The organism is Cupriavidus sp. F041 (genome assembly GCF_057814235.1).
In genome coordinates, this window is the sequence record NZ_JBVASY010000001.1 from 1588325 (window position 1) to 1645995 (window position 57671).

Here is a 57671-nt window from a genome sequence, read left to right on the forward strand (position 1 = left end):
TACTGGAATTTGATGTTGCCCGTGAGCAGGAGCAGCGCACCCAGTACGCCAGCAACGATCAGCTCGGACATGCCCACCTTACTCAGGCTTGCAAACGCCTTAGCCCCCATTAACACCGGAACGCCGGCCTGCGTTGACACGATGATCGCAAAATATAGCGCGCATAACGATGCCGTGGCATTCGAGATCACAAACTCGGACGACGTCCAGAACGTAATGACATAACCACCGAGAACCGCTGCCCCGGCAATCACCAGGACGCCGTAGGCGGTATAGAGCAGGCTCAGCTTCTTATAGAGCGCAAGGAGCCACTGTGTATTCCCGTCCAGAAGATGGCGATGGGCAATCGGCCAGAGCGGCTGGTTGATCATCCATACCGCGCTGCTCAGCAGCATGTTGGCCCTGAACATCAATGCAAGCAGGGCCGCATCCTGCGCGCGTCCGGACTCATAGCACAGAAGCACCGCGCCCTGCTGCAAGCAGGCGCCAGAGAGTTGCGCCAGCAGGAAGGCCCTGGAATTCACAATCAGTTCCCTGGCCAGACCCGGCGCACGAACGCCATGCGGCAAGCCAACCCGTTTCAGCACACTGGCGAAGCAGCCGAATTTTGCCAGGATGAAACCCAGTTGGCTGGCGACGAACAGGGACACCACGTCCGCCGTGGCGTCCGACTGGGACGCCACGTAGATAAAGAGCACATTCAGGATGTTGGACGCGGCACCAATGAGGTTGTTGACATGCTGACGGCTTTGTCCCTGGTTGACCGACTCTCCGAGCGAGAATACGAAGATCAGCGCATTGCAACACAATGCGGCAATCAGCAGATTGAAATACTCCGCCGAGAACAGCTTGGCGCCGCTGCCCTCCAGCACCGGCCGGAACGCCAGCGCCAGCACGATGACCGCACCAAGCAGTGCGCTGAGCCATAGTGCAGACTCAAGCACCACGGCCGGCAGCGTGCCTTGTTTGCGTTTATCCGCGGCATGCGCCGACACCGTCGGCCATACTCCGATCGCCACCAGCGTCAGCCAGGTCGTGATGCCGTAGTAGACCATGATCGCGCTGAAATCCTCAGGATTGAGCACTCTCGCAAAAAGCGGGATGCTGATCACCTGATAGGCAACGCTGGACCCCTTCGAGACAAAGGAGCTCATCACGGCGAGCCGGATCGACCTCAGATCCTGTTTCTCTTCCGCATTCGCCATGCCATCGCCGAACTCAACGGCCGTAGCGGATTGGGCGTCCGTGGCTCCCTTCCGTTGCATCGTTCATTTCCTCGTGGTCGGCTCGCCTGCCGCGCATCACTGTCGCTGATTCCGCCATCGTGCCGGATGCCGTTGAAACTAAAAATATGCGCCAGCAAACAATGCGCCCGGTAGGGCCCATGGCGCAGTGGCGTGCCACACGAGCCGTGTCGGCATGGCGATCAATTCGGGCGCGGGCGATGTCCTATAAGTCTCCATAGCGCCGCAGCGCGATGCCGGCGCTCTCGAGCCTCGCAGCCAGTTCGGCGGGCTGGAGCAACGGCGCGGACTCGTCCCGCCGCCAGGGTTCGGCGAAGCCGGGATGAACCGACATCTCTGTCACGCCATCACGCAGGATTGCCGGCAACCGCAATGCCCAGCCAGGCTCGCGCGGGTCCGCCGCGATGTAGTAATCGGTATGCCGAAGGCCGTAAAAGTGATGCAGCAACCATACATTCAGGGCGCCGCGTATTGCATTCTCCTGGAAATAGCAGTTCTGGGGCCGGCGGGCCCATTTGATACCAGCCTGCAACATCTCCTGTTTGATCGCGCGGATGACCGCGGGGTACTTGTGCAGATGCCCATGCCCGTCGACATGCGTGACCTGCACGCCGTGATCACGCAATTCGGTGAGCTGCTGGCGAAACGCCTCTCTTATGTCCTTCTCCGCAAGCAGGCCTGCCATGGCGCGTACCCGCTGTGCCTTGCACGGCCGAAGCATGCCGTCGCTGCCGCAAAGGGACGACTTCCCAGCCTGTGTTGCAAGCCGCCCTTCGACGATATTGAAATGCAGGCCGAATGACAGCTGCTTGCGATGCTGCCTGGCGTAGTCATAGGCCAGCCTGGACGCGGGACACCCGGCCAGGATGGTCGCGCTGGTGAGAAGACCGCCTTCGAAGCAGGAAATGGTCGCCTTGACGGTGTCTTCGTCATACCCGAAATCGTCGGCGTTGATGATCAAGCTTCGCATCGTCTTCTCCAGCGCTAGCCGGGTTGCAGGAAGGGAGAAGGCGCGGCCCGAGGGCAACCCCGGGCCATGACACGCCCCTGCACGCAGGCTACCCAACGCAACTGCCTCAATCCGTGCGGCCGCCCACACACCATCCCGATTCCGGCCGCGCGGCGCAACCCGCAACCAGTGTGCGACAGCGCACCGAATCGGGACGAGCGGCTTTCTAAGATGCGATCATCCGTGGACATGGCATGCCTTGCGATGTCCGTTTGGAACAAGGATGGAGAATACCGTGAACGCATGCAATGATGAGCCAGAATTCCGCACCGGCGCTTCGCTTCGCAATACGTTTCTCTCGCGCCTGACCTTGCTCGGCGCCTCCGCTTTGCTGGCAGCCTGCGTCGCCGCCTCGCCCGGTATGACGATGAGTTCCCGGGCCACTACCACCGCGATGGGGTCGGACGCCGTTGTCGACGTGACACCGATCACCCTGGACCTGGTTCGTGAACTGAAGGGCAAGAGCAGGCCAACCAATCAAGGTGTGGAAGAACTGTACGCGACACCGCAGCCTTACCGGATCGGTCCCGGAGACATCATCTCCGTGGTGGTCTGGGATCACCCTGAACTGGTGTTCCCGACGCAGACGTACAGCATCGGCGCCGCGTTCGAGATTCCGACCTCCAGCGGCGGCTCCAATGTGCCCGGCTATGTGGTCAGCGCCCAGGGCGATATCCAGTTCCCGTATGCGGGCGTGTTGAAGGTGGCCGGGAAAACGGCCAACGATGTGCGCGACCAGATGGCGCGCATCCTGTCGCGGGTGGTGAAGGATCCCCAGATGACGGTTCGCGTGCTGGGCTTCCGCAGCCAGCGCATCTATGTCGACGGCGAGGTGAAGACGCCGGGCATGCAAGCCATCGACGACGCGCCGATGACCCTGGTGGAAGCACTCAACCGCGCCGGCGGCGTACTGAACCTGACCGGCGACAACAGCCGCGTGCGCGTCACCCGCGGGGAGCAGAGCTGGTACGTCAATATCCCTGCCCTGCTCGCCAAGGGAGTGGATCCCGCGCGCATCATGCTGCGCTCCGGCGACATCGTGCGCGTCGAGCAACGCGAGGACAGCAAGGTCTTCGTCACCGGTGAAGTGGTGCGGCCGGTTTCGCTGCTGATGCGCAACGGGCGCATGTCGCTTAACGAGGCGCTGGGAGACGCGGGCGGCGTCAACCCCGGATCCGCCAACGCCGAGCAGATCTTCGTGATTCGCAAGACGGCCACCGATGAACCGAAGGTGTTCCACCTGGACGGGACTTCGCCGATTGCGCTGGCCATTGCCGAGGGCTTCGAGCTCGAACCCAAGGACGTGGTCTATGTCGACGCAAAAGCTGTGGTGCGCTGGAGCCGGGTCATGAGCCTGCTGATCCAGCCGGTGGTGGGCACGGCAAGCATCGCTCGTCCGTAGTGGAGACAGCGATGATCCGTTCGATCCTGGTCGTTTGCCTGGGAAACCGGTGCCGCAGCCCGATGGCGGAGAGCCTGCTGCGGCGCGCCTTGCCCAACTGCCGCGTGCGCTCGGCCGGACTCGACCCGCCAGTGGGTGCCACCGCCGATCCGCGCGCCACCTGCCTGCTGGCGATGGAGGGCTGCACCCTGGAGTCCCATCGCGCCGTTACCGTCGACGAATCACTGATCGCCGCCTCCGACCTGGTGCTGGTAATGGACAACGAGCAACGCGACGAGCTGGAACGGCTCTACCCGCAGGCACGCGGAAAGACATACAGGCTGTGCGAGTTCTCACATGTCGATGTACCAGACCCCTACGGTGGCTCACAAGGCATGTTCGTGCTCGTGTTGGGGTTGATCAAGCAAGGGGTTGAATCGTGGTCGGCTCACATACAAGCGATCACGCCAGCAAACAGCTACGGGGAAGCGTCATGAATATAGTGAATTCGCGGAATCAGGCTCCGGAGACGTGGGACGATGGCGGCAAGCCGATCGACTTTACGTCCTATGTCGATGTGCTGGTCCGCTATCGCCGGACATTCCTCGTCGTCGCCGGGGGGGTGATCTGCGCCGGGCTGGTCTATGCGATGCTGGCCAAGCCGGTCTATCGCGCGGACATCGTCGTGCAGGTCGAGGACAGCAATGCCAGCACGGGCGCTTCCGGCAAGCAGACGGCAAACGTCACGCCCGTGTTTGACGTCAAGCCGGCTGCCTCCGCGGAGATCGAGTTGCTGCGCTCACGCATGGTGGTGGGCAAGGCGATCGACAGTTTGCATCTCGACATCAAGGCCTCGCCCCGTTACTTCCCCATCGTTGGGCGAGCCATCGCCAGTTTCAACAAGGAGTTGTCGACGCCCGGGCTGTTCGGCTGGGGCGGCTTTGCCTGGGGCCCGGAAAGCATCAGCGTGGAGAGCCTCGAAGTCCCGCCCAAGCTGGTAGACAGGACGATCCAGCTGACCGCGCTGGGCGGCAAGCAGTACCGCGTGAGCTTCTCCAGCAACGATGTCAAGTGGACCGGCACCGTGGGAGAGCCGCAAACCATCGACACACCGCAAGGCAAGGTCAGCATGTTGGTCAGCGAGCTTGACGGCCGACCTGGCAGCGTCTTTTACGTGCGGCAAGTGCCCCGCGCCGCGGCCATCGAGGAGTTGCAGGAAAGCCTCATGATCCTGGAGCGCGGCAAGCAGAGCGGCGTGATCGGCATGACGCTCGAAGGCAACTCCGCCGAGAAGACGGCCGCCGTCCTGAATGAAATCGGCGCGGAGTACGTCGAGCAGAATGTGCGCCGCAAGGCTGCGGAAGCCGAAAAATCCCTGGCTTTCCTCGATCGTCAGCTGCCCCAGCTGAAGCAACAGGTGGAAACCGCGGAGTCGCGCTACAACGCGATGCGCAATCAGCGCGGCACCATCGATCTGAGCGAAGAGTCGAAGCTCATCCTTGGCCAATCCGTGCAAATCCAGACGCGCCTGCAGGAACTCAGGCAAAAGCGCCAGGAGCTGATTGCGCGTTTCACGAGCAATCACCCGACCATCGAGATCATGGACTCCCAGATCGCCAGCCTGAATGCACAACTGAATGGCGTGACCGGGAAAATCCAGAAGCTGCCGGATGTCGAGCAGAACGTGTTGCGCCTCATGCGTGACGTCAAGGTCAGTACCGAGCTCTACCAGTCGCTGCTGAACGACACCCAGCAACTCAGGCTGGTGAAGGCAAGCAAGGTCGGCACGGCACGCCTGGTGGATCCTGCCGAGGTACCGCTCAAGCCCGTGCGGCCCAACCGGAGCATGATTGCCGGCGTGGCGTTGGTGCTGGGCCTGCTGCTGGGCCTGCTGGCGGTTGTCGTGCGGCGCATGCTCGACGGTGGCGTCAGCGATGCCGACGAGGTGGAAAAGTCGACAGGACTGACGGTGTACTCCACCATCCCCCTCAGTGCGCAACAAGCGCGCCCGGAAGGCACCAGGAAGGCGAAAGGCAAGGACAGCGGGCGCTGCGATGTGCTGGCTCACCTGGAACCCGCCGACCCGGCCATCGAGAGCTTGCGGAGCCTGCGCACCGCCCTGCAGTTCGCCCTGGCCGGCAGCCGCTCGCGCATCGTGGTGGTCACCGGTCCGGCGCCGGGCGTCGGCAAATCGTTCGTCTGCGCGAACTTCGCGGCGGTGCTGGCTTCCGGCGGCAAGCGCGTCGTGCTGGTCGACGCCGACCTGCGTCGGGGCAGTCTCAATCATCGCTTCGGCGTGGCGCGTAGCCCGGGCCTGTCAGAGGTGTTGACCGGCATGCCGCTGGACAAGGCGATGCGCCGTCAGGTCCTGCCTGGCCTGGACGTCATCCCGACCGGCACCGAGCCGCCGCACCCGGCGGATCTGCTGCTCAGCGAGCAGCTGGATACCCTGCTCGATACCTTGAAGGCACAGTACGACGTTGTGCTGATCGACACGCCCCCGGTGCTTGCCGCTTCCGACGCGGGCATCCTGGCAGCCAGGGCGGGCGCGGTCTTCTTGGTTGCCCGCGCCGACCAGACCACTGTCGGCGAGATCACGGCGGCGGACAGGGCCATCCAGCAAGCCGGCGGTGAGATCAAGGGGGTACTGTTCAACGGCCTGCGTATCGATGGCCGCTGGTACCGGGCGCATTACCACTTCGGCAAGTATCGCTATCTCAACCAGTACGGCACCTCACGCATCAAGCGCGCCTGAGCCGCCACTTCGCGCAAAGGGCCGATACCGCGAGGGGATCGGCCCTTTTCCTTTGGTGGCCGCCCGCAAGACAAGCCTCGCAATGGTAGTCGAAAACAATGACAGGGCGACAGGGCTTACGGCGCTCCCCGCTGGACGAAAGCCAGCCCTCACGGCTGCGCCAGGCAGCCTGCCGCGGCGGCCCTATGGATTCGCGGAGTTGAAAAGTCCCGTGGTGCGGTAGGCGGGCTCGGACGCGAGGGGCTGCGCTTGTGGCGATACATCCGTGGCCGCGGTGTCGGCCGCCAGTTCGGCTTCGTGCCGCATGACATGCCGGACCAGGAACTCTGCGAATGCCTGGCGGCTCTCGGGCAGGAACAGCGAATGGTCCAGGCACGGCAGCGTGTGCAGCTTCACCCGCTCCAGCTCGCTGATGGCCTTCATGTCGCCCCCGAAGCAAAACGCTGCTTCCTCCAGGCCGACATCGCCCGTGCCATAGAGAAAATCGGTATGCACGCCACGCCGGTTCAGCTCGCCCATGGCATGGCAGGCGAAGCCGCTGACCGTGGCGGTGTCGGCCGCGCCGCGCAGCCGCGCCATCAACCTGGCGTGGCGCTCGGCGGCACGGCGCGCGACCCGGCCAGCCAGGCTCGACACAATCGGCCATGCGCGAATCTCGCCGCTCAACAGGCGCTGCCAGTTTTCCGGCTTTCGCGCCGCCACGAGATAGCCTCGTATCGATTGCAGCTTGCTTCCGGCCGAGGCGTCGTCTGCAAGATCCCAGCGGAACTTGACAAGATTCGCCATGACCAGCCCATTGACGCCCGCGTTGGCAAGCGCCGCGTGCAAGCCGAGATAGGCGCCCGAGCAGACGCCCGCAAGCACGATGCGCCTGAAGCCCCTGGCTCGCATCCACTCGACCGCCGCGCATACGTCCGCGCACGGCGGCGGCGAATAGATGGAGGGAATGCTCATCTGCCTTGCCGCTGCCGGGCTGTCGCCGAGCGCGGACACGTCGAGCCGCAAGGCAACCACGCCCAGGCGGGCGAGCCGGCGCGACAGCGTGACGAAGATCCTGCCATCGCCCACATGATGGTTGCCGCCGGTATTCGGGAAAATCACCGCGGTGCCGGCCGGCAGGCGCTCGCGTGGCGCGCAAAGGATGCCGAACAGGCGTCCGCCGCCCAGCCAGACCGGGTGTTCGAAGCCGCCCTCCACCTGCAAATCCTGTGTCTGCCTGACGCGCGGTTCGCCGCGGTGCGGCTGCGGCCGCGCGGGCGCGGCGCCCGGCCGCAGCCAGTCGAGCAGTCTCCGCCAGGCCCGCTCCGGCACCGTGGCATACTCGGCCGACTGCATCATGGCGGGGTACTCGTCAAACCCGCCAAGTTCGACTTGCACCCCCGCCGCTTCGTAGCGTGCCGCCAGCGACGCCACCGCCGAGGCCGAGCCAGGCCAGGCATCCAGCAGCAACACGCGCGGCGCCGGGCAAGCCTGCCGGTGCGCCAGATTCAGCGCGCCGATCCGGGCCACGGTTTCCGGTGCAAGGCGGAATGCCAGGACTTGCTGGGCGCCGTCCTGCTCAGGCGCCACGGCAAGATCGGGAATCGCCCTGCTCAGCCAGTTGCCGTGGAGTGCCCGCAACTCGCGCAGGTAGGTACGGCCATTGGTCGCGGGTGCCAGCAGGATCAGGCCAGCGGCGGCCGTGCTGCGATGGGTAGCCATGGCTTCAGCGGCAAGCACCGCAAGGGTTGCCCCGAGGCGCAGGCCACAAAGCACAACCCGTTCGACACCGGCCAGTTCGCGCAGCCGTGCCGCAGCCGCGATAATGCTCGCCACGGCCTGCTCGACGAACCTGGGGTCATCGTCGCCGCCGTCCGAGTCGCCGCTGCCCGGATAGTCAAAGCGCAACGCGGGCAGGCCCGCGGCGGCAATATCATCAGCCAGGTGGCGCCAGGCACGATGCGACCACATGGCTTCGTGCCCGCCCGGCGCGCAGAGGACCACGCCGGTTCTCCCGGTCTCGCCGTGAAGCCAGCCGGCACAGCCATGCAATATGACGCGCTTCATGCCGACTCTCCGCTCGCGCCCGCTCGGGCGCTGTTCGTTCGCCTCCGATTGCGGTGCTGGCAAACTCCACGCAGAAACGGGTACGCTCGCCAGCGCCAGGCACTATGCCATCCGCTCCACGCCGGCTGCGCGCTCCAGCTTTGGCACGCTGGGCGCGGGCTCGGGCATGCCCAGATAGGGATTGACGCTGTTGAACTCGGCACGGTTGCTGCGGCGCGCCGTCACGCCGTTCAGAATGCCGCCCAGAAGCCGCGCATGCGAACGGGCCAGGCGTTTGAGCGTCTCCTCGACCTGATCCGGCGGTGTCTGGTCCGCGCGCACCACAACCAGTGTCGAACCGGCAATATTCGTCACCAGCGTGGCGTCAGCCACGGCCATCACCGGCGGCGTATCGACGATCACAAGGTCAAAGCGGCTAGCGCACAGGCGCAGGCATTCCGCCAGGGCGGGACGCATCAGCAGTTCGGAGGGATTGTGAGGCGTCGCCCCCGTAGTCAGGATCGACAAGCCGCTGACGACGGTGGGACGCACGGCGGCAGCCAGCGTGAGCTGGCCCGCCAGTATCTCCGCCAGACCGCCATCAGCCCCCTGGTCGAACCAGCTCGCCACCTTGCCCCGGCGCATGTCGGCGTCGATCAGCAGCACACGCTGGCCGGCTTCGGCAAACAGCACCGCCAGGTTGATGGCGGCGAAGGTCTTGCCCGCGCCCGGTGCGGGGCTGGTGACGGCCACCACGCAATCGGCCGCGCTTCGCAAGCCGAAATGCAGCGCGGCGCGCACGCTGCGCAGGCCCTCCACGGCCAGGGAATGCGGGGCGCTTCGCGCCAGCAGGTAGTGGTCGTGCAGACCCTGGCGCAGCAGATGCTTGATGAAATCGGGATAGGATTCATCGAGCGCCTCCAGTGCGTGCCCCGGCTCGGGCCCCTCCAGCCGCGCCGCGCCCGGCGCCGCGAAACCAGCGGCAATACCCAGGCGGACCTTGGCCTCGATGAGACGCTCCAGCTCTTGCTGCTCGCGGCTGTACGCAATGTCCCCGAGCATGGGCATGCCGAGCAGGGCTTCCGCTTCGTTGGCGCTGGCGACGGTCTGCTTCGTGCGCTGGCGCACGCTCACGCAGGCAATGCCAAGGCACAGGCCAAGCAGGCCACCGCCGGCGGTCATCGGCCAGGGCCCGGGCCCCACCGGCGACATCGGCACCACCGCATTGTCGACGACGCGGACCTGACTACTGTGGTCCGAGACAATCAGCGACAGTTCCTGGACCTTGTTGCGCAAGGTCATGTACATGTCCTCCGCCACTTTGACGTCGCGCGTGAGCGAAACCGACTCACGCTCCGACATCGAAAGAGTCTGCATGCGCGCATCCAGATCTTTGCGCTCACGCATCATCTGCGCAATCTTGTTGTCGACGGTGCGTACCTCGTTGGCTTCCGTGGTGAAGCGCTGCAGCAGTCCGGTACGCTCCATCTTCAGCGCGGCGATCTGCTTCTGGTAGTCGATGCTGCCATTGAGGTAGGACTGCGCGTCCTGCGAGGGCTGCATCGACCCGGAGCGCGAACGGTAACGCGTCAGCGCGGCTTCGGCGCGCTCAAGTTCGCCCTGCACGCGCGGCAGCTGGCTGGAGAGGAATGCCAGCGTGCTGGCCGCATCGTCGCTGCGCTGCGCGGTCTGCCCCGAGATATAGGAATTCGCAACACCATTGACCAGCGCCGCGGCCAGTTTCGGGTCCGGATTCTGCCAGGTGATCCGCGCCGTACCGGCTTCGCCCTCCTCGCTGCTGACCTTGAGCTCCCCGGCGATCGTGCTGACCGTGGCCGCCAGGTCGTGGCGCGTAATGGTGAAGCGTGTGCCGGGCAGCGCATCGACGCGCGTCACCAGCAATTCCACGCCGTTGCCGGTGGCGAGCTCACCGACCTTGCCCTCAAGCAGAGCGGCATCCGCCGAGCGCAGCACGAAGCGTTCCTCCTGCAAGACCTCGAACATCAGCGGCACGTTGAACAGGCGCTCCGGCACGGTCATCTTGCGCACCACGAGCCGCTGCGCGCCCCACGCATAGCCAAGGTTCGCCGGCCAGGGCGCACCAAACCTGCCCGGTGTCGCAAAGCGGGCCGCCAGGCTGCCCAGCAGCGGCGCCCGTATCGGCTCGGCGGAGATATCGAGATGCAGGTTTTCCACCACCGGGCCGACCATCGCCCGACTCTTCAGCAAGCCGATATCGAAGGGGGCGGGCTTCGCGCCGCGCGCAACCCCCTGTGTGGCGGCATCCCTGGCGCCAATCTGTACCAGCGCCTCGGCGCGGAACTGCTGCGGTGTCGACAGCGCCAGCAGCGCCGCAACCGCGGCACCCGTCAGGCCAGCGGCAAGGATCCAGCCGATATGGTCGAGCATCGCGCCCGCAGGCACGATGCGATCCGGCGCGATGCCGGCAAATGACATTTTGCTCACAGCAAATTCCCCCGCTAGGTTCGTCCCCGCCTTGCCCGCGCAGCGGGCAAGCGAGGCCTGCTCCCGTACCGCAGTGCTAACCGCGCCCGTAGTTATCTTCGAACCGGACGATGTCATCCTCGCCCAGATAGGCACCGGACTGGACCTCGATGATTTCCAGCGGTGTCTTGCCCGGGTTCTCCAGCCTGTGCAGCGTGCCGATCGGGATATAGGTGGACTGGTTTTCGGACAGGATGCTGACCGTGTCGCCGCAAGTCACGCGTGCGGTACCGCGTACCACCACCCAGTGCTCGGCACGGTGGTAATGCATCTGCAATGAGAGGCTGGCTCCCGGATCCACGACGATGCGCTTGACCTGGAAACGCTCGCCGTGATCGATGGAGTCGTAGCAGCCCCAGGGGCGCTGGACCTTGCGATGATTCACCACCTCGCATCCGTGATCGGAGCGAATGCGCTGGACCACGTTCTTGACGTCCTGCACATGCGCCTTGTCCACGACCAGCACGGCATCCGCCGTCTCCACCACCACCACGCCCTGTACCCCGACGCACGCGATCAGGCGTCCCTCGGAATGCGCCAGGCAAGATGAAGCGCCATCGAACAGCACGCGTCCCCGCCCCACATTTCCCGCTGCGTCCTTGGAGGCGATATCCCAGATCGCGGCCCACGAGCCAACGTCGGACCAGCCAGCGTCCAGCGGCACCAGCATGCCGCTCACGCCGGGCAAGGCCTCCAGCTTCTCCATCACCGCGTAGTCGATGGAGTCCGACACACAGTCGCCAAAGGCTTCCTTGCCGATGCGGAACGTGTCGCCGCTGCGTTCGCCGGTCTCATATGCAGCACGGCACTGCTGGTACATTTCCGGCTGCAGCTGGCTGAGCGCCTTGAGCCAGACCGACGCCCGCACGACAAAAATGCCGGCGTTCCACCAGTAGTCGCCCGACGCCACATAGTGCTCGGCCAGTTCCAGATGGGGCTTCTCCACGAAGCGCTCGAGCGCGAAGGCCCCGCAATGCTCGTTCACGCCGGCGCGGATGTACCCGTAGCCGGTTTCCGGTGCAAGCGGGCGCACGCCCAGCGTCACGATGGCGCCCCAGTCGGCATGCTGTATCGCCGTCGCCAGTGCCTGGCGAAATGCTTCCGGATCCGCCACGCTGTGGTCTGCCGGGGTCACTACCAGGACGGCATCGGCGGTCTCGCCCAGGCCGCCGGCCGCGTGCAGCGCGGCCATCGTCAGCGCGGGCGCTGTATTGCGGCCGCAAGGTTCGGAGAGGATCCGCGCGGGCTTGCCGGCTCGCTTCATCATCTCCGCGATCATGAAACGGTGGTCCTCGCCGCAGACCACCATCGGCGCCACTTCCTTGCCCGCCGCACGGCCGGCCAGTTCCGCCAGGCCGTCGAAGCGGCGCGCGGTGGCTTCCAGCAGCGTGTCATCGGCAACCAGGTTCAGCAACTGCTTGGGATGCTGCTCGCGCGACAGCGGCCACAGCCGGGTGCCGGCGCCGCCGGCCAGGATGACTGGCTGGATCGCGGTCATCGGCATGGACTGCACGCCTGCATCGGCGGACACTGCTATCGCCGCGCCGTCCGGCTGGTGCGCGTCCCGAGTCGTTGCGTTCATCTTGCCTCCTTGCCCGCCGCGGCCCGGAAAGGCCGCGGATACTCGCCACGTGCGCGGAACACGGACTGTGCCTTCTTCATCCGGGGGATCACCGGCGCGCATGCACTCGCGCCGCGCAGCGCTGGGGGTAACGCTTCCGGACGTGAGGCCCGCCTGGGCCGGACAGTCCGGCGCATGCTGACAGCCAGTGTAGGAAGCGGGAGCGGGGGTATCTGTTCGCTGCCGCACACGCCAGCCGCCCGGCTGTCCCCGCGCAAATGCCTTTGCCATTGTCGTGCCCTCTGTTGGGCAACGAACGGATGGAAAGCGCCAATACGGCTGCAATGGCAGCAAAGGCGTCTACCGGTTTTCGACGGACCGGGCGGCGCGGCAACAGACGCAGGAGGCGGAAGATGAAACGGGACGCTGCACTCATAAGCGGCGGCGGCGCGGGCAATATGGCGCGGGCAAGGCCGCGTGCCACCCGCCCGGCGGAGCTTTCGACCAGTACAGCCGCTACCGTAAGCCATCCGCACGCGCTGCATGGCGCGGACGCGATCTGGCAGGAAACCAACTGCTATATGGACCTGTGGATCGAGCTGTTGCATGGCCGGGGACTCGATCCCCGTGCCGCGCTGCCATTCACGGTGACGCAGGATTTCGAAGGGGACCATTTCACATTCTTCAAGTATCCGCAGATGGATCTGGAGTTGCTGTACGGCACGGTGGTGCAGGAAATGCCGGTCTATGACACGCTCGAGGCCCACGTCGTCGCACAGGTCGGCCGCGGCCATACCGTGCTGGTGGAATTCGACAGCTACTACCTGCCGGACGCACGCGCGACCGCCTATCGGCGCGAGCACGTCAAGACCACGGTGGCAATCGACCGCATCACGCCAGCGGCGCAGGAGCTTGGCTACTACCACGGCCTTGGCTATCACACGCTGGCCGGAGAGGACTACCGCGGCGCCATGCGGCTTACGCCCGAACTGAGCGGCAACGGCAACATACTGTTTCCCTACGCCGAGTTTGCCCGGCAGGCGAGAGCGCCGCTGCGCGCCCGTGCGCTGGTCAATGCTTCGGTGTCGCTGATGCGCCACCACCTGACCCGCCGCCCCGAAGCCAATCCGGTCAGCCAGTGGCGCAAGGTTTTCGGTGGGCAGATGGAAGTCCTGCTGGCGCGTGGCGAAGCCTACTTCCACCAATACAGTTTCAACCTGCCGCGGCAGCTCGGTGCCGGTTTCGAGTTGCTTCATCATTATCTTGGCTGGTTGGCCGAGCATGATTACAGAATCCCGGCAGCGGCGGCACTTGCGGCCCGCGCCGTTGCCACCGAATGCAAAGTGTTGCAATTCCGCCTGGCGCGGGCCGTGGCGCGCCGGCGGCATGACGACTGCGCGGACTGCCTGGAAACGCTCGAGGCGTCCTATGATCGCGCCATGGCCGCGCTGGTCTCGGCGTTCGGCTGTGCAACTCGCCTTCACGCCTGAGGCCAGCGCCAGCATGCCAGCCCCGGTGCGCCGGGGTCCGCTCTGTTCAGGCGTGCGCCAGGGCAGGCAGCAACCGGTCGTACTCGCGTTTGACGAGCTTGTAGCATTCGCAGGATTGCTTCTCGAGCCCGCAACGGTCCAGCACGGTGATATGCCCGCGGCTGTGGTGGATGAGTCCGAGGTCCTCCAGCTTTCCGGCTGCCTCTGTCACGCCTTCGCGCCGGACACCGAGCATGTTCGCAATCACCTGCTGCGTGATCACAAGCTCGTTGGAACTCATCCGGTCGCTCGCCAGCAGGAGCCAGCGGCACAATTGCTTGTTGAGGGAGTGATGACGGTTGCAGGCCGCGGTCTGGGCGATCTGCGTCAGTACCGCCTGCACGTAGAGCAGCGTCACGCGCTGCAGCACCGGTGTGCGCATCAGCTCATTGCGCAGATCGCGGGCTGCGATGCGATAGGCGAAGCCCGGGCTGCGCACTTCCACACGGCTGGGCATGGTATCGCCGCCGGTGACGACCGGGATGCCGACCAGGCCCTCGTTGCCGATGGCCGCGAACTCGACCGTGGCACCATCCTCGAGCAGCGAGAGCATGGAGACCACCGCCGTGGTGGGAAAGTAGACATGGACGATGCGCTGTCCCGAATCCGTCAGCAACTCCCCCGCGCGAAGCCTGACCAGTTCGAAGTGCCGGCACAACGCCTCCCACTCGTGGCGCGGCAACGCGCTGAGCAAATGATTGACATGCAGATCTGACCGATGCGTGATCATTTTCGGACCTCCCTTGGACCCTAGGATCACGGCTGGTGCCAGCAGGACATCCTGAAGTCCTCACCTTATGACTGGGCACCACTGACAATGCCGTTCCACCCGTTGCAATCTACCGCTGACTTCCTGCCAGCTGGTGTATCTGTATTAAGCGCCACGCAACTCCGTTGTGACACCGGACAGACGGCTAGTACTAGATCATCCCTTGGTTGGTTGGAGATGGCACGGGCGGACACCGGCGGTCGTGCCCGCTTGGGCGCACATGCGAGGCCCGGCGGCTGCGCAGGCCATGCCAGGAGCGGGAATCAGCGGAGCGTCCTATGCGTTGTAGCTGACCGGCCGGTCCGCGTTGATGGCGTGAATCTCACCCGAAGGGATGAGCGCACCCGGGGCGGGGGAGCCGCCTTCATGCATAAGGCGGATACGCCGGCTCTCGCCGGGAGCAAGATGAAACCAGTCTTGTGCGGGTTGAAAGACATGATCTTCGATATGCACCCAGCGCGCGAAGCGCTGCGTGCTGATTGTGAGCCACCATTCACCCGCCACGCGTTCGACTACAACTTTCAGGCCAGGTGGCTTCAGCGCGCTCGCCCTGCGATCCGGCAGGTAAGCCACCTGGCTCAGCAGTGCGCCATCGGCCGCTTCAAGCGAGGCTACGACGACGTCGTGCGCCGGCGGACCAAACCGATAGGCGTAGGTGAAATCGAAGAACACATCCATCAGCGACGCGGCCTCGATGCGGTGCGCTTCGCGCGGGGCAAGCACGAGGTCCTGCGTGGCTTCGGCCACCACCGTCTCGCCGTCTCGGTAGCAGCGCAGCGACAAGCGCACCTGGTGCGGCTCCGGCGATTCGTTGAGCAGATGCAGGTGCAAGCCGTTGAGCCCCTCGTCCGTGAACAGCAACTGCAGCGGCTGCCAGACCTGCCGCAAGGCATGCCAGGCCGATTTGGGACGCGCGCATGCGTCGACGATGCCCCAGCCCGGCCCCGGCAGGAGATCCTGCAGCTGCCAGACCAGCCCGCCCGCGCAGTTGGAGCCCACACGCCGCCATTCGCTGAAGACATCGGTCATGATCTCGGCCACCACCGCGCGTGACAGCGCCAGATAGCGCGCCGGCCGTTCGTAGCGCAGGTGGGGTGGATCGACGTCATACAGCGTACGCAGATAGAAGTCGCGCACGTCCTCGAAATCCCACGGCGCGCCGGCATCGCGCGGCACACGTGCCTTCCAGCGCGGATCGTGCAAGGGCTGGCCAAGGTCGTGCTCGGCCAGGGTGCGCTGGCAAGGTACGTTGGCAAACGCCAGGCATTCCGTGGCGAAACGCACATTGGCGAGACGCGCGTCCGTCAGGGGGCGCTGGTAGGCGCCCACGCCGTAATAGTGGCTGACGCCGGTATCGGGCTGGAAGGGCCATGCGCCTTCGCAAGGAGAGTTGCGCACGTAGACGACATCCGGCCTGTGCGCGGCCACCAGGCCGGGGATCAGCGCTTCGAACAGCGGCTGGCGCCAGGCCGTGCGCGCCGCCCCCATCATGGCAGCTTGCTGCTCGGCCTCGCTGCCGCCGCACAACACCGCGACGCTCGGATGCGCGCGCGTGGAAACCAGCCACTCCGTCACCTCGCACGCGGCGTCGTCCATCAGCGCGGATCCCGCCATGCCGTCGCTGCTGCCATAGTCGAAATTGGCGAACATGAAGTCCTGCCACACCAGCAGGCCGAGTTCGTCGCAGATCCGATAAAAGTTCTCGCCCGGATAGCAGGTGACGCCGCTCACACGCACCATATTCATGCTGGCCCTGCGAGCCAGCGCCAGCCAACGTCCGACCGTCTCCTGCGCATCCGACAGGCCGTACAGGTCGTGGCTCGACACGCACGCGCCACGGCAGAAGAGCCGCTCGCCGTTGATGCGCAAGGCAAAGGCGCCTGGCACGGCGCCGCGGTCGGCCTCGATGGTGCGAAAGCCGATGCGGCCGCATGCCAGCGTGCCGCCCTGCAGCGTGGCATCTATGCGGTAGAGATAGGGCTCGCCGTGCGTGTGCGGCCACCACAGCCTGGCATGGGCAATGCGCAGTGTGCCAGCCAGCGTGTGGGCATCCACGCGCCGCAACTGGCCCGCGCAAAGCGGCTCACCGTCACCATCGACGGCACTGAAACTGCCATGCTCGGGCGCTTCTCCCGGAAAAAGCAGCCGCAGGGACACCACGCCCTCATGCCCCTCGATCCGGCTGGAGAGATCGGCGCGCATGCCTTGCGACGCATCGTCGCTGGCCGGGTCAAGCAGTTCGACCGGGCGCCACGGCCCCACGGCATGCACCGGGGGGCACCAGCCGGCCATATGGCCGAGCAAGGTGGTGCGCACCGCGCGCAAGGTCGCTGGCGCGATCATCCGTGGCTTCCAGCGGACCGCGCCGCGCTGTGCGCGCAGCCACGGATACATCGCGCGAAAGCACAGGTGCAGTGTATTCTCGCCCGCCAGCTCGACTTCGATCTGATGGCTCACGAACATATGGCGCGTGGTAAGCACCAGCGCGCCGTTCATCCACACCTCGGCCAGCGTGGCCAGGCCGCTGAACCGCAGCACGCGGCGGCCGCTGCCCGTGAAGTGCACGCGGTACCAATGATCGCGCTGGTGCAGCGGTGGTGGCGCGGCATCGTCCCATCGGCCGGCGGCACGCAAGGCGCCCGCCACGGTACCGGGCACGGGGGCAGCCAGCCAGCCGGCGCCCTCCGGCAAGGCGGCCGGGCTCCCGGCGGCGCCGGCGGAGGTTTCGAGCCAGGCCCACTGCCCGGACAACGGCACGCCTTTCACCGCGACGCCGGGCATTGCCGGCAAGCCGCGCTGCTCGGGTGCGAAGTCGCGCACACTCACCCGCCAACCTCCCCGAAGTAGGCCGCCAACGCCGGCACCGTCGCCTTGTAGGACATCTCGAGCTGATCGAAGCAATCCTGGCAGGGATCGGGCTTGCGGCTGATGACGGCACGCATCAGCCGGAACTGCATCACCATGGCCTCGGAGGCAATGGTGTAGCAAGCCTCGGCGATGGTGTCCGGCAGCGGCTGGCCATGCATCACCAGCCAGCGCAGGTAGCAACCCAACAGCTCGAAATTGGCGCCCAGCTGGCGCAACACGCTCGACGCATAGGCCTGGAAGCCCGGCTCCCCACGCCCCATCATCTGGTCCAGGTGCGCGGGGAAAACCGTGCGAAAGGCACTGATGGGATTGACCCGCGGCCGCCGTGCCAGGTGACGGCGCAGCATGTCAAGCGAGATCCGCACCAATGCGGCATCGGTCTGGGGAGCAAAGCGGCGCCGTACCACTCTCGCTTGCGGATATGGCGCGATATTCTTGTCCTTCAGTTCCGCCGGTAGCCGGAAGATGGCCTGGTACTCCTCGCCGCTGACAGTGTGGTAGCCGTCGCCGTGGTAGTAACCGGCGGTCGAGGCCTCCGGCACCAGCAGGTCCACACCGATGCAGGAACGCGCATGCTGGCGCCGGTAGCCAACGGCGGCGGCATACGGCAGGTTGAAACTGTCGACATCAAGCAATACCACGTTGCCGCGGCATGTCTGCGCGGCAATGTGCCCCTCCAGGTTGTCGTACACGGACAAGTCGTGCACGGTGACACCATAGAGCCGCTCGAGATCGCCAAACGGGAAACTGAATAGCGTGAACTGATCGCCCTCGAAATCCTGGCTCACGGTAAATGCCAGTGCGGCGATGGACTCGAGTTCCCAGCCATGCAAAAGCTCTATCCACAGATCGACATTGCAATTTGCGTGCGACCACACCGGGTTCCCGCCGCGCAGACCGAGACCGCCGCGGCCGCCCAACTTGGGGGTTCCATGCATTACGCGCTCCAGAGCCGCTCGCGCACGCCTCGCGGCCAGCGCGCCGGATCGAGTCCATGGTGACGCAGCAGGGCAAGCCCGAGCCGCTCGACGCCAAAGCCCACGCAACCGGTATGGGCAATGCCACCGTCGTCTGTCCGGATGCCCCACAAAACGCCGAAATGGTCCATATGGTAGTTGAAGCTCATACAGGCGGTAGGCGGCGCCCCGTCATTGACGGGAATCAGCAACTCGAACTTGAGCCTGAGCTCGCGCTGGCTGTCGGCCACGATCTTGCCCCCGCGCCCGAAGAACGGATCATTGGCCACGTCGACTTCCACCGGGAGCTGGAGCGCCTTGCCCAGTTGCAGCCCGCGCTCCATCCATAGCAGGCGGAATGCCACGATGCGCTCGGCCGGCCCCAGGCACACGTATTCCCTCTGCCGGAACAACTGCATCCGCGTCGGCTCCAGCGAGGGCTCGTGCCGATAGCAATAGGAGAGCACATCGACCACCTTGCCCTGCCACGGCAGCGGTCCGCGGCGCGCCATCACCGGGTAGACCGGATAGCAGGCTGCCGGAGTCAACACCACGCCAGAGAATGCCTGCTGGTCGGTCCACGCATCGCCATCCTCCAGCCGTGCAAGCAGGCGGCGGTGGCCACGCTCGTCGCCGCAGAAGCTGTGGACGGTGCCCGCCAGCTGGGGAAAGCTCTTCATGTATTCACTGGTCTCGAAGTCAGCCTGTCCGATGGCGGGCGGAAATCGCAGGATCTCAGCGTGCTGGTCGCTGCCGAGCGCGGTGATCGCCGCGTTCAGGCCGTCGGCAATGGCTTCGAAGGTCTCGCTGCGACCGTACAAGCCCTGCACGCCGGTCGGGATCAGGAGGCCTGCATCGAGCAGCGCCGCAAGAAACGTCGCCTGTCCGGTACGGGGCGCCGGTGGCTCGTCGGCGCCGCTCTTGGCCAGGGTGTCGCTGATAAGGGCAATGGAATCCATCTTGTTTCTTTCAGGAACGATCTGCCAGCAGCAGGTTGGCGGTGTTGGCCAGGATACGGTCGTTATTGATCATCAGGGGCGCGGACCACAGATCACGCAGATGACGGCCGAGACTATAGGGCGTGCCATGTTTGTAGCCGGCCATGCCGCAAACCAGCATGGCCTGGTGCACCACCTGCAGCGCCATCTCCGAGACCGAAGTCTTCAAGCCGTTCATCTCAGCCGCGAGCGAGAACGAAGCCGATACCGATGCAGCAACGTGACGCTGGCGCTGACGCGCAAGGGCTAGCCCGAGCCGCCCTTCGATCATCTGCAACTGGCTCACCGCTTCCGCGACATGGGATGCCGAGGGCGGCAGCGAACCCGGTCGCGCCCGCGCCTGCCCACGGAAGAGATTTTTTGCGCGCTGGACCGCGTCGCCTGCGATGCCAAGCCAAAGTGCGCTCCAGAGGATATGCGAGACCGGCGTCATGGTGACGTCGGCGATCTCGCCGAACGCAACGGGCAATACCTGGGCAACCTGCCCGGCCGCTTCAAGCCGGAAGCCGTTGCTGCAGGTGCCGCGCATACCCAGCGTATCCCAGGTATTGAGGCACTGAAGCGTGTAGTCGCCGTGCATCACGCACACCAGTACCTGGTCCGACGGCGAAGCATCGGCGTGCCGCCGCGCAGTCACGAGGATGCCATCCGCGTACGCACCGTATGAGATGGTGGGCGCGATCTTCAACAGGTGGAAATGCTCGCCGTCGGCGTCGACCGCGCAGCCGCTATTTCGCAATGCGCCCCCGATGGCTTCCTCCGATGTGGCGGAGGCCAGCAGGAGCTGCTCGGCCGCGACGCGGGCAAGCAGGCTTTCATGCCACGGACTGCCCACGCCATGCCCGGCCACGCATGCCACCTGGATCTGGTGCATGGCGTAGATCATGCCGGTGGACGAGCAGGCGGCGCCGAGGATCTGGCAGATGGCCGCAATGGTATCGAGCGATGCTCCCGCACCGTCGTATGCGGTCGGCACCATGGCGCCAAGCAGTCGCTGATCACGCAGGGCGGCAAGGGCCTCTTGGGGAAACCTTGCCTCGCGATCTACCTGGTCCCCGTGCTCCGCCGCCACCTCGGCCACGACATGAGCGGCAGCAATCAGCGCCTCGCTGGAGGCCGGATCCACGCCAGGATGCGCCAGCTCCACCCTGGCCAGCGGCGCGCTCACGCTGCCTCCTGCTGCTTGATCTGCCGCACCGCAGTGGCTAGCGAATCAATGCTACGGAACAACTGCCGCGTCAGCATCTGGTCCGGAATCTCGATATCGAAGGCGTTCTCGATGGCAAGCATCACATGCACGGTCGCCAGGGACGACAGGCCTACCTCATAGAGATCTGTGCCATCGTCCAGCTGGTCTGCCGGAACCGTGAGTCTTGCCACGTCGCCAAGGATGTGACGGATCGTTGCTTTCATGCTGATCTCCAGCGATTGATACGGGAGCCATTGAACACGGAATCGCCTTGGCGGGGCGTGCGTTCCCCCACCCATGGCGCGGCAATCGGGGGGGTCGCACGAACTCAGAACGCGCTCTTGCCGGTCCATCCGTGCACTGCCGTTCGCAGGATGATGGAGATGTCCAGCTGGAATGACCAGTTGCGGATGTAGTAGATGTCGAACTCGACGCGCTTGCGCATCTTCTCGACGGTGTCGGTCTGGCCGCGCAGGCCATTGATCTGCGCCCAGCCGGTGATGCCTGGCTTGACGCGGTGCCGGAGCATGTAGCGGTCGATCAGCTCCTTGTAGAACTCATTGTGTTCCATCGCATGGGGACGTGGACCGACCACCGACATCTCGCCCCGCAGCACGTTGAGGAATTGCGGCAACTCGTCCAGGCTTGTGCGGCGCATGAAGGCGCCGATGCGAGTCACGCGCACGTCATCGCGCGTGGCCTGTGTCACACCGGCCTCCTGGTGCACCACCATGGTACGGAATTTGTAGACATTGAACGGAGAGCCGTCCATACCGAGCCTTCTCTGGCGGAACAGCACAGGGCCCGGCGAAGACAACTTGACCAGGAGTGCGATGGTCAGCAGCATCGGCGACAGGCCAAGCAGCACGCACAGCGCGAAGACCCGGTCGAAGCTCGCCTTCAACAGCCCTGTGATACCGGATACGGGCGGACTGTTCAGGTCGATCACCGGCATGCCGAGGAAATCGCTGAATCGGTGGCCGAGCAGTTCCACCGACATGATATCGGGCACCCAGCGCACGTCGACCATGTCATTGCGGAACTGGAACACCACGTCATAGAGGTCGCGGCATGCCGCCATCGGCAGCGTCAGCCAGATTTCGCGCACGCCATTGCTGCGCACAAAGGCACAGACATGCTCCAGCGACTCGAGCCGCGCTACGCCCACTGGGATCGGCTTCTCGCGCTCGTCGTAGATGCCGACCACATCGTAGCCCGCGCCACGGATGCGCTGCACGCGCTGGTACAACTCATTCCCGAGCGTCCCATAGCCGAGGATGACCACGCGCTTGGCGTTGAGGCCTTGTTCACGCACGCTGCCAAGCATGCTGTACAGCACCAGGCGCGACGCCACCAGCGCGGCGGCGACGCTGAGCAGCCAGGTCATGGACCACAGCCGGGAGAGCGCGGCAACCTGGTGCATCAGGAAGACTGTGACCAGGCCCAGGAGACAGACCGCACACCATGCTGCCACCGTGCGCAGCGCCAACGCAGCCAGGCTGCGGCCGCGCCAGGAACTGTAAAGGCCGCAGGCGGGAAACACCAGCAATGCACCCACCGCGCACAGGGCGATGAGGAAACCGTGCACCGGTGAGGCACCGCGGATGCCCTGGGGGAAGAGCAGGGCACCGACCGCCACGCCGCAGGCCGCGATGATGACCGCATCGGCGATGCGGTACATGATTTGCAGGGCGGCTTGCCGCTCGGCTACAAAGGCTCGGACTGTCGACATGATTGGCCTCCACCTGGCAAACCCAAGCAGTGATGAAGACCATGATTGCGCCGCAAGGGCGCCACGTCTGTTTGCTTACGCACACAGAGGCCGGCCCCGGCCCCGGCCAGCGTCAGCGCATCAGCGGCACCGGTGCGAGGTGCGTCAACACCTGCTCGTGCCCGCTTTGCAATGCCCAGGAGCTCCATTGTCCGCGCTGGAAGGGCTTGTCGCGCCCGGCCAGCCGGGTCGCGAGCACCTCCAGCCAGTGATGCGTAGGCGCGGCGACGCCCGTGACGGGTACTGCCAGCAGCAGCACAAGCACCAGGCTTGCTGCCACGACCGGGGCCGAGCGTACCGGCCGTGCCGAGCTCAGGATAAAGGGCAGGCTCACGCCAAAGCCAAGGATGAGTCCGCTCAGGACTTCCGAGCTGGAGTGCGCGTCCAGTTCCAGTCGCGAAAAGCCGACCAGCAACGCGAGCAGCATGCCCATGCAGCCGGCGCCAATCGCAAGGCGTTGCCACGCGTTCGGGACCAGCAGATAGAGCAGTACCGGCAGTACCGATGCGGCCATCATGCTATGCCCTGAGAAACCAGTGAAATCGAGCGCGGCGCTGCCGATGCCCCAGCCCATGAACGCCAGCTTGGAGACCAGCACCATCGCGGCCGCCACGCCGAAGCTCAGGAACCACCGCCACGCGCTGGCGATAGCGTGGGTGTGGAAGAGCCAGGCGGCGATCAGCATCGCCCCCGGCAGCAGCAGGGAGGTCTCGCCGAAGCGGGTGATGATTTGCCAGTTAAGCATGATTGCGTCGAGGATCGAGTACGCGAGAAAAGTAACACAGTTGAGCCATTTTCCAGTCCCCGCCACCGGCCGGCGGCAACATCTCCACCCAGCCAAAAGCATGACAAGTCGCAGATGTGCCGGACACGTTAAGCGGTTGGTCCGTTGCGCCCATTGGGTTGGCGGACATCGCAGGCGCTGTGGCCGACACGCGGTGCGCTGCGTGGCGGATGCGGCTTCTGGTCGATAGGCGTGCCGCAGCAGTTTGACTATCGTCTGAAGAGTGGCCCGCCGAGCGGAATCGTGCCGGCCACTTTAGAGCCCGCATGGTCCCCCGGTCGGCGGGCTCTTTTTTTTACTCGCAGTTCCACGGCAAGCGTGCCGATACCGATCGATGCCAATGGCGGGCGGGCCGCCAGTCCCGTGCCGGAACAAAACAAATAGGCCACGGTCCGCCACTTGTGCTACGCGGCTGTTACCGTGGCCATCAAGATCCGGCGCAGCTCGCGCTGCAACCGAAATGCGCGTGTGCGCATCCGGATTGGCATACGCACCGGATCGCTCCGGTCCCCCGAACACGCGCTTTTCGCCTCCCCCTTTGTCTTGCCGCCGCCTTGCCGCGTCGCGATGCTCTCCGATCGTATCGCCTTGCCTGGCTCGTTAGCGCCGCCGCTAGCCTGTGGCCACGTCATTGCGGCCATCGCGTGCCTGCTCGCTCGCTACCACCACGCAATACTCATGGCGGGCAATCAGTTCAGCCCTGACGGTTGCCACCTGCCGGCGCGCTTCCTGCTCGCCGGCGAAGGTCGCCGCGGCAATGGCTGCCTCCTCGCAGCTATAGCGCCGGCCATGCAGTTCGCCGCGATAGAGCAGCGGCCCATCGCGTCCGGTCGTCAATCTGATTTCGTAGCAGCATGCCCACTTGCCCCGGCCTTCGGGCACGGCGAAGCCGCGCACAACCAGGATGTCCACTCCCGCGTCCATATGACCCCCTCTGCAACGCGCGGCGGCCGTATTGAATTTGATATTCCCGACTTCGTTACCCGCGCGCCTTCAGCATAGTTGCCAGCGCGGCCGCCCGCCCTCATCCCCTTGCCGTAGACCCACCTGAACCAATGGGGGAAGGAGCCGGCGCGGGCGTCATGGAGAAGGCTCTGCGGGGGAAGCACTGGCCGCCGGCGCGGACCAGCGCCACCGCCGCTTGCGCCTGCTCGGGCGTGGCCGGCACTGTCAGGCACCCGCTCGCGCCAAGGCGGGCGGCATAGCTTGCCACCCCGGCGCCGGGCGCCTCGCACAGGATCAACCAGCGCCTTGGCGCCAGGCGCGCGCAGAGGGCATCGACAAGGACCTGCGGATCGGCGTCCGTGCCGCTGCAATCCAGCAGCGCGAAATCCACTGGCGCCGGAGGCATTTCCGCCGCTGGCGCATCCAGTAGCCATTCGGGAGTCTGTGTCAATACCGGCGTGAGTGATGAGAGTTCGCGAAGGTGGCGCAGCAGTCCGCGGCGCAGCATCATATTGTGGGCAAGCAGGAGCGTTGTCATCGACTCGGGTGGACGCGGGTGGACATCCGGCCGGCAAGCACAGGGATCGCCTATCGCATGCGGCACTTGTCAAAAGCGTAGCAACTACAACAAAGCGCCGCCTCGTGCGTTTGGATGAGGCGACTCATGCCAACGATTGAAGCGCTTGCGGGTTTCCGTGCCCCCGCGGGCCAGGCGGGGGGCAGGCACCGCGTTGCTCAGGCAGCCGCCTGGCAAACAGCGGCGAAATCAACCAGTTGGGCGGCGCCGCGAATCGGCGCGGCGGCAGCCGGGCCTGGCCAGCTCAGTTTCGCGCCGCGCTGCAACGCCACGTAGACCGCCTCGCCCTTGTTGCGTACGTGCAGGCGTTGGTACAAGGTGCACGCATGGGTCTTGGCCGTGGCCACGGAAATGTTCAGCAAGCGGCTGACTGTCTTGATCGGATAGCCGCGTGCCAGCAGGGCCAGCACCTCGTACTGGCGTTCGGTGATGTTAAGCAGATGCGAGCCCACTGATGGCGTTTCTGGCTCCGGCGCCACATCGGATGCGCGGCGCGACGGATGTTGAGCTGCGCCTGCGACCTCGCTATCCGCCTGGCCGGGCCCGGCCCGCACTTGCAGCGCCGTTGCGGCGGGGCGTGCATTGTCGGTCGGCCACGGCGAGACGCCATCGGTGCCGTGCGCCGCCTGGGCGCACGCGGGAAAACACTCGCCATCGGCCAGAACAAGGCGGATCGCCGCGTCGAGCATCTCGGCGCTGCAACCCTTGGACAACACGCCTCGCACATTGTCTGGCATCCGAGCGCCGATCGACTGGGATGGGATCTGGTCCGACAACACCAGAATCCGCCTGGGCATCAAGGTCTGGCAGATGTCTCCCAGAGACTGCCAGCCTGCATCCTGGTCCGGCGGCAAACCATAGACCAACAAATCGGCATGGCAAAGCCATTCGGCAGGATGGGGCAGGGAAGTCGGATCGATGTCGACCAGATCGCCGTGAAGCCCAGATTGAGTTAACAGATGGCGCAGACCCAGGCGCAGCAGAGGATGTGGCTCGATCAAGAGGATTGTGGCCATGACCGCTCTCTTTTTTTGTTTCGGCATGGCGAGCCCCGCGACAACCCGCGCATGCTAACGGAACTGACCGCTATGCTGCGGTTGCAGCCCCATACGATCCGTCTCGTCTCCAGGTCATGGCAGCACACCCGTCCAGGTCTCGCTGCCCGACTGACCATCCCGTGGAGTCGTTTCGAATCGCCCCGTTTGCGTTTTTTACGCTTTAGATGTTTCTTAATTCAGAGTTAAAGAACTCTAACTCTGGGTATCAGGATATGCACAGGTGAGGGTGAATGCAAGGGAGGGTTACACGCTTCAAAGTGTGTCGCGCGATGCCAACTGCGCCATGTACGCTACCGAACCGCGCGGGGTCGAAACCTGTGACATGCGCGATCTGGGGATAGCCGCATGGATTCGGCGTTATAATTATCGGCATTGGACTTCACTATGCATTTCTACCCGGATGCATTTAGCGATTGCTTAAGTGCCTTATGAATCAATATCTTAGCTGCCCGTTTGGGCGTTGTCATGCAGCCCGGTAAGGCCCCCAATCTGAGCCTCACCCGCAGCGAATTTGCGGCCGTCCGCGCCTACGTGCAGGGTATGCCGGCCGCGATGGTTGCCGGGCGCTACCTGTCCGACGACGGCGATGACGACGCCGGTGGCGAGTCCGCACTGCGCTTGCTGCTCGGCCTGCGTGACCGCATGGTACAGCTGGCGCACCTTCATAACCGGCAGGATCTGGCCGAGTTGCTCGAGCTCGGCCCCGGCCGCTCCAACCGGGGCATGGACCGGCGCGTGGAAGCCCTGGCCGAACTGGAGCGGCTCGGCACCGCCCGGCCGCGTGCGGATCATGGCATCGAGCTATGGTTTTCTCCCGCCCTGGCGCGGCGTTTGCGCGCCCAAAAGATATCCAATCTGCATATTCTTGTTGAACTTGCCAATCGCCACGGAAGTGCGTGGTGGCGCTCGGTTCCGCGTATCGGGGCGCTCGCCGGGACGGTCATCAACCGCTGGCTGGCCGATCATCGCGATGTCGTCAGGGACGAGCGGGGTGAGCCGCTGCTGCGCGAGCATTTTGGCGCCCAGGGCCGCTTGACGGAGGCCGCCCTGGGGCCCCGCCTGCGCCAGCTTGTGCCGTTTGAACTCATGCGCGAGGAAGGATCCGCGACGACGCAGGCAGCCCAATATAATAGTGCCTCAATAGGCTCTTTTGGTAGCGATCTTGCGGCCGTCCGCGGGTGGCTTGCAGCCAATCGTGCGCAACGAAGTACGTGGTTGGCCTATCGCAAGGAAGCCGAGAGGCTGTTGCTCTGGTCGGCAATGGACCGGCGTAAGCCGTTGGCCGCGTTGGACCGCCAGGACCGTCTGGAATACTTCGGGTTCCTGCGAAATCCCGGCCCCGTCCGGCTATGGGTCGGACCGCGCGCTCCCAGGGACTCGGCAGCGTGGCGTCCGTTCACCGGTCCGCTGTCGGAAAGCAGCGTGCTCCACGCGTCGCGGATCCTTGGAGCGCTATTTGAGTGGCTGCAGATTCAGGGGTATCTCGCGGACCATGTCTGGCAGCCCGAGACACGGGTCAACGTGCAACGTGCCGCGGTGCCGGCCGGCGTGGGCAGCCCGCTCTCGCTCGATTCCCTTTCCCGGTTTCTGGAGTGGCTGGCTGCTCGGGGGCGGGACGCCGAGGGGCTCCGGTACCGTGCTGCCGAGGCCGCGGTTCGCTTGCTGCAGGAACAACATATTGGTTTTGCCGACCTGACGACGTTCACGCGCGAAAAGATCGGCATGGCCGGCGATCACGGCTGCGGAGCGGAGGCCCTCAGCGCTCCGACACGCACCGCGCTGGAGCGTCACTGGCAGGACCGCGGACTGGACTGGCACAGTCAGGCTGGCCAACCGATCGTGCTGGTGGGACCTCCCCGGCTGCCACCCACCGGGCGCGCCAGGCGCAAGGCGGACATGTCACCGGGTGCCGGTTACTCGGTGCGGGGCCTGCACGCGCTGTTGAGCCAGGCGATCGAACGCTATCGGGAAGAGGAAGATGAAGGATTCGCGGCGCGCTCTCCGCGTGATCTTGCTGGGCGGCGAACCCGCATGACGCGCGCCGGCGCGCGCGGGCAGGATGCAGCGATATCCGCAGGGTCCGCGGCCGGCATCGTCGAGTCTGGGACACCGGCCATCGGATGACCCTTCGTGGACGAACGTGCCGCGGCGACCGTCCCCTGTGTTGCTACCCTGCCGTCAGCCGGCAGGCTTGTCCAGGTCGAAGCGTGCCTTGAGTGCCTCAACCAGGGCTTCGCGGGCGCCGCGATCGCCCACCTGCACGTCCAGCATCACGCGGCCGGAATCCCACTCCTTGATCGTCCCCAGCAAAAGGCCACCATCGCTTCGGATCTTATATTGGCGACTGATTTCCTTGATCTTGCGCGCCTTTCCTTCCTGTGCATGCTTGCGAATGGCCTCGACCTCGCGGCTGGACAAGCCTTCCGCCATGATCCGGGCAGCGAGGTCGCGGGTACGGTCCTCGCCCACGATCTTGCAATAAAGAGTCAGCTCATAGCCGGTCGCAATGCCGATTGCACTGGGCCGCTCGCGCATGACACCCAACACAGAATCCGGGAGCCTTAACAACGCCAGGGTCTTGTTGACGGTCCCGGCGGACATGCCGGTCAGCTCGCAGATATCTTCCTCCTTCTGAACCTTGCCCTCGTCGAGGAGTTGCCGCCACGCGATCGCATTGTCCAGCGCCGACTGGTCGGAACGCTGTTCATTGAGCAGGAAGGACAAGCGGTAGAAATCGAGATCGCTCAGGTTGCTCTCGATGAAACATTCCATCTCGAGCTTTCCCGCCGATGCCAGCGCGCGCTTGCGGTAATGGCCGTCGATCAGGATGTAGTGCCCTGGACGCGCCGGGTCCGGCGTAGCCAGGCCCGGGGTCTTCTGGCCATGCGTGGCTATGGATGCGGCTCGCTCCTGGACTACGACCGGATCATAGATACGGCGCGCATTGAACGGGTTGTCGTGCAGTTGCGCCAGCGGAACCTTCATCAGGATCCGCCCGTCCCCCTCGTCCTCCGTCTCACTTTCAGCGCTGAAAATGGGAGTCGGCTCGCGGCTGCGCGCTTGCAAAAGACCATTGGGATGCTGCGAAATTGCCGCTTCGGCACGGGCAAAGCGGTCGAGCGCGTCGCCCCGCGTCTTTTCGGCCGCCATTCCAGCCAGCATGCCTGCCTTGAGGCTTTTCAATTTTGTTGCCATACCTATTGCTCAATCAAAGACAAGACTTCGTCGACCATCATGTCGACTTCCTGCACGGACTCGCGCGCGCCCGCCACACCATGCACCGTGCACCCGATCGCCTGGCATTCGCGGAAAGCCGAACGCGAGCCGATCATGGAATGCATCAGGGGCACCTCCGAATCGTCGCCCAATATTTCAATCGCCTGGCGCGCGATGGAAACGCGCCGCTGGACCATGTTTGCCATCACGCGGATGCGGAGCGTCTCGTTCTGGACCTGCGCATGCTGGGCCAGCGTCTTGGCCGCCACGGCAGCCCAGAGATCGGGAGGAGACGGAACAACGGGAATGATCGCCAGATCGGAGATCAACAAGGCGCTTGAGGGCGCCGCCGAATGCACGGCTGGCGGGCAGTCGACCACGATGTAATCGTAGTCCTGCACAAACTTCCTGACCTCGCGATGCATGGCGCCCCCGGATGGGGCCAGGCCGATCACCGACGCAGGAAAGGGTCGCTCGTCGCTCGCCTGCGCGGCCCACCGCGTGGCGGTGCCCTGCTCGTCCATGTCTACCAGCATCGAGCGTGCGCCGCGCAAACCGAGCGTGCCTGCGAGATGCATGCTGACCGTGGTCTTTCCGCACCCGCCTTTCTGGTTAAAGACCGTGATGATTTTTGCTGGCACTAAGACCTCTCTTTCAGCGCTGAAAGCGCGATTAACTCTAGCCGCAACTTTAGTCAAAGTGACGTGCTGGCTCAACTGTTTTTTGAATATATATTTAAAATATAAAATTAGTGGAAACATTTCGCGTTATGGAAATGAAAGATTTCCACTTGAAATGCGGCATGGAATACGCCTAAAGTAGCGATAGTGCGTCTTTCGACGCACATGACACAACTAGACAAACTGGTTATGATGCCCGCTACAGTCGAGTCAAGTCGTGTCACCTCGTCGGCGTCCGTTCGGTAACTACGAGAACTTAGCGTGCTTGAACGGTTGTTAGCGTTGTTAGCGTTGTGTACAAGAACTTGCTTCGAAAGGAAATTCACATGGCAACCGGTACGGTCAAATGGTTCAATGAGACCAAGGGCTTTGGCTTCATTACCCCGGATGACGGCGGTGCGGATCTGTTCGCGCACTTCTCCGAAATCCAGGGTTCGGGCTTCAAGACGCTCAAGGATGGTCAGCGCGTCACGTTTGAAGTAAAGCAGGGCCCGAAGGGCTTGCAGGCATCCGCCATCAAGCCGGCCTGATCTCACGAATCACGCCGAAATCGCCGATCACGCGAGGCTCCCGGGCCATGCGTGGTCAGCAAAGCAAAAGGCAAGCGTTTTCGCTTGCCTTTTGTGTTTACACTGCCAAAAGGCCGCGCCTCCCCTACCGCTTGTTCTTGAGCACAGTTTCCGCGACGGTCCCCCATCGGAAGTGCCCGCCAGGCAAGACCCGCGGACAGCCACGACGCTTCCCTTTCTCCGCAAGCACTGATGCCCTCCAGAAACGAAAAACCCGCGCGCTGGAGCAGCCCGCGGGTTCCGCACCACATGTGGCAAGGGTCAGGCCAGCTTGCGAACGCTGGTCCTGGAGGGCTGCAGGATCAGCGCCTTGGAGGAATCGGCGTCCACCTTGGCGCCTGGATAGACAACCAGCACATCCTTAAGCGCCTTGCGGAACAGCGCTCGGAATTTACGCTCGCTCTCAGTTTCCGTGCCGAATTGCATCTGCAAGGCTTCCCAGGGGATTTCCGTGCGGCGCTGGATCGTGAAAAAGCGATAGGTTAGCCAGGAGTAAACATCGAGCGCGAACGGGGATTGCTTGAGTGCTTTCAACGCACGCATATCAACCGGAACCGGCCGGTTAACCAGTTCATTGAAAAACGGCTCGGACAAGACCACGAAACTCTCAAACATGGACCCCTGGCCAGGCTGCATGGGATCCCACCACGTCGACAGCTGGTCTGCCAGCAGGTAGCCAACACGGTCAATTGAAAGAGGCTCGTGGCTCTGGTTTTGGTTCTGGCTGGGCGTTGACTTGTTCTGGACGATCGCAATAGTGGCGGAGAACAGACGGATCATCTGTTGCCGCACCAGGGTCATGGTGCCGCGTTTACCTCCTGTGGCCATCGGGATGCCCAGGTTGTACATGAACTCGGACAAGGAGTTGCCAAGCGAGATGCGACGGTCCTCTACGGTCCCCGTAAACTCGCCCCGCTTCTTCTTGGCCATGATTTCCTTGCCGATCCAGGCAAGCATGAGGCGCGGATAGGAGCCGTAGGGATACCCGAGCGACACCGTCTCGGATACCAGCTTCTGGCGACCATTGCTCGCTTTTTCTGAACGCTGCTGGGTGAAATAGCCAGGCTGGATCATCAGCGAAATATTCCCGCTGGTCCGCGTCCACACTGGGGGAGCGCCCTTTGGCGCTCGGTAAGGCAGGGTGACTTGCACGCTGGCCCGGCTCAGAAAGCCGACTTCTCCGCTTTGCCAGGCGTCTTCACGCTCCATGGCCTGGGCTTCATCAAAGAGCCGCTGGAATTTCTCGGACGGAACCAGACTGTTCTCGTCACCGGGAACGATGATGCGGGAGGGCTCACTGTCCACATCGGCGGGACCGCGGGACCCAAGGATGGTCTGGTTGCGTTTGATCGGCATATTGGCGTGCTTCGGAATACCCGACTTTTTACGCGAAGCCAACAACCTTGTCACGCAGAAACGGGTTCAGTAGACGAATTTCCTGCAATGCCGCGTGTTTTGGGGTGAGGGGTCTCCAGACTGGTCGCATGGTTGCCGGCGGTGGGCAACCCCGCAGGGTTGTCCACGGACGGCAATCCATCAGCTACCGGTAAACGATAAGAGTATGGGTTAACTACTTGTAAACCGTATACGGAGCCCCCAAGGCTCTGATTCTTAAGCGGAAATATGACCTCGCCGAACCCGATTCTGCGTGAAACCGTACTCGATTCTGCGAAGTGCTGTACCTGATTCTGCGGTATACCGAACCCGTTTCAGCGCAAAGCCCGAACCGGTTTCTGCGGGGATAAGTCCCTGTTCCCACAGGCTTTTCCACAGCCCCCCGGGGCAAAAGCGTACCTGTTTCTGCGTGCCAAGGGCGTTTTTCGCCACGTATACCGTTGGGATCTTGTTTGCGGACTAGTTATCCCCGCAGAAACGGGTACGCCGGCCATCCCGCCAAAGCCCTCTTCCACCTCGCCCGTACCCGATTCTGCGTAACAACGGTGCTCGCCGTTTCATTTCCGTACCCAATTCTGCGTGGGTCTATTTGAAATCCGGGCTCCGGCCCTTGGTACACGCAAAGCGTACTCATTTCTGCGGCGTACCCGATTCTGCGAATCGTGGATCTCGTTGCTTCATCGCGCTTAGCGTACCCGTTTCTGCGCGCCAAACAAGCCAGCCTTTCGCTCGCCGCGTACCCGTTTCTGCGCATATCCGGCACTGCTATTTTCCGCAAACTGGTTCTCTTTTCTATTATACACAAGCTCATTATCGAAAGCGAGCGCTTGCACTCAGAGATAGCAAATAAATTAAAGGCTTCCCGGTGGCGTACCCGTTTCTGCGTGCTGTTGGCGGTGAGGGGATGGTGGCGTGCCCCGGCGGTGCGCGATGACTAGACGGGGGCGTACCCATTTCTGCGATGGAAGGAACGCTGTCGTTGCGTCCGGGGTGTACCCATTTCTGCGGGAGAGCACGTTTTTCCTTGCCGCGGCAAGGAATTAGCGTGGCGCCGGGTGGCGCGGGGGCACTGCGAGAGGGAGCCAACCGCGTCAGGGTGCCCAAAAACCGCGCACTCCGTACCCGTTTCTGCGCGACCGGGGGGCTTGGGCTAGGGATGGGGCCTGGCCGAAAAATGAAGGGGCGTACCCGTTTCTGCGTTGCGGCGTTGCATCACCGCGCTGCTTGCGCAGAGGTATTCACCCAGCCTTGGGGGCAGGGCGTACCCGTTTCTGCGTGATGACTTGCTGCGCCACAGCCGGCAAACGCCGTTCAGTTGCCGAAGCGAAGCGCCTGAATGATGAGGCGTACCCATTTCTGCGTGGTTTTGGCCATCGGGAGTGGCCGTGGGTGCTCAATGCACCTTGGGCGTACCCATTTCTGCGGGTTGATTGGGGATCTTCAGGAGTTCTCTTCAGCCCCGCCGCAGGCGAGCGTACCCATTTCTGCGTGCGTTGCCGGGAGCGCTTTGGCTAATGGGCTGATTTGGGCCTGCAGGTGGCGGAATGGCGCTGTTTGGGGGCGCCAGTGCGCCGCGCTGCCAGTTGCATACCCGGCAGGACTGCTGCACGGTTGGCGGTCCGCCGTGGCGCGCCGAGTGGGTGGAGGGCCATGCCTGACCGATCCGATCCGCCGCGCCCGCAGTACGCGCGGGCGAAAAAAAACCCCGCCTCGAGAGGCGGGGTTTTCCTGACTGGGCGCACCCCAGGGCGGGGTGCCAGTCTATTGCTTACAGCGGCGTGATGTTCGCGGCTTGCAGGCCCTTCGGGCCGTTCTTGACTTCGAACGACACGCGTTGGTTTTCCTGCAGCGACTTGAAACCTTCCGAGCGGATTTCAGAGAAGTGCGCGAAGAGATCGTCACCGCCAGCGTCCGGCTTGATGAAACCGAAGCCCTTGGCGTCGTTGAACCATTTAACGATACCGGTTTGCATGGTATTGCTTTTCCTGGGAAAAATTAAAAAGAAACGGATAGCTCACGCGTATCCGAGCAAAGCAACTCAAGGAAAGGACACCATGGACAACGGAAGTACCATGACGGTGGCTAACGAATGTGCTGTTGCCTCGTCGCTTGAATCTAGCGGGGTTTATACGGCGGATTAGCGTCAGCGTCAAGGTAGGGTGATTCTGGATGTCTGCCCGGATCCACTGCCGATCATCGTGGGATCATCACATTTTCCAGATGATGCCTATTGGCCGGCAGCGGTGCGGGGGGGAAGAAATTGCTAGACAGTATGCTTGGCCGCACATGCGCAGCGTCAGTAGCCCGGCCAGGAACCCGGGCCTACGCCTCGATGTGACCATAGCAAAAGGAGAAACCATGCCAGCGCGGGAACCCGCCAGCAAACCCAGTCCACCCGCCGGTGCCGCCGGAGTCTCGCTGGCGGAGCGCTTGTTCAAGTTGAGCGAGCACCAGACCGACGTGCGCACCGAGTTGCTGGCCGGGCTGACCACGTTCCTGACCATGGCCTACATCATCTTCGTCAATCCTAGCATCCTGGGCGACGCCGGCATGCCGAAGGACGCCGTATTCGTAGCCACCTGCGTGGCGGCTGCGACCGGCACGCTGATCATGGGCCTGTATGCCAACTACCCGATCGCGATGGCACCGGGAATGGGGCTGAATGCCTACTTTGCCTACACCGTCGTCAAGGGCATGGGCTCTCCCTGGGAAGCTGCGTTGGGGGCGGTTTTCATCTCCGGCTGCCTGTTCCTGCTGGTGACCTTGTTCCGCGTGCGAGAGATGATCGTCAATGGCATCCCGCACTCGATCCGGCTGGCGATTACAGCTGGCATCGGCCTATTCCTGGCCATTGTCGCGTTAAAGAACGCCGGCATAGTCGCCGCCAGCCCGGCCACCCTGCTTACCCTTGGCGACCTGCACCGGATTCCCGCCATCCTTGCCATCGCCGGCTTTTTCGTGATCGTGGCACTCGATCACCTTAAGGTCAAAGGCGCGATCCTGATCGGCATCCTGCTGACCACCGACCTTAGCTTCGTGGTCGGCGACAACACGTTCCACGGTGTGTTTTCCGCGCCGCCCTCCATTGCGCCGACCCTGCTCAGGCTCGATATCTCCGCCGCCCTGTCGATCGGCATCATCAATGTGGTACTGGTGTTCTTCCTGGTGGAGCTGTTCGACGCCACCGGCACCCTGATGGGCGTGGCCAATCGCGCCGGCTTGCTAAAGGCGGGCAAGATGGACCGGCTTAACAAGGCACTGATGGCCGATAGCTCGGCGATCATGGCGGGATCTTTTCTCGGCACCTCGTCCACCACCGCCTATATCGAGAGCGCATCAGGCGTGCAGGCCGGTGGACGGACCGGGCTTACCGCGGTCACGGTTGGCGACGCTCTTTCTCGCCAGCCTGTTCATCGCTCCGCTCGCGGGCACCGTTCCCGACTATGCCACGGCGCCGGCGCTGCTCTACGTGTCCTGCCTGATGTTGCGCGAACTGGTGGACCTGGACTGGAGCGATGCGACCGAGGTGGTACCCGCCGTGCTGACCGCGCTTGGCATGCCTTTCACCTATTCGGTGGCAAATGGCGTGGCTTTTGGCTTCATTACCTATGCCGGGCTCAAATTGTTGACAGGGCAGGCCCGTACGGTCCCGGTCATGGTGTGGATTATCGCCGCTGTCTTTGTCTTCGAGTTCTATCACTTGCCGGGGCATTGAGCCCGCGGCCGCGATTGGCCCGCGTACCCGTTTCTGCGTTGCACGCGGAGCGCTTTGCCGCCTCCTGGATCGCTGGAGCGTACCCGTTTCTGCGTGCCCCCGAAACGTGCCCGGGGCTTGCCAGGCTCCGGAACTGTCGTTCTTTTTACACAAAAAAGTAAGTGACTAATTACCTCGCAAGGCAGATGGACTTGGGCAGGTGGCTCATACGGAAGGATGATATTCGGCTGAGTGCCCATACTGAGGGCTGGACAAACAGGCCCAAATGCACTGAACTAGAGGCGTGGCAGATAGCGGGGCGCTTTAAGGGCGCCCCTTCTTGACTCCGGCACTCCGGGGTCGCGCAGTTGGCGCAGTGTAGTCAGGCCTGAAAAGTTAGACAGAAGCAAGTCCACCGCACACACACAGACGGTAAGGACTGAACGATCAGACCATCGTCCAGATGGCTTCGCCACCACGAAAGGAGCGCGCGGATACACGCCCGCCCGATTAGAAGAGCAAACAATAAGATCAAACATAAGTGGTAATCGCGAACGTGTAGTGCCGGGGGTGTTGTTCAACGGGGATCACATCATGACCGCAGGAGAAATCCGGCGACCCGCCATGGGGCCCAGCAGCGAGTCCGCCAGCCTGTCCATTCACCGTGCCTGGTTGGTTTTGGGAGAAGCCGCAGCCGAGGCACCGCGCCGAAGCCGCGTCAGCGAGCGCGGCGATCCTGCCGCCAGTACCGTCGAAGCATTCCTCAGCCAGGACGAGACGCTGCCGCCCTATGCGCGGGCAGCGATCGAGCAATTGCTGCAGCGGCAACGCTCGCTCGAAGGCGAACTGTCCCGCCAGCGTGAGTTGTTGCAGGAATGGATCCTTAGCCAACTGACCTACAAGGCGCTCTATTACCGTTACTCGGGCCAGTCGCCGGAGGCACCGCGTAGCGAGCTGACGGGCGAGAAAGACGAGGTGCGCCGGCGTATTCGCGACCAGCTCCAGGCCGGTGGCGACCACACCGCCATTCTCGGCGAGCAGTCCCGCAGCCAGTCCAAACCGTAATGCCGACGTTGCGCGTGGGGGATCCTCCCCAACCGACTCAGCTTGGCCGCAAACAGAGCCCGCATCAGAGTGCGGCCGTGGCGGAAGCTGGAATAGTCAAAGTGCTCAATGTCAGGGAGAACGCTATGGACCGACTGTGCAAGGCGGCGACACGCACCGCACAGGTGCTGGTCGTATCGCGCCACGAACTCTATGGATTTGACCCGGCCCAGTTCGGCTCCGGCTGGGAGATTCGCCATATTCAGCAGATCCGGGATCTGAGCCGGGTCGTACGGGGCAGCGCGCCGATGGCTGGCGTGCTCGATCTCGAGAGCGAATACAGCGATGCCGACCTGATGCAGCTCGAACAAAGCCTGCAATACCTGCACGTGATGTGGGTGGCGATCACGTCGTCGCGCATGCTGGAAGACGAACGCGTCCGGCGCCTGATACGCGACTACTGCGTGGACTACGTACGCACGCCGTTCTCGTTCAGCGAACTGCTCTACACGCTCAAGCACGCGCACGGCATGGCCTGCCTGCACGGCGCCCGCAGCCACGAACTGATCGGCCACGGACCGATGATCGGCGAGTGCGCGGCCATGCGTTCCATGTTCCGCTCGCTCGCCAAGGTGGCGCACAACGAGGCGCCCGTATTTATCTCCGGCGAGTCCGGCACCGGCAAGGAGCTGGCGGCGCAAGCCATCCATGAAGCCTCGAGCCGGCGCAAAGGTCCGTTCGTGGCGATCAATTGCGGCGCAATCCCGCCACACCTGGTGCAGTCCGAATTGTTCGGCTACGAGAAGGGGGCGTTCACCGGCGCCAACCAGCGCAAGATCGGCTGGATCGAGCAGGCGCAGGGCGGCACCCTGTTCCTCGACGAGATTGGCGACCTGCCCCTGGAAAGCCAGGTAGCCCTGCTGCGCTTCTTGCAGCAAGGCACTATCACCCGGCTCGGCGGGCACCAGTCGATCCCGCTGGATTTGCGCATCATCTCGGCGACACACGTGGACCTGGTGGCGGCCCAGTCGGACGGTCGCTTCCGTGCCGACCTGTTCCACCGGCTATGCGTGCTGACCTTGTCGATCCCGCCATTGCGCGAACGCGGCGAGGACATCCTGCTACTGGCCAACTCGGTACTCGCCGAACATGGCCACGAGGCGCACCGGCGCATTCGCGGATTTTCGCCGTGCTCCACCCAGGCCATGATGCAATATGAGTGGCCCGGCAATGTACGCGAACTGATCAACCGGGTACGGCGCGCCATCGTGATGACCGATAACCGCAAGATCACCGCGGAGGACCTGCAGCTGCACGGTGGCAGCGACTCACCGCGCAAGACCCTGGATGCGATCCGCGAAGAGGCTGAACGTGAGGCGATCCGTACCGTGATGGCAAGTCACGGCTTCCATGTGGTGCCGGCCGCGCGCGAACTCAACGTCTCGCGGGTCACGCTATACCGGCTGATGCACAAGCACAATATCCGTATCGAAGCGCGCCCCGGCGCCGGCGAGTAGCAACACGTCGCTGCCGAAGCGGCATACAGGACGGGAGCGGCTTACCCGATTCAGAACGTATAAGGGAAGCGCAGCGTCACCGTGTAGTTCGCCGCGTCGGGTGTCAGCCCGAGGCCGATCGCGGCGCTCACCGACCAGCCTTTGGTAATCACGTGATTCAAGCCGAAGGTCATGGTGGCCACATTGGAACGGCTGCCGATCACGGTCTGCGTAACGCCGGCGGTGGTGACCTGCGTGCTGCCCGAAATGGAGGCATTGAAGGCCAGCGACATCGACGTGCGGTCGTTTAGCGCGAGCGCGAGGCCGCCGCCAAAGCCGAACGTGTCGCCCAGCTTGACGTCGGCCGGCGTGACCTGTCCCTGCACCGAAGAAATATCGCTCACCGAGCGCTTGATGTTGTAGGTGTAGCTGGCATTCACGAATAACACCACCGGGTCGTAGGTCTTGAGCAGCGACAGGCCGGCGGTAACGGCCCATACGCCGTTGCCCGTGGGCAACTGGTCGGCGATATTGAGATTGTTGTTGTTGGGGTCCGCCGGAACCAGCTTGATGCCGAACGGCGAGCGCCCGGTGGGTGCGCGTACGCGGATGCTGCCGACGACGTCGGGTGCCGCGCCGCTCTCACGCAGGAACTGATAATACAAACCCATGCTGATGTCGCCCGGCGCTGCCGTGCTGAGCGTCGCGTCGGACAGGTTCGAGGCGGAACCGCCCGCACCGCCGGAGAGGAAATTGGTATTGCGGTAGATAAGCGGCACATCGAAATCCATCGAAAAGCGGTCGGAGAGACCATAGCGCGCGATGGTGTCGTAGGTGAGCGTGTACGACTTGGTCTGGTTGAGATTGATGGTACCGAGGAAGATGGCATCGAGTGCCAGGAAGCCGGACAGCGACAGCGCGCGCCGGTCGTAGTAGCTATAGATGAAACCGCTGTCGATGGTCAGGCGCCGCTCGAACAGCGGCGCGTGCTCGCTCTGGTAGACCAGGTCCTTGCTCTGCACGCGTGCCTGCTGCTGGGTTTCGCGCGCATCCGAACCCACTACAGGGGTATCGCTGCCGGAAGTCGCGGTGGCTGCGGCTGTCGCGCCAGGTGTGGCAGGGCTGGCCTCTTGTGCCAATGAGGGAACACCGGCGGCGGCCATGGCGCCACCAGCATTCCCCTCGGCACTGCTCCCCGTTCCCCCTGCCACCCCCCGTCCGCGCGCCCCGACCATTTCCAGGTCGTTCAGGCGCTGCTCGAGAGCCTTGATGGTCTTTTGCTGTTGCTCGACCAGATTCGTCAGCCGTTCGATCCGCTCGTCTGTGCTGGGCTGGACGCTGACCTGGGCCCACGCGCCAGTGGAGACCAGCGTACCCGCAAGGGTACCCAGCAGAGCGAATTCGTACTTCATCTTTCCCCCCGGAAATCTGAAAGGGCGCGATGCGGGTGCGCCAGCCCTCGCATGGTGGATTATCGTCGCATCGTTGCCATCGCCGCTAGTGCGTCCCGCATGCTGGTTTGGGTCAGTTGCCGGCTTGTCAGTTGCTGCACCTGCAGCGTGATGTTGGTGAGGTTGAGCACTTGCTGCGCGTCGCCGGTGATGCGCGCGGTCTGCATCAGGCTGCCGGTCTGCGCATTCTGTGTGGCGCTGCCCGCGGCCGATTGAATGGCCACCGAGACGCCACCGCCAGCAGCGATCGTGGCGCTGGCAGTGATGCCGTTGCCCTGAGCCACTTGCGGTGCCGGGTTGCTGTTGCCCGTCGCCGCCTGGATGGGCGCGGTCTGCGTCGTGATGGTACTGATGTTGCCGGCTGAGTTGCCGTCGCCCGCGATCTGCGTAACCTGGCCCACGCCCGCGACCTGCACCGCGGAGCTGGCCACGCCGCCATTGCCCTGCACGTTGCCTGGCGCCAGGCCCTGCACCTGCGCCGACAGGCTGGCGGTGGCCTGGGAAACCGCCCTGGCGGCGGCCAGGTTGGCGGCCGCCACGCGCGCGCTCGCCGTCGCGATCGCCGTGTCGTTCTGCCAGCGCGAGACCATCTCCACCACAAAGCCGCTGACCAGGCTCGCACCCATGTACTTGCCGCGCACGGCCGCCAGTTCGTCGTCACCGACGAGCTCTGCCATGACAGGCGAGGCAACCACCTCGCTCAAGTCGTCCGTCGCGGCAGAGGCGCGCGCGGCGGCCGATGCGGTCAGCGCCACGCTGGCCGAGCAGCTCAGGCAGAGAAGGCGAAGCGCGGCGTCCATGTCAGAAGTAATCCATCCGGATCAGGCCAAAGTCCAGCGCCGCGGGCACCATGCCCCCGGCCAGCGCGGCGTTGGTCCGGTCGCGCAGGGCAGGCGCGGTGATGTTGAGCAGCGGCGAGTTCGGGTCGAACGGCCGGCCGACGATGGCGAACACCAGGCCGTTCCAGTTGGCCGCGAAGTCCTCCTCCTTGATGATGCGGTTCCCCAGCGCAGGATCGGCGACGAACACGCGCCCGTCTATTGCCTTGCGCACCACCACGAAATGCAGGTATCCGTTGACGTCGAGCAGGGTGATGACCGGGATCTTGAGTTGCCGCAGGGCGCTGTAGTCGACCCGGAAGCCCCGTCCGCGCAGGCCGAGCGTCTCCACGTAGTTGCGCATGTCGAGCATGGAGAAGCCGTTCTTGACCACGGTGTCGGCGTCGGCGATGCGCAGCATGTCCTCGACGATCCTGGGCTCCGCCAGGTCAAAGCCATAGCCGTAGCGCAGCAGCGTACCCACCGCGGCCGCACCGCAACTGTAGTCAAGTTGCTGGCGCATCATGTTCTGGTAGCGCATCTCGAGCATGCTCTTGACAGGCTTCCTGAGCATCGGCTGGCCGTCGATGTCGATTGTCATCGTGCTCTGACCGTGAGCGCTGAGTGCCGCCGCTAGCAGCACGCATGCCCTGGCCAAGCGGAATAGCGCGCGCATGACACATCCCCCCGTTGGGCGGGATGAGCCGGTACCCCTCGGTACCCGGCTCTCCTGCCGCGTTTATCCTGCTTCAATGGGCCGCGGTGGAAATCGCGAGCCCGTTGCTTTGTGCGTTGCCGGCGCCAGCGGCGATGTTGACGCCGATATTGCCGACTGCGTTGACCAGGGCGCTGCCGCTGAGCGTGGCGGCGTTGCTCGACTGGCAGCCGCACATGGACAGATCGTTGCCGTAAGTCGTCTGGTCGTTTGAGGCGGTTGCCTTGGCCAGCACGCCGACTGGCGCACCGTAGCGGCCACCGCTGTTGCCGCTGCCCGTATTGACCGAGGCAGCCAGCGAATTGCTCTGCAGGTTGCCAGCGCCGGCAGCGATGTTCACACCGACATTGCCCTTGGCCCCGGCCAGCATGTTGTCGCCCATGCTCGCGCTATTCGCCGCGCCGACCATACGCACGCCGTTATCGCCGGTCTTCTGGCTGGAGAAAACCTGCGCCGAGGCGAACACGTCCGACGCATCGATGCTGGCCAGCGCGGCCTGGTTGGACTGGCCATTACCCGCCCCCGCGGAAATGTTCACGCCGATATTGCCCTGCGCATTGAACAGCGCGTTGCCGCCGCCGGATGCGCTATTGCTGGACGGGCCGATGCGCACGTTATTGTCGCGCGCGCTCTGCTGGCTGTTGACCACCGCGCCCGACTCGGACTTGAAGCGGATGTCGCCCCAGGCAAAACCGAAGCCACGGACGTAGATGTCGTTGCTGATGGCGGTCTGGTTGAAGATATCGGCATCGTCCGGCCGATCGAAATAGCTGAAGCCGCCCGCAAACGCAGTGGTGGAAAGCGAGGTTATCGCTGCGATGGCGAGGATTTTCGTTTTCATGATTTTCTCCTTCCCTGCTTAGAAAAAAGTGCCCGCCGGGGGACGGAGCACAAAAACGTTGGACGAGACATTCCCCGATCCTGCCGTCTGGTTCAGCTGCACCAGGCCCGTCGCGTTGCGGTAGGCATCTGGCTGGATGACTGCCTCGCGGGGTCCCGCTGCATGGCCCGCTGAACCCGGGCGACTCCCTCCGGCCGATTCCGCGGCGAGCAGGCCGTCGGAGATGGCTTCGATCCTTACGCTGGCGGCCGGCGCCAGCACTGCCGCGTTGCTTTGCAGGTTGCCGTTGCCGCTGGCCACATTGGCGCTCAGCAGTCCGCTGCCATTGGCGAATGCGCCGTTGCCGATCTGGCTCACGGCGCCGCCCGCGGGCACGGTCGCGCCAGCGTGCTGGCGCGACTGCACCGTAGCGCTGCCAATGTCCGCGATGGCAGCCTGGTTGCTTTGCGCATTGCCGCTGCCGGCGGCCAGGTTAACGGCGGCACGCCCGGCAACACCGGCGAGCGCGCCCGTATCGATGCGGGCGCTGTCGGTGTCGGTGCCCTGGGCGTGGGATGGGAGGCTGGCCAGCATCAGGCTGGCCAGAACGGCAGCGTGGGTAAGGGTCATGGCCGGCCTCCCACCGCGAGCGGCGCCAGCCCGCGCATCAGGGCGCCGCTCATGTTGCCGGTAGCCTGCGCGACCTGGCTGGCGATGCCGCCCGAGACGCCTCCAGCGCCACTGCCGTTGGCCAGGCCCTCGATCTGGCTGGACACCACGACTAGCCGCCCGGTGGCAGGCTGGCTGGCGCCGGACACGGCGGTGCCGCCGGTGCTGCGGCCCACCGCGGCAGCGAGATCGCTGTCGGTCAGGTCGCTCACCACGGCGGCCGTGGATTGCTGGAAACGGGTGGACGGAAACGGCTCGACAGCGGCTGCTACCGGCATGTCCCCCTGCGGAATGCCGCGATAGGCAATGTGCGGTTCGACGCTGCGCAGAACGACGATATCGCCTGGGTCGGCACTCGCGGAGAAGGAAGCAAAGGCGGCGACAAAAGCTGCAAGACCGAGGGCGCAGGCCGCGCCAGTCGATACGAGCGCCTTCGTGCCGTCATTCGCGCAGGCGGCTGACGCATGGCAGAACTCACTCCCACGTTGTAGGACTCGTCGCGTCATTTTTTTTATGTCTCCCTGTATGGAGTAGAGCGACAAGCGTGCCAATACCCTGGGATCCAGCGCTGGCAAGGGATTGCGGGTGTGTTGCCAGTTCGTGCGTAAGTTCCCCGCAAAAGTGGGGACATTTTGGTTGCAGCGCTGAAACACGGTGTTGGCAGCGAAGCCGGTTGTAAGCTATTGCCGATTTACCGCCCAGCCATGATGGATCAGGCTAGACGCCGCGCCATGTGCGCCCGGACGGGCGGTCGGGCGCCGGTTACATTGCTGAAACAGGGCTGCCGGCGGCTGGCGCGCCCGCCTGCCTTTGCTGCCGGCCGCTTTTGTGCCCCGCAGCCCCCGTTTGCCATGCGCAACGCCGTCCGGGAGGTGCGATGGTCCTTACGCAGAAACGGGTACGCCCCGAGCTTGCAGGAGCATGGGTGCCGTGCAGGCCGTACCGGCCACGCTGGCCTGCCTTGCGCTGTTGCGAAGCTGGCGATGCGCTCAGGCTGGCGCGCCTGGCAGGCTCGGCGCCACGCCGCGCAGCGGCGCTGTGCCGCCGGCGTTTTGCGCGAGTCCGCCGGAGATCGGCTTGGGACCCGGCTGGCTGCGTTCGCAGCCGGCGGCGGCGAGCAGGCCGAGCGCCAGGAAGACGGCGGTCCCGAGGCGGCGGATGGTCCTTCTGTTCATGGTGCCTCCTTCCGACTGTCAAAGGGTTGGGTGCTGGAGGACGGTGCTTGCAATGGGGATGGCGCTCAATGGTCCGGTGGCGCCGTGCGCGCGCAGCGAAATAGCGCCTTGCCCATCTTTCAGTCTAGCTGCTGGTGCCGGGATCGGGCCAAAACCGGGTCGCAGGCGGCTTGGGCAAAGCGTGCGATGGGCGGTATCATGAACCTTGGAGCGGATAACAAGACGGGAGATGGCTGCATTGGAGTCGCATCATGTTGCGCTACGCCGTGGTTTTCTTCGTCATTGCCGTGATTGCCGCCTTGTTCGGCTTTGGCGGCATTTCCGCCTGGGCGGCCGCGTTCGCCAAGATTGTCTTCCTCATCTTCATCGTGCTGTTCATGGTGTCGCTGATATGGGGCCTGAGCAAGGACCGGCGCTAGCGCCGCGCATGACAACGGCGCTCATAGCCCCGCCCCTGCAGGGCCGCTCGCCGGCGCCGATCAATAACGGGATCCATGCGTGAATCCAGCCGATTCCCCCGACCGGTCCCTGGACCACAAGCCGCCCAGGCAACGCCCGGGCCGCAATGGCAACTGGTTGCCCAATCGCCATACCGCCGCTCGCACGGTCAGCGTGGTGCTGGCCGCGATACGCTCGTGGCTGGCGCACCGTGCCGCCAGCAAGGGCGCGGCGCTGTCCTTCTATATGCTTTTCTCGATGGCACCGATTCTGGTGCTGGTGATTTCCATTGCCGGCCTCTTCTTCGGCGCGGAGGCGGCACGCGGCGAGATATTCGCCCAGATCGAGGGCCTGGTCGGCACCCAGGGCGCGGCCGCCGTCCAGGAAATCCTTGCCGCCACGCATCGCGCCGGCGGTAGCGGGGTGGCCGCCGCCATCGCCACCGGCATCCTGTTCGTCGGCGCCACCAGCGCCTTTGCCGAGCTAAAGGGCAGCCTGGACGAGATCTGGCAAGCGCCCGTGCCGCAAGGCGCGGGCTGGCAGCAATTGCTGCGTGCGCGTTTGTTGTCGTTCAGCCTGGTGCTGGTGCTGGGCTTCATGTTGCTGGTGTCGCTGATCGTCAATGCCGCGCTGGCCGTGATCGACCGCTTCTGGGGGCAGTTGTGGACGCAATCGTGGTTTGCGCCGGTCGCCGAAGCGATCTCTACGGCATTTTCCTTTTGCGTGGTCACTTTGCTGTTCGCCGTGATCTTCAAGATGCTGCCCAACGCGCGCATCGCCTGGCGCGATGTGATCATGGGGGCGGTCATCACCGCCCTGCTGTTTGCGGTGGGCAAGCGGCTGATTGGCCTCTACCTGGGCAATAGTGCCGTGGCTACGTCTTATGGCGCGGCCGGCTCGGTGGTGGCGCTGATGTTGTGGGTGTATTATTCGGCGCAAATATTCTTCTTCGGTGCCGAACTCACTCGCCAGTACGCGCTGCAATTTGGCAGCCTGAAAGGGCAAAGCGGCAGCGCGCCTCCCGATCCTCGCGCCGCTGGTCCCGCGAACCGGTAAAATACGGCCCGATTCCCTTCGTGCATGCCCGCAGTGCCCGGCCCCCGACCGCAAGCTGATGGTCGCGCCGGCCCCTGGCGCCGGTCCGCTGCGCCCCGGGCCCTTATTTCATCTTCTGTTTGCCGAATCCACTGCCGTGAGCTCGCTCGTATCCGAAATTGCGCGTCGTCGCACCTTTGCCATCATTTCGCACCCTGACGCGGGTAAGACGACCCTGACCGAAAAACTGTTGTGGTTCGGCGGCGCCATCCAGGTCGCGGGCGAAGTGCGCGCGCGCAAGGCCGACCGCCATGCCACCTCCGACTGGATGGAACTGGAAAAGCAGCGAGGCATTTCGGTGACCTCCTCGGTGATGCAGTTCCCCTACCAGGAGAACATCATCAACCTGCTCGACACGCCGGGCCACGAGGACTTTTCGGAAGACACCTACCGCACGCTGACCGCGGTGGACTCCGCGGTGATGGTGATCGACTCGGTCAACGGCGTCGAAGCCCAGACCATCAAGCTGCTCAACGTCTGCCGCCTGCGCGACACGCCCATCATCACCTTCATCAACAAGCTCGACCGTGAAGGCCGCTCGCCCATTGAGCTGCTCGACGAAATCGAGGACGTGCTGAAGATGCAGTGCGCGCCGATGACCTGGCCGATCGGCATGGGCAAGTCTTTCCGCGGTGTGTACCACCTGATCGACGACCGCGTGCAGTTGTTCGATCCGCACGGCGACAAGGGCACCTCGGCCATCGTCCAGGGGCTGGACAACCCGGAGCTGGACCGCGTGCTGGGCAGCCAGGCGGAGGAACTGCGCATCGAGATCGAACTCGTGCGCGGCGCTTCGCATGCCTTCGACAAGGACGCCTTCCTCAGCGGCAAGCAGACGCCGGTGTACTTCGGCTCGGCCGTCAACAACTTTGGCGTGCAATCGCTGCTCGACGCGCTGTGCGCGCTGGCGCCGCCGCCGCAGGCGCGCAATACCGAGTCGCGCGTGGTGGTGCCGCAGGAGCCCAAGTTCACCGGCTTCGTGTTCAAGATCCAGGCCAATATGGACCCGCGCCACCGCGACCGCATCGCCTTCGTGCGCGTCTGTTCGGGCCGCTTCGAGCGCGGCATGAAGCTGCTGCACGTGTCCACCGGCAAGACCATGGCGATCAATAACGCCATCACCTTCATGTCGCAGGACCGCAATACGACCGAAGAGGCCTACGCCGGTGACATCATCGGCGTGCCCAACCACGGCACCATCCGCCTGGGCGACGTGTTCAGCGAGGGCGAAGCGCTCAAGTTCACCGGCATTCCTTCGTTCGCGCCGGAGTTCTTCCGCCGCGCGCGCCTGAACAACCCGCTCAAGGTCAAGCAACTGCAAAAGGGTTTGCAGCAGCTGGCCGAAGAAGGCGCCACGCAGATGTTCCGCCCGATTGCTTCCAACGACCTGGTGCTGGGTGCCGTGGGTATCCTGCAGTTCGACGTGGTGGCGCACCGCCTGGAACATGAGTACGGCGTCGACGCGATTTTCGAGTCGCACGATTGCGCCACGGCGCGCTGGCTCAAGGGCGATGCCGCGGAGATCGACAAGCTGATCGAAAAGGCCGGCCACAACGTGGCGCTCGACGGCGCGGGCGATCACGTCTACCTGGCGCCCAGCATGGTCAACCTGCGCCTGACGCAGGAGCGCTTTCCCAATCTGCAGTTCATGGAAACGCGCGAGATCGTCTGAGGCCGGGTGTCATGGACGAACGCCGCCCGTGCCGGGCGGCGTTCGTCAATTCACGCGCAGCAGGAAGTGCAGCACCAGCGCGCCGCCCGAACACAGCACCACCGCATTGACCATGCGCAGAAACTGCTCGCGCGACAAGCGCAGCGTGATCCTGCGCCCGGCCCACAGGCCCAGCGCCATCGCCGGCGCCAGCATCAGCGCCAGCTTGAGGATGGCCGCGTCCGCATACACCCCCGCCAGCGCGAACAGCACCAGCCGCGTCAGCGTGCTCACGCCGATCAGCGCCGATTGCGTCATGCGCATCGCGTCCTTGCCCATCCGTCCCGACAGGTAGATCGCATACAGGAAACCGCCGCTGCCGAACATGGCCGAGCAGATGCCGCCACCCAGCCCGAAAGGGAGCGCCGCGCGCGGCGTGAAGCCCGCCGGGCGCCTGCCGGCAAGCGACCAGACCGCGTAGGCCATGGCGAACATGCCCAGCAGCAGCGGCAGCAGATCCGATTGCAGCTTGAGCAGCAACGCGGCGCCCGCCAGGCTGCCGGCCAGCATGCAGGGCAGCAACCGGCCAAGCTCGGCGCGGTCCGCGGCGCGGCCGTCGCGCAGCAAGGCAAAGGCGGCGGCGCTGCAGTCCATCAGTGCCAGTAGAGGCACGATCTGGCTGACCGGCATCAGGTGGGCCAGCAGCGGTCCCGCCACCAGCGCGGTGCCAAAGCCCGCCATGCCGAAGATCACATAAGCGCCGGCGATTGCCAGGCACATGGCGAGGTAGGCCGGCAGGGAAAAGCCAGGGAGCAGGAAGGAAAGGGAAGGGAGTTCCACGTTAGGCTGAGTCGGGGTTGCGTGCCCCACAGCATAGGGACGCGCCCGCCGGCGGACCAATATCAAAGCGCCCCGCGATCCATCGCAAAGCGGCATGGCAGGGTGCTGGGCGCGGCGCCCGCGCCATGGCACACTGCGCGCGTGCGCCGCGCCGGCGCCAATCCAGTCGTCGCAGTCCGCAATCCCGGCTCGCGGCCCCGCGCACCACCCAGCCCGGCATGAGCCCGTCCTTCAATGAGCCTGTCCCTGAATGAGCCCGTCCCTCAAGCAGTTGCGTTATTTCGTGGAAATCGTCGATGCCGGCAGCTTCAGCCTGGCCGCCGAGCGGCTCTTTATTGCCCAGTCGGCGCTGAGCCGGCAGATCAAGGAACTGGAGGGCATGTTGCAGGTGGCGCTGCTGGTGCGCAAGGCGCGCCATGTGGAAACCACGCCGGCCGGCCGCGCTTTCCATGAAGCCGCCCGCCGCATCCTGGCCGAACTGACCGAGGCATCGGCGCAGGCGCGGCAGGTCGAGCGCGGAGAACAAGGCACTGTGCGCTTGCTGCATTCGAGTTCGGTGCCGCTGACGCCAGCCTGCACGGCGGTATTGCGCGCGTACCAGTCCGGACATCCGGGGATTCGTCTTGAAATCTCGCAGGCGTCCAGCGAACAGCAGGCGCTGGAGATCGAGGAAGGCCGCGCCGATCTTGGCCTGGCGCGCGAGCCGCTGCTGCGCCGGCTGCCCCGCGTCAACGTCGATCCGCTCTACAGCGAACGTCTCGAACTGGCGGTAAGCAGCGCGCACCCGCTGGCGCGGGAGGACCATATCGCGCTGGATGCCTTGCGGGAGCAACCCTTTGTGTCGCTGCCGCATCCGGATCGCGGCGGCCTGAGCCAGCGCGTGGCGCAGTGCTGCCTGGAGAGCGGCTTCTACCCGCGCGCCGCCGCGGCGATCTCGCGCAAGCTGTCGCAACTGGCGCTGGTGGAGGCCGGGTTTGGCGTGGCCCTGGTGCCGGCTTCGCTCGGGCGCATGGCGCCGCCAGGGGTGTGCTTCGTGCCGCTGGCCGATGCCGGCTGCGACACGCGCGTGGTGCTACTGTCGCGGCGCGATGCCGCGCCGGCCGCCGCGGCGCTGGCCAGCAGCCTGCGCGCGGCACTGCCTGCTCATTAAGCCAGCGAGGCCTGGATGTAGAACGTGCGTGGCATGCCAACGTACTTGCCCGCGTTGTTGTCGGTGGAGCGGGTGAAGTAGCGGCGGTCGAACAGGTTCTTCACGCCCACCGCAATCTTCAGGTTTTGCGCCGCCTTGCCGAAGTCGTAGCCCAGGCGCATGTTCAACAGCGCGTAGCCCGGGATATCGCCCAGCGCGCCGTTGGCGCTTTCCGCGGTCTGGTATGGCGCGTTGGCGATGGTCGGGTCGCCCGGCGAGTGCTGCTTCGATTGCGCAAAGGCGTCCACGTTGAGCAGCCAGCGGTTGCGTGAGTAACGCATGCCCAGCGTGGCCACATGGCGCGAATAGAAGGGCAGGTCGCGGCCGGCGAAGTTGCCCTGGTTGTAGGTGGCATCCGTGAAGGTGTAGGTGGCGTAAGCCGACAGGCCCGCCAGCGTGGGAGCCAGCGCGCCAAAGTCGTAGCGCACCGACGACTCCACGCCGCGGTGCGTGGTCGCGCCCAGGTTGGTCCACGCATCCGGGCTGCCGGCGGTGCCGCCGCGCAGCTGCAGCTCGTCGTCGAAGTCGATGTTGAACAAGGTCAGCTCGCCGCCCCAGCCATTGATGCCGGCGAAGTGCGTGCCGATCTCATAGGTCTTGGCCTTTTCCGGGGTCAGGCCGTTGGTGGTCTGCGCGATCTGGAAGTACTGCAGCGGGCCAAAGGAGACGCCGGCGTTGGCGAACAGCTTCCACTGGTCGGTCACGTGGTACAGCACCGCCAGCGAGGGCAGCGGCTCCTCGGACTTCACGTCGTTGCGCACCTTGGTGAAGTTGTCCGTGACATAGGAGCGGATCATCTCGTAGCGCAGGCCAGGCGTGATGGTCCAGTTGCCGACGTTGATGGTGTCGTCGATATAGACCGCGTTGGCCGTGGTGCCGCCGGTGCGCGACTGGTACTGCGTGGACGGCGCGTTGGGCGCATTGAAGCCGGTGCCGGGGCGATAGAAGGCGGTGCGCGAGGCTTCTTCGTCGCTGGCTTCGCGCAGGAAGCGATAGCCCACGCCCACTTCGTGGCTCACGTTTTCGCCGTGGAACAGTTGCGAGTAGCGCGGCTCGATGGCGAAGGTGTGGTAGTTGCGCGGATACGAAACCAGGCGGCGCTGGCCGGCGGTGGCGCCGGTGCCTTCGCTCTCGATATTGCTGCCGCGGAAACTGTCCGTGTAGTAAGTCAGCACCTCGAACTTGCGGTTGTTGTCGTTATGCGCGTATTTGAGCGTGAAGTCCTTGCGGCGGCCGCTGAAGTTGTCGAAGGGCCGCACCGACTGGAACGGATCGGCGGCGTACTGCGCCGACGTCAGGCCGCCGGGCATGCCGGCGGTGGCGTCGTAGTAATGCAGGCTCGCGCTCAGTTCGTCGGCCGGGGTGATGCGGTAGGCGCCCTTGAGCATCAGGTCGTCGATATTGACGTGGTCGTTGCTGGCGCGATAGCCGTTGCCGTGCACGCCCGAGTACAGCAACGCACCGCCCAGCCCCTGTTCGTTGGTGCCGCCGATGAAGGCGCTCGGGATGGTCTTGACGCCACCGCCGTGACTGTAGATATCGGACTCGACAGAGGCGTCCGCAGTGAACGTCTTGGGAATTGGCCGCGTTACGAAATTGATGATCCCGCCTACGTTTTGCGGGCCATAGCGTACCGAGCCCGCGCCGCGCACCACGTCCACGGCTTGCAGGTTGCCCAGCGCGACCGGGGCCATCGACAGTTGCGGCTGGCCGTAGGGCGCCACGGCCAGCGGCACGCCATCCAGCAGGATGGTAGAGCGCGGGGACAGGCGCGATGCCAGTCCCCGCACGCCCACGTTCAACGAGATGTCGCTGCCGCCGGTGCCGTTGCTGTCCTGCACCTGCACGCCCGGCACCCTGCGAAGCACGTCGCGCACGTTGCTCGCACCGCTTTCAATCATTTCTTCGCGGTCGACGATGGTGCGCGCGCCAGGGTGGTCCAGCACCTTGGCCTCATTGGGGCTCTCGAGCCAGTTGCCTACCACGGTGACGGTATTGAGCGTGCTTTCGGCGCTGAAAGCGCCAGCGGCCTGTGGTGCGCCTGCCGCATCGGGTGCGGGCAAGCCGCCAGGCTGGGTGTCGGCCGCATGCGCGGACAAGGTCAGGCAAAGCAGGGCGGCGCCGATAGCGGCGCCCGTGGGCGTGAAGGTGGGCTGCAAGATGGAATTCCTGGGAACGTGGCGGGAAAGTCAGGGAGCCCCCGCATTGAGGGTCGCATTATAAATACGAATGATTCTCGAAACTAATCGCATTTTTATTCTGTGGCGAAGTTGCATCATTGTTGATACATGGGGGTGACGCGCGGACGTGATGCATGCGCCTGCATGCATCGCGGGGCTCGGATAGAATCCGAAACTTGCGGGAACTGGCCTGGAAACTGGCCTGGGAAATGGCCCGGTAGCCGCCGGTGCGTGGTTTTGGCTGCTATGCGAGTCGTTTCAGGCGTTTTTCAGCGTTTCCCGCCGAGTGAGGCAGGCCAGCGCTTTGCCTCGCCGCCCGCCCTGTCATCACCGCCATCCATGCCGACCCCTGCTACTGCTCCGGCCACCGCGCCGGACTCTGTTTTTCGCGACCCTTCGTTTCGGCTGTTCTGGTTTGCCCGCCTGTGCACCACCATCGGCTATCAGATCTTCACGGTGGCCGTGGGCTGGCAGATGTATGACCTCACCCGCGATCCCTTCATGCTCGGCATGGTGGGCCTGGTGCAGTTCCTGCCCTCGGTGATGCTCCTGCTGGTGTCAGGCCATGTGGCTGACCGTTTCGACCGGCGCCTGATCGTACGGACCTGCCAGACGCTGGAAGCGCTGATCGCGGTGTCGATGGCGGTGGCGAGCCTGAAGGGCTGGATCACGCGCGATCACATCTTTGTCTTCGTGGCGCTGATCGGCGCCACCCGCGCATTCGAGACGCCGACCCTGCAAGCGCTGCTGCCCAGCGTGGTCACGCCGCGCCAGCTTCCGCGCGCAGTGGCCTTGTCCAGTTCCGCCACGCAGACGGCCATCATCATCGGCCCCGCGCTGGGCGGCTTTGCCTATGTGGCCGGCCCCGGCGTGGTCTACGCCATTAGCGCCACGCTGTTCGCCGTGGCCGCCTGCCTGGTGAGCGTGCTCAAGCTGCGCCAGGCCGCGCAGCGGCTGACCACGCCAGTCAGCGTCACCACGCTGTTTGCCGGTTTCTCCTATATCCGCAGCCGTCCGGTGCTGCTCGGCGCGATCTCGCTGGATCTGTTCGCCGTGCTGCTGGGCGGCGCCACCGCGCTGCTGCCAATCTATGCACGCGATATCCTCCACACCGGGCCCTGGGGCCTTGGCCTGCTGCGCTCGTCGCCCGCCGTCGGCGCGCTGGTAACCGCGTTGTGGCTGGCTCATCACCCGATGAACCGCCGCGTGGGACGCGTGATGTTCGGCGCGGTGGCCGTGTTCGGCGTGGCCACCATGGTGTTCGGCGTCTCGCACTGGCTGCCGCTGTCGATGGCGGCGCTGATCATGCTCGGCGCTTCCGACATGATCAGCGTGGTGGTGCGGTCCACCCTGGTCCAGCTCGATACGCCCGACGATATGCGCGGGCGCGTGGGGGCCGTCAACTCCGTGTTCATCGGGGCATCCAACCAGCTTGGCGAGTTCGAGTCGGGCGTCACGGCCGCACTGCTCGGGCCGGTCGGCGCGGTGTTGCTGGGCGGCATCGGCACGCTGGTGGTCGTGGCGGTGTGGATGCGCCTGTTCCCCTCGCTGGCCTCGCGCGACCGCTTGCACGATTACTCCTTGACGGCCTGAACGCCGGCCGGATAGCGCCCTGCGGTCCGGCTGCACCGGTTCATTACGCCTCTCCCGCACCAAAGCGTACCCAATTCTGCGTGCCTCGACGGTGCCGTTCGGGCGCCGAAATGCGCCACCTTTCGATCCCACACCATGCCGCGTGTGCCGGAAATATGATGCTTGCACCGCTTTGCTGCGCGATGCCATGCACATATAAAAGTATCTGAAATGGCACTCAGGCGAATTTTTTTGAACCGGCGCGAGCCCTTGTCCACTAAGGGCTTGCGCCGGTTTGGCCGGCTGCCATCGCGCAATCCGGGGAAACCAAAGCCCCTGTCATCTGTCCTGAAAGTATCCCCAATTTCAATCAACTGTAGGTGATCGTCTGACATCCGGTCAGACGGTCTCGGGCAGACCAGAACACCGCGCCATGAGAAAACAATACACGGCGCGGTGTTTGGGCTTTGGCAGTCCCTTTGGACGTCCCGATACCGCCAGTGACAGGAGAGCGTCCGGATATGTGTGGCATTGCTGGAGAATTACGTTTCGATCAGGTCATGGCCAACCTGCACGCCGTCGCCGCCATGACGCGCGACCAGGCGCCGCGCGGCCCCGACGGAGAGGGCCTGTTTAGCCTGGGCAGCCGTGCGTTCGGCCATCGCCGGCTGCGCATCATGGATTTGTCGCAGCGCGCGCACCAGCCCTTCATCGACAACGAACTGGGCCTGGGCATCGTGTTCAACGGAGCGATCTATAACCACGCTGCGTTGCGCGAAGAACTGGCCGCCCAGGGCTACCGCTTTGCCTCGACCGGCGATACCGAAGTCATCATCAAGGCGTGGCATGCTTGGGGGCCGGCCGCGCTCGACCGCTTCGCCGGCATGTTCGCCTTCGCCCTGTGGGAGCGCGATTCCGGCTTGACGCACCTGGTGCGCGACCGCCTGGGCATCAAGCCGTTGTACTACTCGGCCACGCCGCAGCGCCTGCGCTTTGCTTCCACGCTGCCAGCCTTGCTGGCCGGTGGCGATATCGACACCACGCTTGACCCCGTAGCGCTGCATCACTACCTGAGCCTGCACGCCGTGGTTCCCGCGCCCCACACCATCCTGCAAGCGGTGCGCAAGCTGCCGCCGGCCACGCATATGACGGTGCAGCCCGACGGCCGCACCGACAGCCGCACCTGGTGGCGGCTGGATTTCAGCCGGAACACAGACGATCTCGAGCGGCCGTTCGAGGCCTGGCGCGATCTCGCGCTCGCCACGCTGCGCGACGCCGTGCGCCGCCGCACCGTGGGCGATGTGCCGGTGGGCGTGCTGTTGTCCGGTGGCGTCGACTCCAGCCTGATCACCGGCCTGCTCGCAGAAACGGGTACGCACGACCTGCGCACCTACGCCATCGGCTTCGAAACCGTGGGCGGCGAGGCTGGCGACGAGTTCCGGTACTCCGACCTGGTGGCCAGGCACTTCGGTACCCGCCACGAGAAGATGATGATTCCGGCGGCCGGCCTGCTGACCGCGCTGCCCGACGCCATCGGCGCCATGAGCGAGCCGATGGTCAGCCACGACTGCGTGGCCTTCTACCTGCTGTCCGCCGCCGTGGCGAAACACAGCCGCGTGGTGCAGAGCGGGCAGGGCGCCGACGAAGTTTTCGGCGGCTACCACTGGTACCCGCCGCTGGCCGGCAACACGGACGCGGACGGCGGGGTCGCCGCCTACCGGCACGGCTTCTTCGACCGCAGCCACGGCGAGATGGCGGAGCTGCTCGCGCCGCAATGGCTGGCCGACGATCCTAGCGGCCGTTTCCTTGCCGCGCACTTCGCCCAGGCCGGCGCCGACAGCGCTATCGACCGCGCGCTGCGCGTGGACACCACCGTGATGCTGGTGGAGGACCCGGTCAAGCGCGTCGACAACATGACCATGGCGCACGGCCTGGAAGCGCGCGTGCCCTTCCTCGACCACGAGCTGGTGGAACTGGCCGCGCGCATGCCGGCGCGCCACAAGGTCGCCGCGGGCGGCAAGCATGTGCTCAAGGAAGCGGCGCGCCAGGTGATCCCGGCCGCGGTGATCGATCGCCCCAAGGGCTATTTCCCGGTGCCGGCGCTGAAGTACCTGCGCGGCCCGTTCCTGGATTACGTGCGCGGCTACATCAGCAGCGATCGCGCGCGCAGCCGCGGCCTCTACCGCGACGGCGTGGCCGACGCCATGCTCGACGCGCCCGATAGCCATATCACCCCGCTCAAGGGCTCCAAGGTCTGGCAGATCGCGCTGCTCGAAGCGTGGTTGCAGACGCGCGGCATCTGACCGGCGCAGCGATGCAGCGATAGCACGCCAGCCTGACGGGACGCTGCACGAGACACCAACAGGAGGAAGACCCACATGCCATCCACTTTCAACCTTGTCAGCCTTTCCGCGCGCACCAGGGCTACCGGCCGGACCGCGCCCTCGCCGCATCCCGCCGGCGCGATGCATGACCCCGCCGGCGAGGATCGCACTGGCGCTGCCACCCCGCGCAGCGCCTGCGAGCCACCGGCGCCGGTGTCGACCCGCCCCAATGCCATGATCGATTGCGGCTGGGGCCGGCTGATGTTCGCACCGGCCTTCGGTTCGCCGGCGCTGCTGGCTGCCGAACTGCAGCAAGAAGCGCCGGGCCGGCGCGATATCGCGCTCTACGTGGACGCGCCGCAACTCGTGCTCGCGCAAGCGCCGCAGACGCTGTTCCTCGATCCTTCGCTGCTGTTCCGCCGCCGCCTCGATGTGCCGCTGGACGATAGCGCGCCATCTCCTGGCGTCACCATTCGCCGCCTCGCGACCCGCGCCGACATCGCCGCCATCAATCGCCTCTACGCCATGCGCAAGATGGTGCCGCTAGACGCTGCCACCGTGTGGCGTCAACGCGAGCAGGAAGCGGTGGTCTACCTGCTCGCCGAGGATGAGCAGAGCGGCGAGATCGTCGGCTCGGCCATGGGCGTGGACCATGCGCTGGCCTTCGGCGACGAGCAGGGCGGCAGCAGCCTGTGGTGCCTGGTGGTGGATCCGCAGACCCACCTCGCCGGCGTGGGGCGCGCGCTGGTCACGCACCTGCTCGCGCGCTTTGCCGAACGCGGCAGGCAGTCGCTCGACCTCTCGGTGCTGCACGACAACGAGCACGCCATCGGCCTGTATCACAAGCTCGGCTTCAGCCAGCTCGATGGCTTTGTCATCAAGCACAAGAACGCCATCAACGAGCCGCTGTTCGCCGGCAGCAGCGAGTGCGACCAGCTCAATCCCTACGCCGCGCTGATCGTCAAGGAAGCGCGCCGGCGCGGCATCGGCGTGGACATCGTCGATGCCGCCAGCGGCATCTTCGGCCTGCGCTTCGGCGGGCGCGAGGTGCTGTGCCGCGAATCGCTTTCGGAGCTGACCGGCGCGGTGGCCATGACATGGTGCCAGGACAAGGCGCTCACGCGTGCCCGGCTGGATGCGGCGGGCCTCTCGGTGCCGCGCCAGCAGCCCGCGGGCAGCGAGGCAGACAACGCCGCCTTCCTTGGCGCCTGCGGCTCGGTGGTGGTCAAGCCCGCCTGCGGCGAGCAGGGGCGCGGCATCAGCGTGGACGTGCGCGACACCGCGCAACTGCCCAGCGCTATCGAAGCCGCGCAGCGCGAAGGCGGCAACGTGTTGCTGGAGTCGTTCTGTCCCGGGCAGGAATTGCGCATCGTCGTGATCGGCTACGCGGTGGTGGCTGCCGCGATTCGCAAGCCGGCCGAAGTGGTGGGAGATGGCAAGTCGGATCTCAAGACGCTGATCGAGCGCCACAGCGCGCGCCGCGCCGCTGCCACTGGTGGCGAAAGCCGCATTCCGATGGACGGCGAAACCGGGCGCTGCATCGCCGCGCAAGGCCTGGAGATGGCTTCGGTGCCGGCGGCCGGCCAGCGCGTGCCGGTGCGCAAGACCGCCAACCTGCATACCGGCGGCACGCTGCACGACGTCACGGCGGAACTCCATCCGGTGCTGCGCGAAGCCGCAGTTACCGCCGCACGCGCGTTGCGCATCCCGGTGGTGGGACTGGACTTTCTGGTACCCGTGCATGACCAGCCCGACTACGTGATCATCGAAGCCAATGAACGCCCCGGCCTGGCCAACCACGAACCGCAGCCGACCGCCGAGCGCTTTGTCGACCTCCTGTTCCCGTTCACCGCCTGACCGCGTTCCCTGGCGTACCAACCTCTTCCGTACCAACTTCTTCCGTACCAACTTCTTCCTGAACCGAACCATGAACCCGCCCGCATGCAGACACTGACAATCGACCCTTACTACCTCAAGACCACGCTGCTGGAGTTGCTCGCCATCCCCAGTCCCGCCGGGCTGACCGACGAGATCGTGCACTACACCGCGCGCACGCTCGACAACCTGGACATTCCGTACCAGCTCACCCGGCGCGGCACCATCCGCGCCACGCTGCGCGGCAATCGCGCGCAAGCCGGGCTCGGCCCCGACTGCGCTATCGTCGCTCATCTCGATACGCTTGGCGCCATGGTGCGCGAAGTGAAGCCCAACGGCCGCCTGGCGCTCGCTCCCATCGGTACCTGGTCCAGCCGCTGGGCCGAAGGGGGGCGCGTGACACTGTTTACCGAGAGCGGCCGGCATCGCGGCTCGGTGCTGCCCTTGCTGGCTTCGGGCCACGTATACAACGAGGCGGTGGACACGCAACCCGTCAACTGGGACCAGCTCGAACTGCGGCTCGACGAAGATGCCGCCACGCCGCAAGCACTGCGCGAACTCGGTATACAGGTGGGCGATTTCGTCGCGTTCGACGCCAACCCTGAGATCCTCGACAACGGCTTTATCGTCTCGCGCCATCTCGACAACAAGGCCGGCGTCGCCGCGGTACTGGCCGCGCTCAAGGCCGTGCGCGAAAGCGGCGCGCCGGTGCCGATGGACTGCCACGCCGTGTTTACGCTCACCGAAGAAGTTGGTTCGGGCGCCACCGCGGTGATCGAGGACGACGTCAGCGAAGTGATCGGCATCGACATCGGCCCGGTGGCGCCGGGGCAGGGCGCGA

At 64.8% G+C, this 57671-nt stretch carries 45 protein-coding genes and 1 pseudogene (2 of these 46 running past the window's edge); 17 read left to right on the plus strand and 29 right to left on the minus strand.

The window, feature by feature from the left end:
- Both ACZY0R_RS07240 and ACZY0R_RS07245 read right to left on the minus strand, forming a co-directional pair.
- Positions 1–1265, minus strand: partial view of a lipopolysaccharide biosynthesis protein gene (locus ACZY0R_RS07240; protein ID WP_488857775.1) — the 5' portion only. Its footprint begins 91 nt before the window's first position; only the first 1265 of its 1356 coding nucleotides appear in the window; its start codon is at positions 1263–1265; its stop codon lies beyond the left edge, outside the window.
- A gap of 184 nt (positions 1266–1449) precedes the next feature.
- Positions 1450–2214, minus strand: coding sequence for a ChbG/HpnK family deacetylase (locus ACZY0R_RS07245; RefSeq protein ID WP_488857776.1), 765 nt, complete (start codon positions 2212–2214; stop codon positions 1450–1452).
- Positions 2215–2476: 262 nt separating this feature from the next.
- Between ACZY0R_RS07245 and ACZY0R_RS07250 the strand changes: the two genes are divergently transcribed.
- From ACZY0R_RS07250 to ACZY0R_RS07260, 3 genes are read left to right on the plus strand one after another with little or no spacing between them, the layout of a single operon-like run.
- Positions 2477–3655, plus strand: a complete 1179-nt coding sequence (locus ACZY0R_RS07250; RefSeq protein WP_488857777.1) for a polysaccharide biosynthesis/export family protein — start codon at positions 2477–2479, stop codon at positions 3653–3655.
- 11 nt (positions 3656–3666) lie between these two features.
- A complete protein-coding gene (locus ACZY0R_RS07255) occupies positions 3667–4131 on the plus strand; it encodes a low molecular weight protein-tyrosine-phosphatase (protein WP_045236419.1) in 465 nt (154 codons plus the stop codon).
- The gene (locus ACZY0R_RS07260) at positions 4128–6389 is read left to right on the plus strand and encodes a polysaccharide biosynthesis tyrosine autokinase (RefSeq protein WP_488857778.1); all 2262 of its coding nucleotides are present in this window, start codon (positions 4128–4130) and stop codon (positions 6387–6389) included. Before ACZY0R_RS07255 ends, ACZY0R_RS07260 begins: the two co-directional genes overlap by 4 nt.
- Before the next feature lie 183 nt (positions 6390–6572).
- Here ACZY0R_RS07260 and ACZY0R_RS07265 read toward each other — a convergent pair whose 3' ends face one another.
- The 3 genes from ACZY0R_RS07265 to ACZY0R_RS07275 all read right to left on the minus strand — a co-directional run bounded on the left by ACZY0R_RS07265 (position 6573) and on the right by ACZY0R_RS07275 (position 12423).
- Entirely contained in the window at positions 6573–8435 is a 1863-nt protein-coding gene (locus ACZY0R_RS07265) for an alpha/beta fold hydrolase (protein WP_488857779.1), read from the minus strand.
- Positions 8436–8537: 102 nt separating this feature from the next.
- Positions 8538–10871, minus strand: a complete 2334-nt coding sequence (locus ACZY0R_RS07270; RefSeq protein ID WP_488859555.1) for a polysaccharide biosynthesis tyrosine autokinase — start codon at positions 10869–10871, stop codon at positions 8538–8540.
- 85 nt (positions 10872–10956) lie between these two features.
- Positions 10957–12423, minus strand: coding sequence for a mannose-1-phosphate guanylyltransferase/mannose-6-phosphate isomerase (locus ACZY0R_RS07275; protein ID WP_045236532.1), 1467 nt, complete (start codon positions 12421–12423; stop codon positions 10957–10959).
- A gap of 470 nt (positions 12424–12893) precedes the next feature.
- On the opposite strand from ACZY0R_RS07275, the gene ACZY0R_RS07280 reads away from it, so the two are divergent.
- Complete coding sequence (locus ACZY0R_RS07280; RefSeq protein WP_488857780.1) at positions 12894–13970, plus strand: DUF1839 family protein; 1077 nt, start codon at positions 12894–12896, stop codon at positions 13968–13970.
- A 46-nt stretch (positions 13971–14016) separates the two neighbouring features.
- Here ACZY0R_RS07280 and ACZY0R_RS07285 read toward each other — a convergent pair whose 3' ends face one another.
- The 11 genes from ACZY0R_RS07285 to ACZY0R_RS07335 form a co-directional block, all read right to left on the minus strand.
- Positions 14017–14739, minus strand: a complete 723-nt coding sequence (locus tag ACZY0R_RS07285) for a Crp/Fnr family transcriptional regulator (protein WP_045236422.1) — start codon at positions 14737–14739, stop codon at positions 14017–14019.
- Between the two features lie 315 nt (positions 14740–15054).
- Positions 15055–17559: a glycosyl hydrolase 2 galactose-binding domain-containing protein gene (locus tag ACZY0R_RS07290; protein WP_488859557.1), complete on the minus strand. Its 2505-nt coding sequence runs from the start codon at positions 17557–17559 to the stop codon at positions 15055–15057.
- A 41-nt stretch (positions 17560–17600) separates the two neighbouring features.
- Positions 17601–18584, minus strand: a complete 984-nt coding sequence (locus ACZY0R_RS07295; RefSeq protein WP_488857781.1) for a DUF1839 family protein — start codon at positions 18582–18584, stop codon at positions 17601–17603.
- Positions 18584–19561 (minus strand): amino acid--[acyl-carrier-protein] ligase, encoded by a 978-nt coding sequence (locus ACZY0R_RS07300; protein ID WP_488857782.1) that lies wholly within the window; start codon positions 19559–19561, stop codon positions 18584–18586. Before ACZY0R_RS07300 ends, ACZY0R_RS07295 begins: the two co-directional genes overlap by 1 nt.
- Positions 19562–19571: 10 nt before the next feature.
- Complete coding sequence (locus ACZY0R_RS07305) at positions 19572–20768, minus strand: acyl-CoA dehydrogenase family protein (RefSeq protein ID WP_488857783.1); 1197 nt, start codon at positions 20766–20768, stop codon at positions 19572–19574.
- Positions 20765–21013 carry an acyl carrier protein gene (locus ACZY0R_RS07310; protein ID WP_488857784.1) on the minus strand — a complete coding sequence of 83 codons (249 nt, stop codon included), beginning with the start codon at positions 21011–21013 and terminating at the stop codon, positions 20765–20767. The genes ACZY0R_RS07305 and ACZY0R_RS07310 overlap by 4 nt, the downstream gene beginning before the upstream one ends.
- 104 nt (positions 21014–21117) lie before the next feature.
- Positions 21118–22521 (minus strand): undecaprenyl-phosphate glucose phosphotransferase, encoded by a 1404-nt coding sequence (locus ACZY0R_RS07315; RefSeq protein WP_045236427.1) that lies wholly within the window; start codon positions 22519–22521, stop codon positions 21118–21120.
- 112 nt (positions 22522–22633) lie between these two features.
- Positions 22634–23305 (minus strand): phosphatase PAP2 family protein, encoded by a 672-nt coding sequence (locus ACZY0R_RS07320; RefSeq protein ID WP_045236428.1) that lies wholly within the window; start codon positions 23303–23305, stop codon positions 22634–22636.
- Positions 23306–23956: 651 nt separating this feature from the next.
- Positions 23957–24268 (minus strand): hypothetical protein, encoded by a 312-nt coding sequence (locus tag ACZY0R_RS07325; protein WP_488857785.1) that lies wholly within the window; start codon positions 24266–24268, stop codon positions 23957–23959.
- A gap of 100 nt (positions 24269–24368) precedes the next feature.
- Positions 24369–24827: a hypothetical protein gene (locus ACZY0R_RS07330; RefSeq protein ID WP_045236430.1), complete on the minus strand. Its 459-nt coding sequence runs from the start codon at positions 24825–24827 to the stop codon at positions 24369–24371.
- Positions 24828–25024: 197 nt separating this feature from the next.
- On the minus strand, positions 25025–25882 hold the full coding sequence (locus tag ACZY0R_RS07335) for a response regulator transcription factor (protein WP_488857786.1): 858 nt from the start codon (positions 25880–25882) through the stop codon (positions 25025–25027).
- Positions 25883–26389: 507 nt separating this feature from the next.
- Between ACZY0R_RS07335 and ACZY0R_RS07340 the strand changes: the two genes are divergently transcribed.
- Positions 26390–28048 (plus strand): phage integrase family protein, encoded by a 1659-nt coding sequence (locus tag ACZY0R_RS07340; RefSeq protein ID WP_488857787.1) that lies wholly within the window; start codon positions 26390–26392, stop codon positions 28046–28048.
- 54 nt (positions 28049–28102) lie between these two features.
- Here the strand turns inward: ACZY0R_RS07340 and ACZY0R_RS07345 are convergent, their stop codons facing one another.
- Positions 28103–29119, minus strand: a complete 1017-nt coding sequence (locus ACZY0R_RS07345; RefSeq protein ID WP_488857788.1) for a ParB/RepB/Spo0J family partition protein — start codon at positions 29117–29119, stop codon at positions 28103–28105.
- Positions 29120–29121: 2 nt separating this feature from the next.
- On the minus strand, positions 29122–29781 hold the full coding sequence (locus ACZY0R_RS07350; RefSeq protein WP_035875292.1) for an AAA family ATPase: 660 nt from the start codon (positions 29779–29781) through the stop codon (positions 29122–29124).
- Between the two features lie 365 nt (positions 29782–30146).
- On the opposite strand from ACZY0R_RS07350, the gene ACZY0R_RS07355 reads away from it, so the two are divergent.
- Positions 30147–30350 (plus strand): cold-shock protein, encoded by a 204-nt coding sequence (locus tag ACZY0R_RS07355; protein ID WP_006159056.1) that lies wholly within the window; start codon positions 30147–30149, stop codon positions 30348–30350.
- Between the two features lie 300 nt (positions 30351–30650).
- Here the strand turns inward: ACZY0R_RS07355 and ACZY0R_RS07360 are convergent, their stop codons facing one another.
- Positions 30651–31745, minus strand: a complete 1095-nt coding sequence (locus ACZY0R_RS07360; RefSeq protein ID WP_035875187.1) for a replication protein RepA — start codon at positions 31743–31745, stop codon at positions 30651–30653.
- Between the two features lie 1807 nt (positions 31746–33552).
- The gene (locus ACZY0R_RS07365; RefSeq protein WP_035875195.1) at positions 33553–33756 is read right to left on the minus strand and encodes a cold-shock protein; all 204 of its coding nucleotides are present in this window, start codon (positions 33754–33756) and stop codon (positions 33553–33555) included.
- 386 nt (positions 33757–34142) lie between these two features.
- Between ACZY0R_RS07365 and ACZY0R_RS07370 the strand changes: the two are divergent.
- The 3 genes and pseudogenes from ACZY0R_RS07370 to ACZY0R_RS07380 all read left to right on the plus strand — a co-directional run bounded on the left by ACZY0R_RS07370 (position 34143) and on the right by ACZY0R_RS07380 (position 38039).
- Positions 34143–35499: pseudogene (locus tag ACZY0R_RS07370) on the plus strand (NCS2 family permease).
- 573 nt (positions 35500–36072) lie between these two features.
- Positions 36073–36543, plus strand: coding sequence for a hypothetical protein (locus ACZY0R_RS07375; RefSeq protein ID WP_488857789.1), 471 nt, complete (start codon positions 36073–36075; stop codon positions 36541–36543).
- Positions 36544–36668: 125 nt separating this feature from the next.
- A complete protein-coding gene (locus tag ACZY0R_RS07380) occupies positions 36669–38039 on the plus strand; it encodes a sigma-54 dependent transcriptional regulator (protein ID WP_045236434.1) in 1371 nt (456 codons plus the stop codon).
- A gap of 50 nt (positions 38040–38089) precedes the next feature.
- Here the strand turns inward: ACZY0R_RS07380 and ACZY0R_RS07385 are convergent, their stop codons facing one another.
- From ACZY0R_RS07385 to ACZY0R_RS07415, 7 genes are all read right to left on the minus strand, one after another.
- Positions 38090–39430 (minus strand): transporter, encoded by a 1341-nt coding sequence (locus ACZY0R_RS07385; protein ID WP_488857790.1) that lies wholly within the window; start codon positions 39428–39430, stop codon positions 38090–38092.
- Between the two features lie 59 nt (positions 39431–39489).
- Complete coding sequence (locus ACZY0R_RS07390; protein WP_488857791.1) at positions 39490–40269, minus strand: hypothetical protein; 780 nt, start codon at positions 40267–40269, stop codon at positions 39490–39492.
- Position 40270: 1 nt separating this feature from the next.
- Positions 40271–40963: a C39 family peptidase gene (locus ACZY0R_RS07395; protein ID WP_488857792.1), complete on the minus strand. Its 693-nt coding sequence runs from the start codon at positions 40961–40963 to the stop codon at positions 40271–40273.
- Positions 40964–41036: 73 nt separating this feature from the next.
- Positions 41037–41843, minus strand: a complete 807-nt coding sequence (locus ACZY0R_RS07400; protein ID WP_488857793.1) for a hypothetical protein — start codon at positions 41841–41843, stop codon at positions 41037–41039.
- An 18-nt stretch (positions 41844–41861) separates the two neighbouring features.
- The gene (locus ACZY0R_RS07405) at positions 41862–42452 is read right to left on the minus strand and encodes a hypothetical protein (RefSeq protein ID WP_488857794.1); all 591 of its coding nucleotides are present in this window, start codon (positions 42450–42452) and stop codon (positions 41862–41864) included.
- Positions 42449–42997 (minus strand): hypothetical protein, encoded by a 549-nt coding sequence (locus tag ACZY0R_RS07410; protein WP_488857795.1) that lies wholly within the window; start codon positions 42995–42997, stop codon positions 42449–42451. The genes ACZY0R_RS07405 and ACZY0R_RS07410 overlap by 4 nt, the downstream gene beginning before the upstream one ends.
- Before the next feature lie 483 nt (positions 42998–43480).
- A complete protein-coding gene (locus tag ACZY0R_RS07415; protein ID WP_488857796.1) occupies positions 43481–43666 on the minus strand; it encodes a hypothetical protein in 186 nt (61 codons plus the stop codon).
- A 251-nt stretch (positions 43667–43917) separates the two neighbouring features.
- Here ACZY0R_RS07415 and ACZY0R_RS07420 point away from each other — a divergent pair, with 251 nt between their 5' ends.
- The 3 genes from ACZY0R_RS07420 (at position 43918) to ACZY0R_RS07430 (ending at position 46871) form a co-directional block, all read left to right on the plus strand.
- Positions 43918–44085 carry a DUF1328 domain-containing protein gene (locus ACZY0R_RS07420; protein ID WP_045236439.1) on the plus strand — a complete coding sequence of 56 codons (168 nt, stop codon included), beginning with the start codon at positions 43918–43920 and terminating at the stop codon, positions 44083–44085.
- Positions 44086–44194: 109 nt separating this feature from the next.
- Positions 44195–45160 (plus strand): YihY/virulence factor BrkB family protein, encoded by a 966-nt coding sequence (locus ACZY0R_RS07425; RefSeq protein WP_488859560.1) that lies wholly within the window; start codon positions 44195–44197, stop codon positions 45158–45160.
- A 136-nt stretch (positions 45161–45296) separates the two neighbouring features.
- A complete protein-coding gene (locus ACZY0R_RS07430) occupies positions 45297–46871 on the plus strand; it encodes a peptide chain release factor 3 (RefSeq protein WP_488857797.1) in 1575 nt (524 codons plus the stop codon).
- A gap of 45 nt (positions 46872–46916) precedes the next feature.
- Here ACZY0R_RS07430 and ACZY0R_RS07435 read toward each other — a convergent pair whose 3' ends face one another.
- A complete protein-coding gene (locus tag ACZY0R_RS07435) occupies positions 46917–47690 on the minus strand; it encodes a sulfite exporter TauE/SafE family protein (protein WP_488857798.1) in 774 nt (257 codons plus the stop codon).
- 250 nt (positions 47691–47940) lie between these two features.
- Between ACZY0R_RS07435 and ACZY0R_RS07440 the strand changes: the two genes are divergently transcribed.
- On the plus strand, positions 47941–48840 hold the full coding sequence (locus ACZY0R_RS07440) for a LysR substrate-binding domain-containing protein (protein ID WP_488857799.1): 900 nt from the start codon (positions 47941–47943) through the stop codon (positions 48838–48840).
- Here ACZY0R_RS07440 and ACZY0R_RS07445 read toward each other — a convergent pair.
- Complete coding sequence (locus ACZY0R_RS07445) at positions 48837–51038, minus strand: TonB-dependent receptor family protein (protein WP_488857800.1); 2202 nt, start codon at positions 51036–51038, stop codon at positions 48837–48839. The genes ACZY0R_RS07440 and ACZY0R_RS07445 overlap by 4 nt on opposite strands.
- 360 nt (positions 51039–51398) lie before the next feature.
- Between ACZY0R_RS07445 and ACZY0R_RS07450 the strand changes: the two genes are divergently transcribed.
- The 4 genes from ACZY0R_RS07450 to ACZY0R_RS07465 form a co-directional block, all read left to right on the plus strand.
- On the plus strand, positions 51399–52652 hold the full coding sequence (locus ACZY0R_RS07450) for an MFS transporter (RefSeq protein WP_488857801.1): 1254 nt from the start codon (positions 51399–51401) through the stop codon (positions 52650–52652).
- A 500-nt stretch (positions 52653–53152) separates the two neighbouring features.
- Entirely contained in the window at positions 53153–54934 is a 1782-nt protein-coding gene (locus ACZY0R_RS07455; protein ID WP_488857802.1) for an N-acetylglutaminylglutamine amidotransferase, read from the plus strand.
- 75 nt (positions 54935–55009) lie between these two features.
- Positions 55010–56812 carry an N-acetylglutaminylglutamine synthetase gene (gene ngg / locus ACZY0R_RS07460; RefSeq protein ID WP_488857803.1) on the plus strand — a complete coding sequence of 601 codons (1803 nt, stop codon included), beginning with the start codon at positions 55010–55012 and terminating at the stop codon, positions 56810–56812.
- A gap of 84 nt (positions 56813–56896) precedes the next feature.
- Positions 56897–57671, plus strand: the 5' portion of a protein-coding gene (locus ACZY0R_RS07465; protein ID WP_488857804.1) for an osmoprotectant NAGGN system M42 family peptidase. The gene runs 431 nt beyond the window's last position; only the first 775 of its 1206 coding nucleotides appear in the window; it begins with the start codon at positions 56897–56899; the stop codon falls past the right edge of the window.

What these genes read in the sequence shown, in the direction of transcription:
- ACZY0R_RS07245 (WP_488857776.1), bottom strand. Translation starts at nt 2,214, where the DNA reads ATGCGAAGCTTGATCATCAACGCCGACGATTTCGGGTATGACGAAGAC.
- ACZY0R_RS07250 (WP_488857777.1), top strand. Translation starts at nt 2,477, where the DNA reads ATGGAGAATACCGTGAACGCATGCAATGATGAGCCAGAATTCCGCACC.
- ACZY0R_RS07255 (WP_045236419.1), top strand. Translation starts at nt 3,667, where the DNA reads ATGATCCGTTCGATCCTGGTCGTTTGCCTGGGAAACCGGTGCCGCAGC.
- ACZY0R_RS07260 (WP_488857778.1), top strand. Translation starts at nt 4,128, where the DNA reads ATGAATATAGTGAATTCGCGGAATCAGGCTCCGGAGACGTGGGACGAT.
- ACZY0R_RS07265 (WP_488857779.1), bottom strand. Translation starts at nt 8,435, where the DNA reads ATGAAGCGCGTCATATTGCATGGCTGTGCCGGCTGGCTTCACGGCGAG.
- ACZY0R_RS07270 (WP_488859555.1), bottom strand. Translation starts at nt 10,871, where the DNA reads ATGTCATTTGCCGGCATCGCGCCGGATCGCATCGTGCCTGCGGGCGCG.
- ACZY0R_RS07275 (WP_045236532.1), bottom strand. Translation starts at nt 12,423, where the DNA reads ATGCCGATGACCGCGATCCAGCCAGTCATCCTGGCCGGCGGCGCCGGC.
- ACZY0R_RS07280 (WP_488857780.1), top strand. Translation starts at nt 12,894, where the DNA reads ATGAAACGGGACGCTGCACTCATAAGCGGCGGCGGCGCGGGCAATATG.
- ACZY0R_RS07285 (WP_045236422.1), bottom strand. Translation starts at nt 14,739, where the DNA reads ATGATCACGCATCGGTCAGATCTGCATGTCAATCATTTGCTCAGCGCG.
- ACZY0R_RS07290 (WP_488859557.1), bottom strand. Translation starts at nt 17,559, where the DNA reads ATGCCCGGCGTCGCGGTGAAAGGCGTGCCGTTGTCCGGGCAGTGGGCC.
- ACZY0R_RS07295 (WP_488857781.1), bottom strand. Translation starts at nt 18,584, where the DNA reads ATGCATGGAACCCCCAAGTTGGGCGGCCGCGGCGGTCTCGGTCTGCGC.
- ACZY0R_RS07300 (WP_488857782.1), bottom strand. Translation starts at nt 19,561, where the DNA reads ATGGATTCCATTGCCCTTATCAGCGACACCCTGGCCAAGAGCGGCGCC.
- ACZY0R_RS07310 (WP_488857784.1), bottom strand. Translation starts at nt 21,013, where the DNA reads ATGAAAGCAACGATCCGTCACATCCTTGGCGACGTGGCAAGACTCACG.
- ACZY0R_RS07315 (WP_045236427.1), bottom strand. Translation starts at nt 22,521, where the DNA reads ATGTCGACAGTCCGAGCCTTTGTAGCCGAGCGGCAAGCCGCCCTGCAA.
- ACZY0R_RS07320 (WP_045236428.1), bottom strand. Translation starts at nt 23,305, where the DNA reads ATGCTTAACTGGCAAATCATCACCCGCTTCGGCGAGACCTCCCTGCTG.
- ACZY0R_RS07325 (WP_488857785.1), bottom strand. Translation starts at nt 24,268, where the DNA reads ATGGACGCGGGAGTGGACATCCTGGTTGTGCGCGGCTTCGCCGTGCCC.
- ACZY0R_RS07330 (WP_045236430.1), bottom strand. Translation starts at nt 24,827, where the DNA reads ATGACAACGCTCCTGCTTGCCCACAATATGATGCTGCGCCGCGGACTG.
- ACZY0R_RS07335 (WP_488857786.1), bottom strand. Translation starts at nt 25,882, where the DNA reads ATGGCCACAATCCTCTTGATCGAGCCACATCCTCTGCTGCGCCTGGGT.
- ACZY0R_RS07340 (WP_488857787.1), top strand. Translation starts at nt 26,390, where the DNA reads ATGCAGCCCGGTAAGGCCCCCAATCTGAGCCTCACCCGCAGCGAATTT.
- ACZY0R_RS07345 (WP_488857788.1), bottom strand. Translation starts at nt 29,119, where the DNA reads ATGGCAACAAAATTGAAAAGCCTCAAGGCAGGCATGCTGGCTGGAATG.
- ACZY0R_RS07355 (WP_006159056.1), top strand. Translation starts at nt 30,147, where the DNA reads ATGGCAACCGGTACGGTCAAATGGTTCAATGAGACCAAGGGCTTTGGC.
- ACZY0R_RS07360 (WP_035875187.1), bottom strand. Translation starts at nt 31,745, where the DNA reads ATGCCGATCAAACGCAACCAGACCATCCTTGGGTCCCGCGGTCCCGCC.
- ACZY0R_RS07365 (WP_035875195.1), bottom strand. Translation starts at nt 33,756, where the DNA reads ATGCAAACCGGTATCGTTAAATGGTTCAACGACGCCAAGGGCTTCGGT.
- ACZY0R_RS07375 (WP_488857789.1), top strand. Translation starts at nt 36,073, where the DNA reads ATGACCGCAGGAGAAATCCGGCGACCCGCCATGGGGCCCAGCAGCGAG.
- ACZY0R_RS07380 (WP_045236434.1), top strand. Translation starts at nt 36,669, where the DNA reads ATGGACCGACTGTGCAAGGCGGCGACACGCACCGCACAGGTGCTGGTC.
- ACZY0R_RS07385 (WP_488857790.1), bottom strand. Translation starts at nt 39,430, where the DNA reads ATGAAGTACGAATTCGCTCTGCTGGGTACCCTTGCGGGTACGCTGGTC.
- ACZY0R_RS07390 (WP_488857791.1), bottom strand. Translation starts at nt 40,269, where the DNA reads ATGGACGCCGCGCTTCGCCTTCTCTGCCTGAGCTGCTCGGCCAGCGTG.
- ACZY0R_RS07395 (WP_488857792.1), bottom strand. Translation starts at nt 40,963, where the DNA reads ATGCGCGCGCTATTCCGCTTGGCCAGGGCATGCGTGCTGCTAGCGGCG.
- ACZY0R_RS07400 (WP_488857793.1), bottom strand. Translation starts at nt 41,843, where the DNA reads ATGAAAACGAAAATCCTCGCCATCGCAGCGATAACCTCGCTTTCCACC.
- ACZY0R_RS07405 (WP_488857794.1), bottom strand. Translation starts at nt 42,452, where the DNA reads ATGACCCTTACCCACGCTGCCGTTCTGGCCAGCCTGATGCTGGCCAGC.
- ACZY0R_RS07410 (WP_488857795.1), bottom strand. Translation starts at nt 42,997, where the DNA reads ATGACGCGACGAGTCCTACAACGTGGGAGTGAGTTCTGCCATGCGTCA.
- ACZY0R_RS07415 (WP_488857796.1), bottom strand. Translation starts at nt 43,666, where the DNA reads ATGAACAGAAGGACCATCCGCCGCCTCGGGACCGCCGTCTTCCTGGCG.
- ACZY0R_RS07420 (WP_045236439.1), top strand. Translation starts at nt 43,918, where the DNA reads ATGTTGCGCTACGCCGTGGTTTTCTTCGTCATTGCCGTGATTGCCGCC.
- ACZY0R_RS07440 (WP_488857799.1), top strand. Translation starts at nt 47,941, where the DNA reads ATGAGCCCGTCCCTCAAGCAGTTGCGTTATTTCGTGGAAATCGTCGAT.
- ACZY0R_RS07450 (WP_488857801.1), top strand. Translation starts at nt 51,399, where the DNA reads ATGCCGACCCCTGCTACTGCTCCGGCCACCGCGCCGGACTCTGTTTTT.
- ACZY0R_RS07455 (WP_488857802.1), top strand. Translation starts at nt 53,153, where the DNA reads ATGTGTGGCATTGCTGGAGAATTACGTTTCGATCAGGTCATGGCCAAC.
- ngg (WP_488857803.1), top strand. Translation starts at nt 55,010, where the DNA reads ATGCCATCCACTTTCAACCTTGTCAGCCTTTCCGCGCGCACCAGGGCT.